We start from the raw sequence: 57,671 nt of genomic DNA, 5'->3' as shown, positions 1-57,671 counted from the left end.
AATCTTTTAAACATTCAGGTGCATATATAAAAGTCTTTAATGAATTATAATCATTGCTATTGTTTGGTATAGTATGAGTTGCTTTTAAGTTATTAAAATTAATTAGCCCTTTTTCAAACTTTTGGAATTCTTTATGTATATAAGTATATCTTTTTAACCATGGGAAATGGATTAACTCATTTTTGTAATTTTCAATTTTCATATCAATTACAGCTTCTCCTGTTTCATTAAAAACAACTAAATCAATTAAGTCAAGAGAAGCAATTTTGAAATTTGAAAAATCTACGTATTTAATTTTTCCAGTCAAGCCTGGTGATTCGATTTTAACATTTGTAACAGAGTTCAGTTTGCTAATATCTCCTTCACGTATTGGAACTAAAACTGCTTTTTTATAATCATAAGCTCTTTTTCCTTCTAAAGGATATTTTGCTCTAATTGCTAGATTGCAAGGCTGAACAAGTAAAATGTATTCTTTGTTGTTAATAGAAAATATATCTCCATTACTTACTGGAAAATGTAAAGGATTTAAAATATTTCTATTTAAGTATAATTCACTTTTTCTTAAATCAAATAATTGCTGATTAATTTCTAAATTGTTGTAACCAGTTTCAATTGCATCAACAGACCTAATTTTTTTAATCCCATCAGTAAAGGACGCTCTATTGGCTTCAATTGAAATATTATTTAAATTCTCCTCTTTTAAAATAATATTAAACAGTCTAAACAAAGTGTTAATCTCCCAAATTCCTTCTTTTAATGAAGATTTTTGAATAATTTGATTAAAAGTTTTAGGGGAAACTTTTGAAATCTTATCGATTGCTTGAGTTAATGAAGCTTTGAATGATTCAATTGATTTTTGTTTTAAATCTTCAACATATGGAAGTAATATTAAGTTTTTTATACCTTCAGCAAAAGCAGAAATCTTAGGGTCAAAAGCAAATCTATTTTTTGAAATAGTATAAAACTGCTTTTCAGGCAATCCTTTTGTTGTAATGTATTCTTGTCTTTTATCGTCTTCTTCTTCAATCGAAAAAAGATGAGAAAACACACCACAAATACATTTTGAATTATGTTCACTATCCAATAAATGCTTTGCTAAATCTAATCCATCTCTACCGTCTTCTAATTTTGCTCCATTGGTAAATTCTATATCGAATAAACATAGTAGCTTATTCCCTTCTTCTAATTCTTTGAAAATTTTATAATCATCTGCAATCCATTCTTTTGGACTAAATAATCTAATTTTTTCTTTAAGAAGTTCTTCTATTTCTAATGCAGGAATTGTGTTAGAATCATTATTATAAATTGATAGCCTATGAAAATAATCTTTTTTTTCAGGTTCAGAACTTTTGTCCCATAAATCAGAAATATATTGTTCAAATCTTTGTTTTGGCTTTATTGTCCAATCAATAAAATTTAACTCTTGTGGTTTATCTTCCTCATCATAAATTGAATTTATACTTCCTGTAAAGTTTGGTTTTGAGGAATCGATATCTGCTCTGTCATCGATATAGCATATTAGGGAAATATTTTCAGATTGCATAAAACTCTCGATAGAATCTGTTGCAGTCTTCTTTTGTGAAGAATTATCTGTTTCAATTGGATTAATTATATCCGTTAGATTTTGGCTATTATGTAGTGTTTTATCATTCATAATTTATTCAATAATATTTGATAGGTTAATAGCAAATATGTATTTTCTGTTCAATTTATTTTTTTCAGGCTCTAATGTAATTGAACATCCTGATGAATCGAGAAGTTGCTGAACAATAAATAGTCCTAAACCTCTACCTTTTCCTTTTGGTTTTGTCGTAACAAAAGGCTCGAAAATTTGATTTTCAATAGAAGGTGTTATGCCATAACCATTATCTGAAATATAAACCCAAGGACTATCTATTGTAATTGAGATTTCAGGTTTAAAATTAGGCTCATTTTGTTTTTTTTCAATCAACCAGAATTCTGAATTATTTAAAAGATTATCAACTATTTGAATGAATTTACCTTTATTAATTTTTATTGAAAAATTATTAATTGTTTTAATAGAAAAATCTATTTCGTTCTTCTTAAACCTATTTGAATAATATTCTTTTTCCTCAAGAAATAAATTTGATAAGGAAATACTATTTCTTTTCTCTTTATTATATTTTAATGCTGGGTCTAAATGTTTTAATTGAATTTTGAGACCATTAACTGTTGAGTTAATGTATTCCATTAATACATAAATATCGGAATCTGTTAGTTGTTTGCTTTTTAATTTATTTGAATAATAAGCAGCTTTTTCAGATAACCTTTCAGCAATTGAGGCAAATTCATGACTGACTGATTCAGCAGTCAAACCTAGACTTGCTAATTCGGAAAAATCATCTAGTTGTTCTTCTAATATTCTAATTTTTGGTTCAAGAATATTTATTATATCCTTTAGATTTTTTGTTTTTTCAACTATTTTTTCAAATTTTTCAAAAACTTCCTGTACTTTTTTAAGTCTTTCAAGGAGCTTTTTCGCTTTTTCGTATTCTTTTTTATTTTCATCTGAAGAAAATAAAGGATTGTTTTCTACTTCATCGACTATAACTTCTTGTTCGCTTACGGTTTCATTTAAAACTATTTGTGTTGTAGCGACTTGGTTTATAACTGCATCTGATGAAGTACTTATACTGTTTAATTCATTAAATGATTGAGTTACTGTTTGTATACCAGTGTTTTCTGTAGCGTATTCTTTTAAAAAATCATCATATCTTCTTCGGATACTTCTTTGATATTCATTTATTTTATCTCTAATGAAATATGCTAACGAGTAAAAATTTGTTGAATATGGGTTTGATATAAAACCTTGTCTATCAGTTTTCTCTTTTAAGTTTCTATTTTCGGATTCATCTATAGCAAAATAACCTATAACGTTTGAAGGTCTAATGTCGTAAAACGTAGTTTTAGTTTGAGATTCGGATAGTTTTAACCAATCTTGTCCGTCAATACCATATGGTAAAACTGCAAAACCATTTCGGAAAATTTTTATACCAGATTGATTTTGCGCAAAAGATCTATAATTAGATAGCTGTCCAAAAATATCTTTTACTTCTTCGTTTTCACTCATCCAAGTATCAAAATTGAATTCATCAATGATGCCTTCAAAAGGTCCTGGATTAGCTTTGATTGTCTTGTCTCTATTATTATCTTGAACAACAATAGTCTGTAAACGTGGAATGTCTAATTCAAAAGAAAATGATTGCTCAAATTCTAAAAAATAGTCTTTATCTGTTGATAGTTTATATTCAGGAAATTTTACTTTCAAAAATTCTCCAAATTTTTTTCCATTGTCATGTGCCAAAAACTTAAAGAACTCCTCTTTTTTATTACCTCTAAACTTTGATAATTTAGATTTGCCTTCTATTATTAGATTTTTTCCATCAAATTTAAACTTAAATCTTGAGGTGGCTAAATCTCTTAATTGCTCATTAGATTTTTCTAAATCTATACTAATACCATTGACCGAAATGTATACTTCAAATGGTCTATTCTCTTTATAAGGTGATATTAGTTGAGATACTTGTCCTTTAAATTTTTCTAGGTTTGGTCCATTCCATGCCTCAGAGTATTTGATATTGCTTAGAATTAATTTTGTACCATTTGGCTTTTTGGGATTAAAAGTATCAGATTGTATTTTTACATGACTAAGACGTTCTTCTGTTTCAAAATCTTTCCAGTCGAAAGCTAAATGAGTTCCAGTTTTAGAATTTTCATTAGTAAATATTTCGCAAATACTTGCTAATCTTTGTGTGCTTAATCTTCCTAAACCTTTATCTCCTAAAGGCGTTCTACCTTCAGGAGTTTTACTTCCTTTTTCTTTAAATTCTCTTTTTCCAGAATATGAGATTACAAGCCACGATTTTAAAATTGTATTTTCACTCATACCAAATCCGTCATCTTCGACTACAATAAACCCATTGTGATTTGGATAAGCTAAATCTTCTTTTAGATATTGACCAGTTGTATTTATTTCAATAGTAACATAACTAGCATCTGCATCATATGAGTTTTTTATTAACTCTAATAAAGCAGTAATTTCATCAGGAACTAGTTGTTCTCCAAGTTGTTTTACAATATGTGGAGTTATATCAAATCGGTATTTATTCCCCTCAATATTTTCTTCTTTATTATATCCCATTAAAACGGTTTCTTGAATATTAAAATCTTTTCTTTACTCATGGTGTCTGAAAAGTTATTTCTGCCAGGCATTCTTTTACTAAGAATATCCCTAGCTAAATCTGTTACTAAAAACAATCCTTTACTTTCTAACAGTTCAATAAGTATTTTATCATTTTTAACTTCCTTATTATTTACATTTCTGTTCCCAATAGTCCATACATGATGAGAGTTAACATCCATTTTATCTAATACATTATCTATTGTTATATTTAAATCATTAATAAAGTTCAGCACTTTTTTTGCTTTATTTCTTTCATCCGGATTAAGAAAATTAAAATATTCTTTTAACGTTGTGGATTTTGGAAATAATTTATCTTCTAACTCTTTAGATGAAACTAAATTTTTACCACCTAAACTGTTAGAATCAATTTCATTAATCACTTTTAAATAATCTAAAGTTATCGTTTCATCAATTTCATTTACAGGAATCCATTGTAAAGGTAAATATGAAAACTGACCATAGGTTACAGTTGTATGATTATCTCCATATGGTGGCGATGTAAGAAGCAATTGAAACTTTTTATCAGTTAAAACTTTGTGCATTGAGTTACCCCATTTTACTTCAGAAGTTCTGATGTATTTGCCATTCTCTAAAAGATTTTCTTTTTCAAGCGAATTTCTAAAATCTTCAATATCAGCAATGCTTTTTTTAGATAAATTTAGAAAAGTTATTAATGGAAAAATTTTTCTGTTTTGAATTTCTTCACTTGTTCTGATGTGCATTTTGAAAGTTGATGTTCTGTCATTGCTGCAATTTCTAACTACTTCTGCTAATGCAACCCAAAAAAACTTTCTAATGTATAAATCTTTTTCAGATAAAATAGCTCTTCTCAATTTTGATAGATCTTGTTGAACTTCAAGTTTGAACCACTTCGTTATATTATTGAAATTAATGTCAACTGCATTGCCATTATCATTTTCGATAAATAGTTTTATTCTAGTAAGCGCATCATTTAATTCTTGGATATTGTAATCAGCCGTTTTAACTTGGCTTATCAATATAGATAGAGGATTTATATCTTGTCCGTACACATTAAATCCATATTTCATTCCTGCAACAAGACTATTTGCAGCTCCCATGAAAGGGTCAATTAAAGAACGGTTTTCAGGCAAAAATTTAATCATTGCTTTAATTATAGACTCTTGTACAGAAGGTACCATCATGGCAGGATAGTTAAGAATTTTTCTTACGAACTCTCTTTTATCGTGATTTTCTCCGTTAAGTATCTCTTTATCAATTGCAGCTAAAGTTTCTTCAATTGTATTTTCAATAATCATGATAAGTTTTAAAATAATTAAATTTTTATCAAAAATACAAATTTTATAGTATTCAAATTAATATTATATAAACTTAAAAATCATTTTATAAACCAATCTATAAATGAATTAATTTACTAAATGTATTTCCACCTTCCACGCAAAACTACCTACACCCACCGTACTAGTACCCCATTTCTTTTTGGGGTAGAGGAACGTTACTTTTTTTAGAGTTGTCCTTTTAGCTTTGTAATCACATTTAAAAAACTTCGAAGGATACTAAGTGTGAGGAATAATTCAACTAAAACAAATAACATCATGAGTACAACAGATCCAAAAATTATTGAAGAACAATTTGAACAAAGTAAAAAAGATTTTAAAGCCACTTTAGACAGTCAGTTGGCAACCTTAAAAGAAATGGGAATTGCTGTGGCCGAACCTTCACTTGCTTATGACGAAGCACCTATGATGCGCAGAGCCGCTAGTGGTACTTCCGAACAAATATCGGCAAGCGTGCATTGGTGGGGCGTGGATATCGTAATGAACAACAAACTGACAGAAGATATCATTTCTGGTATAACAGGAACCGGTGCAGTGGGTGGACTTATTGCGTCTGCTTTAGGTGCAGCGGGTGTAGTTACAGGTGGTATTGCAACGGTAATTGGAGCAGGTATTGCGGCTGTTGTAGCGTTAAAAATTGCGCAAATTAAAATAACAAATAATGGAAACGGTGTGCATTGGCCGATTACTTGGGTACAATGGGCGGCTTTATTGGCAGCAGTTCCAGGTGGACCAGCCGCGATTTTAGCAGCAGGAGCCTTGTTTTTACATCCGGTACGTAACTAAGCGATGTAATAATTCAATACAAAAAGGAGTGTATCATGCACTCCTTTTTGTGTTGTAATACCTACAGGAAAAATCCCCTTTTTTAAACAGGAAAAATCCCCTTATAAATTTAGTGTAAGTCCTTGTAAGCGTTTGATTATTTGTTGGTTACTTTGTGTATTCTATTTCAGTACTTGGCGGTTCATAAGAAATAGGATACCAAAAAAACAAAACAAACATGGACTTAAAAGTTGTAATTGAGCAATTAAGTAAATTAATTGATCCTACTCAAACCGTTATCGACATTACCAACATTGCCACTTTAAATGATGGTGATGATTTTTTGGAATCGAAGTCTCCCATTGTTTTATCTATCGTAAATATTGAAGAGGATAAAACCCAAAAAAATCAATCGGTTTATCTGAAGAATAGTGTGGATGAAACCTCCATTTCGCGCTATACACAACCTACGCAACATTTAATTATTTCCATCCTATTCAGTTCCTATAATAAGGATTTGTCTAAATACTTAGATGGAATTGATAAGCTGAAAAACATCATCTATTATTTTCAATTGAACAAATCTTTCTTTTACAAAAATGATCATACAGAAATGATTGACTACGCTACTTTCTTGGCAAAAACAGAAGTAGAAAAAGAAGACTATGAAAAAGTAACCATGGAGTTTGTGAGTTTATCTATGGAACAATTGAACCAAATGTGGTCGTATTTGGGATCTAAATACATGCCTTCTGCCTTATATAAAATGAGATTGTGTACCATCCAAAATACGCCAACGGTAAGTGAAAGAGTGGTGAAAAAGATTGGTATTGCGCTTTGGGAAAACAATCCGCATAACCCAATAGGACTCCTAGAGTCGAACGAATTTGAAAGTTAAAAAGACAATATAAACAATAAATAAAAATGTCATGAATGTAAGTTCTCTTAAAACACCGGGAGTGTATATCAATGAAATTGATGCATTTCCTCCTTCGGTTGCGCAAGTTGCAACTGCTGTTCCCGCTTTTGTAGGATATACCGAAAAAGGACCTGCGGTTCCTACTCGAATTACTTCCTTTATGGAGTTTGAACAAACTTTTGGTGGAGCTCCTGCTCCTAAAGCCATAACGGTTGAGTTAGACGGTAATTTAATGCCCACTGACAATTGTAGTGTTGAAGAAAGTAAATTTAAATTATACAATAGTTTGCGTTTGTTTTATAGCAATGGTGGTGGCGTTTGCTATATCGTTTCTATTGGTGATTATTCGGCAGCCGTAACGAGTGATGCTGATTTTGTAACCGGATTGAATTTATTGAGAAAGTTTGACGAACCTACCTTATTATTATTTCCAGATGCGATTAATTTAACTGCGGAAAAATTAGGGTTAGTACAACAACAAGCTTTATTGCAATGTGCGGATTTAATGGATCGCTTTACCGTTATGGATGTAAAACAAGAAAGCGATTTAGTTACCGACAGCGCTACTTTTAGAGATCGTGTGGGGAACCAAAATCTAAAATATGGTGCTGCTTACTATCCGTATGTAAAAAGTGCTTTCCCGTATACGTATCGTTTTAGTGATATCAATGGGATAACTCCTGGAAAAGTGAATTTTAAAGGGATTTTTTCAACCAATACCACGGTAAAAAACAATATTGAAGAGTTTGAGAAAATCGCAACTGATGTGGCTGCCTTACAATCGGCTTGGACACCTACTGAAGTTGTGGTTCCAATTGATACACATGCCAAATTGAAAACGGCTACAGATGTATGTTGGACCTTATTAAAAACCATTGGAAAACCAGTAGCACCTACCTTAACCAGTACAAAATTACCAGCAGTAGCCCAAGATTTAGTGACCAATTTCTTAAAGAAATATGCACAAGAGTTGGTAGACTTTAAAAAGGCCTATGAAGTACTGAAAAAGGCAGATGGAACTACCGATGTAGATGATTTATCCGCTTTAGATAACGATACAGCTTTTAAAAGCGTTTGGGGAAATATTTCTGCGTATACAGAATCGGCTCCAAACCCATATACCGATTTAATTAAAGTAGCAGTTCCTGCAGACGGACCTATTCCTGCTCACGATGAGCCAGATTTTGGAAAAATACAATTGGCTATCCAAAAATTAAACGCGGCTATTATCAATGCAACGAATAATGTGTTGCAAAGTATGGACGATTTCCTACTTTTTGAAGAAAACAATTTGGTTTCTCAAATTCCATTTTATGAGGCTATTGTTGCCAAATTATCACAATCCATGAATACCGTTCCTGCTTCTGGGGCTGTGGTTGGAATTTATGCACAAACCGATAATACAAGAGGTGTTTGGAAATCACCAGCAAATGTGAGTGTTAATGGAATTATTGGTTTAACGGATGATGTAAATGATGCCGAACAACAAGACATGAATATTCATGAAACGGGTAAATCGATTAATGCGATTCGCAAATTCACAGGGAAAGGATTCTTAGTTTGGGGAGGTCGCACTTTGGCAGGTAATTCTAACGATTGGCGTTATGTTAACGTAAGAAGATTGGCAAACATGATTGAAGAATCGGTTAAAAAAGCGTGTATGCAATTTGTTTTTGAACCGAATGTTGCCTTAACCTGGGTGAGTGTTAAAGGAATGATAGATAATTATTTAACTACATTATGGAAAGATGGTGCTTTAGCCGGTGGGAAAGCGGAACATGCCTTTTTTGTTTCTGTTGGGTTAAATGAAACCATGTCAGCTCAAGATATTTTAGAAGGAAGAATGATTGTAAAAATCGGTTATGCTCCTTCAAGACCAGCAGAATTCATCATTCTTGAATTCAAACAAATGCAACAAAAATCATAACGAAATAAATAATAATTAAAAACATAGCGATATGCCTAATACAGATTTTCCGTTACCAAAGTTTCACTTCAGCGTAGTTTGGGGTGGTAGCAAAATAGCCTTTACAGAAGTTTCAGGCTTGAACAAAGAAATGGATGTTATTGAACACCGTGTGGGATCGAGTCCTAATTTTTTCAAAGAGAAAATGCCAGGCTTACAAAAACTAAGCAACATCACTTTAAAAAGAGGCGTGTTTTTGGGTGATAATGAATTTTATGATTGGTACAATACGGTGGCACAAAATACCGTAGAAAAAAGAACCATTACGATTTCTTTACTAGATGAAAATCAAGAACCAAGAGTGGTTTGGACGGTTAAGGATTGCTTTATTGTTTCTTTAAAATGTACCGATTTGAAGTCGGATGCCAATGAAGCTGCCATCGATACGGTTGAGGTTGCCAATCATGGATTTACTGTAGAATATAAATCGTAAGGAATATGCCAAGTAACGATCCCATAGTAGGTTTTCACTTTTCTGTCATTTTTGAATTAGTTCCTCAATTTTCAATTGATACTAAATTTCAAAGTGTTAATGGATTAAAAGTTACTATGGAAACGGAATCCTATACAGAAGGAGGCCAGAATAAATTCAAGCATACTTTCCCAGTACGTTCAGGATATCAAGATTTGGTATTAAAAAGAGGATTAACGTCTGATTTATCAGGATTGTCGATGTGGTGCAATCAAGCTTTGGAAGATTTTATCTTTTATCCCGCAAATTTAGTGGTTTCTCTATTAAATGAGAATGGAAATCCAATAAAAGTTTGGTATGTATCACACGCTATTCCAGTAAGTTATGAATTTAGCGATTTGAATGCAGAAGAAAATAAAATAGTGATAGAAACGATAACACTTCGCTATAATTTTTATAAAGAATTACCCATTCCTAACTTTTAATTGATAATAAATGGCTATAGAAATCAAAGAGTTACGTATTAAAGTGACGGTTGTAGAAAATGAGGTGCATTCTTTTGCTTCCGAACAGAAGATGAACAGTCAGAAATGGCAAGAAATGAAATCGGCTATAGTGAAAGAATGTACTTCTAAAGTATTGGAGAAAATTAAAGAAAGATCAGAAAGATGATACAAGGACTTTTAGGGATAATAGATAAAATGCGAATAGAGGTTTTTCCTACCAAAGAGTATGTGGAGCCTCCTAAAAAGACCATTTTCGTGCAGTTAAATCCAGAGAAATACTCTATGCGTCACACCGTTGATTTTTGTGAAGGACAAGCCATGGGTACTTCTGGAACAGATTTGCGCTTCAATCGAATTGAAGGTGAAGAGGTCAACTTTGAATTCTTTTTTGATAGTTCAGGAATTGTTCCACCAGGTAAAATTAAAGATGGCAATGGAGAAGCCTCTCTTTTAGATGCGGTGGGTGATATTGCTAATGCTTTAAAACCAGCTATCGTAAATCCTTTTGGTGAAGTGGAAACGGTAGAAAAAGAAGTGGAAGAGTTTAAAAACTTACTCATGGGTTACGATGGTGAAACCCATCAAACGGCTTATTTAAGGTTGCTTTGGGGTGGTTACAGTTTGAGTTGTCGTCTCAAAAGTATGGACATCGATTACACGTTGTTCAGGAAAGACGGTCGTCCTATTCGTGCCAAAGTAAAATGTGTTTTTAAAGGAACAGTCGATTATAAATTGATGGTAGCCAAAGAAAATAAAAACTCACCCGATTTAACACATGAACGAGTGATGAAAATGAATGATAAACTCACCTTATTATCTGAATCCATTTATCAAAACAATAGCTATTACATAGATGTGGCAAAGAACAACAAATTGTTGAGTTTTAGACAAGTACCTATCGGACAAAAAATACAATTTCCACCCATTAAGAAATAAATTATGCCAACGGTCAACCCATTTTTTCCTTCAGAAACCCTCTTAAAACTTGAATTTTTAATTAATAATGAAAATACAGGTTTGGATAGTCTTATGACTGAAGCGAAGGTGCATTTTGAATTGAATAAAATTCCCTTTGCTAAGTTTACTTTCATTGGTTCCCAAGAAAATTTGGAAGAAGACGAGGAACTGCCTTTAGATGTGTTAACTCGAAACCCTGATGAATCTCCGTTGGAAATTGAAGTAAAAGTAAGTTTTGAAAATGAATCAAAAACCTTATTTAAAGGGATAGTAAAATCGTTAGATAAGCAATATGAAAACAATCAAATTGTAGCTAAAATAGAATGTAAAGATATTGCTTTACGTTTGTCTCAATCTTCTACAGAACCTGAAAACAACAATCAAACCTTTGAGGATAAACTCACTTTGTTTACAAGCGATTTAACGGTAAGTGATAATTTATTAGGACAAGATTGGGGACAAGAACAAATTACACACAACACCTCAACGGTGCCATGGGATTATTTGATTGGGTTTTTAGATTCTATTGGAATGATGGTAGCCTTGCGCAATGCCGATTTTACAGGAATTGATATTTTGAGTCCGCCATCAGATCCAATTTATATGGCTGAAAATGGAATCAATGTTTTTGGATTTACAGGTAGATTGGATGCAGAAAGAAGAAAATCGGAAGTGACTATTGAAAGATGGGATGTGGAAAATCAAGAAACCGCTCGCGTTAGTGCTTCTCAAAGTACTTCTGAAAACACGCATACTGTACGTTTAAGTGAAACGGTTTTACAAGAAGGAACATTACAACGAATTGCAGATACCATTATTGCGAAAAGTAATATTGCTTCTATCATGGGTAAGGTAACCACTTTTGGAAATCTTATTGCCAAAGCGGGAGATTACATCAGTTTCAATAAAGTAAATCCTGAAATCGATAATCAAGTTTTATTGATTACGCAAGAAGAACATACGATTGAAAATGGTTGTTGGCGCACAGAGTATAGTTATGGATTAGAAAGCGAAAGAACTTTTACTCAAAGTACGACTACTGGAGTTAATAATACGCATGCAGAAATTGGACAATCCAATAGTATTAATGGTTTACAAATAGGTATTGTGACCAAAATTGTAGAAGATCCGAACAATCAGTTTCGCATAAAAGTACGATTGCCACAAATTTCTGAAAGCGGTGAAGGCGTTTGGGCAAGATTAGCGACTATGAGTGCCTCTAGCAATATGGGCAGTTATTTTATTCCAAATGTAAATGATGAGGTTATTGTGGGTTGTTTGAATAATAATCCAGATACACCGATTATTCTGGGAAGTGTTTACAGTAGTAATAAACCGATGCCTTTTCCAATTACTGAGGACAATTATAAAAAAGGATTCGTCACTAAAGAAGAAAATAAAATTGTATTAGATGATGAAACCAATACCATTGAATTAGTTACCAAAAATGGCAATTCCTTGAAAATTAGTGATGATTTAAAGGGGTTTGTCATTGAAGATGAAAATAGTAATAAAATTACCATGAATGATCAAGGCATTACGATTGAAAGTTGTAAAGATTTTAATGTAAAAGCTACTGGAAACATCAAGATAGAAGGGGTGAATGTCAATGCAGAAGGAAGTGGTAATATGGTTTTAAAAGGAGCTATGATTAATTTAAATTAACAATGGGAGCAGCAGCAAGAATTACCGATATGCATACTTGTCCAATGACAACAGGAACTGTGCCTCATGTGGGCGGACCTTTATTACAAGGAAGTAATTCTACGGTGTTTATAGGTGGATTACCAGCTTCTGTTGTAGGAGATAGTTGTGTGTGTACGGGACCACCAGATTCCTTAGCAGCAGGTTCTTCTTCCGTATTTATTGCTGGAAGTCCGGCTGTTAGAATGGGCGATTCTACCGCTCATGGAGGTGTCGTTACTGGAGGTTGTCCTCAAGTAATGATTGGTGGATAAAATAATAGTGAAATTACCCAAGAGGTAACCTTATAAAAAAACAACAATGAAAGAAAAATCATTTTTAGGAACAGGATGGAGTTTTCCTCCCACATTTAAAAACCAAACCGGAACTATTGAAATGGTATCCGATGAGAATGATATTTTTCAAAGTTTACAAATATTGCTTTCTACGGAATTAAAAGAACGCATTATGCGCTCCGATTATGGATGCGATTTGAATGCTTTATTATATGAGAGTATTACCATTACCCTACTTACAAAAATTAAAGGCATTATTGAAAATGCAATTCTAAAGTATGAACCTAGAATCGATTTAATTGAAGTAGATTTTTACACAGAAGACAGTAGTAATGGTGTCATAAACATCGTAATTACCTATAAAATAAGAGCCACTAACTCAAGGAAAAATTATGTATTCCCTTATTATTTAGAAGAAGGAACATTTGTAAAAAAATAAATTGGTAAACTCAAAAAAACAACATAAAAGTTCGCTTTAAACTAACACAAATTAATGGCAAACTATGAAAAATTGTAACTCAATATTATCTATACATGAAGGCATGGGAACGACTCAAAATGACAGAGTCAAACCCGCTTTAGACGTTCATTTTTTTCTTTTAGAAGAAAGAAACGAACAAGATTTTATTTTGTTTGTACAGCGACTTTCTAAATATGTAAAATTTTTTAATGAATTTGATACTCATGAAGGAGATTGGTCTGTTTTTTATCAAAAAGAATCTACGGCCATATTAATTTATTTAGCAAGTTGGAATATCGAAATACTACAGCAAACTTTTGAAATTAAGAAAAACGAAATCTATTTAAATGCAGATTTTGCTATCCAAAAAGACATACTGTTAACGTATTTTAATCAAATAGAATCAGAATATACTTCCTTTTTAAAAAGTGCTACACTTTTGGATGATAGCATTATTGAAAAAGAAAATTTAATTGCTTCCTCTTATTTAATTACGAATAAATTAGTAGCTATTGCTGCTTTAATTGAGGCAGCAAACGATATTCCCGCTTTACTTAAAAACTACGTTTTTATTAAAACAACGCAACAACTTTTTGGTTTGCTGTTGTCTTGGAAGAACTTTTCAGAAAAAGCAATTGCCAATCAATTGGAAAATTATTCCAAACACAGTCCTCATTATGCTTTATTTTTAGCTTTTTTGAAATTACTTCAAGTCGCTAAAGATAAAGTCAATGAATTTACGAAACAACATCTCGATTTTTATTATAAAGACGTATTAAAAATTGAAACCAAAGAAGCACAACCCGATTATGTTCATTTAGTAATTGAACCTTTTGAAACAAAACCCTTTTTGATTTCAAAAGACACTTTGTTTTTAGGAGGAAAAAATACAATCGGTCAAAAAAAATATTACGCAGCTACTCAAGATGTGGTTATTAATCAAATCAAATTGAACTCTTTTTTAAGTTATTCTCGTCAAGCGAATACTTTTTTTACCGCAAATAAATTACTTGATGTAAACGGTCAAAATAAAAACTTTGATGTGTTTACCAATGAGAAATCGGTTTTTAAAGAAGGATTTATGATAGCGAGTCCGATTTTGTTTTTGCAAAGTGGAGAACGACATATTTATCTTCGATTTAATGGAACCAATCATAAAGCAAGTGATTTTGATTTCTATTTAACAGGTGAAAAAGGAGTTGTTGAAGTGACTCAAAAAAGTGAAATAAAAGATTTTTTAACCAATAAAAAGTACCTTCATTTATCTATCCCTGCCACTGAAAAAGCAATTTTACCTTTTGATGCAAAATTGCATGAAGGTTTTCATGTTGTTACCTCTTTTCCCGTTTTAAAAATAATTCCTAAAAATAAAAACGTACTCACGTCTCTTCAAAGTGTCGATATTACCATTGCGGTTCGCAATTTTAAGTCCTATGTATTGAACTCCGATTTTGGTAGTATCGATGTAGAAAAAGCCTTTTATCCTTTTGGCGAATTTCCTAAAAATGGAAATGGAATGAATTTGAGTTCGAATGAATTTTTTATGAAGAAAAACGCGATTGCTTCTCTTAAAGTGGACACCCTTTTAAGTGATTTGGGAGAATTAATAGAAGATTATGTTGAAATATATACGGGTAAAGAGTTAAAAGATTGGATGGAAGATAAAGTTACTCTTTTTCAGTTGAATAATGGGAAATGGGAAAAAGAAACCACTTCTAACCTTAATAAGATTACCAATGAGTATCCGCTAGAGGAATACCATTTTGATAAAATTGTAACAGATACGATTGTTTCCAATGGGAAAATTAGAATTCAATTGAATCACACGGATTATGATGGTGAAAAGTACATGCAAAGATACATTGCGGCTAGTCAGGATAAAACCACATTACCCTACAAACCTAGAATTGAAGAGTTTGTTTTTAATTATACGGTTTCTGAAAAAATAGATCTTACAACCGATATAAAAACAGCCAATCCTATTTCAATATTTCAAGTAGAACCTTTTGGTTATACCTTAAAAAAGAATCAGAAACTTCGTTTTGCTACGCTACAAGAAAACCAAGGACATGTCTATTTTGGTTTTGAAGAAGTGGCACCGAATGATGGATTAAATTTTTTAATACAATTAGAAGAAGGGACGGCCAATCCTTTTTTAGAACCAGCTGCGCTTTCTTGGCATTATTTATCCAATAATACTTGGCAAGTTTTGGAACAAAATGCGATAGGTGACGAAACCTATTCCTTAACACAATCAGGATTAGTTTCGATTACTGTTCCCACATTTGAAGCAACTAACAATACGACTTTAGCACCCAATTTGTTTTGGCTACGTTTATCTATTTCAAATACACAAGCCATCTGTAAATTTTTAGGAGTTCATGTGCAAGCTTTTAAAGCAGTACTAACCGATTTTGAAAATAGCAATGCCGTTTTCTTAGAACCTACACCAAAGGAAACTATATCCAAGGCTTATAAGACCCTATCTGGAGTTAAAAAAATCATACAACCCTATGTTTCCTTTAATGGAGTTGCTGCAGAGCTAGACGAACATCTTTACATGCGTTCCAGCGAGCGTTTGAGACACAAAGATAAGGCGATTACAACATGGGATTATGAAAGAATCATTTTAGAGGCTTTTCCAGAAGTGTATCGTATTAAAACCTTAAATCATTATCGCTACGATACTAAAATATCGAATGTAGCGGCTGGTTATGTAACACTAATTCCTATTGCGAAAACGTCATTATCCGATCAAATCAATTGGAAGCCTTTGTTGAGTTTAAACAAGATGCAACGTATTAAAGAGTATTTATATACAAAAGCATCCTCACAAGTGCGAATCAATGTAAAACCACCACAATTAGAGCGTGTGGAGGTTAACTTTAAAGTAAAATATCATGTTATAGCGGGTGTTGACACACGATTATATACGGCTCAACTTATGGAAACGATAAATGCCTATTTGAGTCCGTGGGCGTATGAAGTTTTCGACGATATCAATTTTGCAGATGAAATTGCTTTTTCATCCTTGATTCAACTGATAGATAACCAAGAGTATGTCGATTATATAACCGATTTTAAGGTGACCCAATATCAATTAGACGAAAATGGGAACATCACAGGAAGTGCTATTCAAAACTTAGCACAAATAGTACCTCAAAGCGATTTTACCTTATTCGCTCCAACAGAAACACATCACATTCAAGAAATTAAATAAAAAGTCATGCTAACAGAATACTACATAGAGAAAGATAGAAAATTACTTCCCTCACAAGACTTTGACTTTTTGTTAAAAGAAGGATTGCGATATATTGAACAGTTTGGGTCAAAATTTTGGACCGATTATAATCCGCATGATCCTGGAATCACCATTTTGGATGTATTATGTTATGCCATTACTGAATTAGGGTATCGCGCAGATTTCGATATTAAAGACTTGCTCACACAAGCCAATGGAAAAATTGAAAATGATACTTTTTTTAGTGCAGCAACTATTTTTACGAATGCACCGGTAACGGTTTTAGATTATAGAAAACTGCTTATCGATTGTAAAGGGATTTCAAATGCATGGTTGTTACCCACCAAAAAGGAAACGGATTCAAACGGGTATTTTATGCCTCATGAAAGTGAAACCCTAATGTATGTAAACCCAGTTGAAGACAAATTAAGTCTTAAAAAGACAGACAAAAACAATACCTTATTAGAAGTTTTAAAAATAAGAGGATTACACAAAGTAAAAATCGAATTAGATGAAGATCCTGTTTTAGGCGATTTAAATGCTTTAGTTTTAGAATACGCTTTTTGGGAAAATAACCGTTGGGTAAACCTCAAAATAGTACCTCATTTTACAGCGTGGAATGATCCCGAAGCACAATTGTTTAAAAAAATGAACAAGCCTTCAAAAATTACCATTGATGAAGTGAAGGTTATGAATGACATTGTGTTTCTAAAAGTGAATCGATACACAAAACCAACCGATTCTTTGCGTTTCAGGATTTTTGTAGATGATCCTTCAGAGAAAGAAGAAACCGTTCATTATTTTTCCAAAGAAAAGAATGTGTGTGATGTTATTTCGTTATTCGAGAAGAAGAAAGATAAAATTCAAGAAATCTTTTCAACGGTAGCCATCAAACTACATGAAAATAGAAATTTAACAGAAGATTATTTATGTATTGAAACCATTGAGAAAGTTGAAATTGGGATTTGTGCCGATTTTGAATTAGAATTAGGTGCTGATGCTGTAGAAGTAATGACCCAAATTCAATTGGCTATAGATGGCATTATCAATCCCAAAATTACCTTCTATACCTTATCACAATTAGTACAAGAAGGGTTGCATTCGGAAGCTATTTTTAACGGACCACGATTAACGCATGGTTTTTTAAAAGAGGATGAAATTATTCAAGCCTCTTTACCAACTGCCATTCATGCTTCAGATATCATTGCTGCATTAATGGAGATAAAAGGAGTTAAATCTGTGAAAAATTTAATGATGACGGCTTATAATGCTTTGGGGAAACCTATAATAGGAGCCACCAATCAGAGTTGGGTATTACCGCTTTCAGGAGAAGTGAAACCCGTATTTACTGCGAATAAGTCCAAATTATTACTTTTTCAAAAAAAGATTCCTTTCCTTTTAACGGAAACTCAAGCGATGTTAGTGGAACAAAAAGTAATGTTGTATCAATCCCAATTCAATCAAAAGAAATTAGAAAATACAGCCAATGATTTTGAAATAGAAAACGGTACACATTATGAATTGAATCAATATTACAGTATACAAGATGATTTTCCGAAGACCTATGGTTTGGGCAAAAATTATGTTTCAGAAAAAGCAACGCCTTTAAGAAAAGCTCAAGCCAAGCAACTCAAAGGGTATTTGTATTTTTATGAACAAATTTTAGCTGATTTTTTCAGTCAATTGTATCATGCGAAAGACATTTTAGATAGTAAGTCGATACCGCAAACCTATTTTCCAACATTTTTGGATACAAATGACGCTACTGGTGAAGATTTTTATTCTAAGGAGCTTTATTCAGCAGCGCTAGAAGCAAAATTAGGTACGGGAGAATCCGACTATGATGTTTCTCTTTACGAATCCAAAGCTACATTTTATGATAGAAGAAATCGAGCTTTAGATCATTTAATGGCACGTTTTGCGGAAAATTTTAATGAATATGTCTTTATGATGTATGAGTTATCTCAAAGTACATCAGGCATGGGTTCACTCACTTTCAATTATGAAAATTTAATAGAAGATAAACAACGCTTTTTGGCAAACTATCCTAAAATTAGTAGTCGAAGAGGATTAGGAATCGACTATTTACATGCATCAATAAATGAAACTACAAAAGCATTTGATTTCTTACCTTTTTGGAATACCAATCATCGTGGCGGTTATGAAGAGCGCGTGGCTCGATTATTAGGGATTGATGAAATTCCGTTGCGCAATATAGTAACGGAAGAAAATCCACAAACCCAATGGACCGTAGAAACAACATCTGGAAATTATGTTTTCAAAATTATTGCACCAGCGGTTAACCTTCAAGAAAAATGGGATTGGGCTCAGCTTCATTTTCTAGACCAAAATTTGTATAAAATTGATAAATACGGAGCTTATTTTTATTTGTACTTAGAAGACAATACTCATAAGATTGCTCGAGTGGATAAAAAGTTCAATTCTGAAATGGAGGCTTATGATTATTTGGTTGCGATGATGCATAGTATCAATATTTATTATGAAAACTTTTATTGTTTGGAACATATTTTATTACGTCCATTTAATACTTCTCATTTTAAAGATGAGAATTTATTAACGGTTTGTTTAAATGACGATTGTAAAGATGAAGCAAACGAGGATCCCTATTCTTTTAAGGTTACAATAGTGTTACCAGGCTATGTTTCCCGATTTAAAAATATTCTATTTAGAAAATATGCAGAAAAGATATTTAGACAAGAAGCGCCAGCACATTGTTTGTTGAAAATTTGTTGGGTCAATCCAAGTGATATGTTAGGTTTTCAAAAAACTTATAGAAAATGGTTAGAAAATTACAGGCAATTTAGATTGCATTTTTGTGAAAATACGCTCACAGAATCAGAAAAAACAAAATATCAAAAAGCAGTACAAGAATTAATAGAAGCTTTAAAAGAGCTGAATACACTTTACCCAGAAGGCAATTTGTATGACTGTCAATTAAGTGAATCAAATAACCCTATCGTTTTAGGCAATACATCATTAGGAACATTATAAAAAAATTAACATGGAAGCATATAACAACTCAATTTATCCTGTTTTTGAGGCCGATCAAGTGTTGAGTCAAAAAGAACTTAATGCTTTAGTAAGTCATTTAGAAGAACAAGATCGTCTGACTAGAAAAAATCTCATAGGTATAGGAATCGTTTGTGGATTAGATATCACTTTTCCGAATACGAAATCTGTAACTATTGCTTGTGGAACAGCCGTTACTTCTTTAGGTTTTCAAATGGCTTGGAAAGGAGCTACTTTTACCCAATTCAGAGACTATGAAATTCCGGATACCTTTTTACAACCAGATTATACAAGGGAACCTTATTTACAGTCTATTTTTGAGTACAGTGCTTCTTATGAAGTAATAAAAAATTGTGTTGAATTACTTCCTAATACTACTACGGGGCCAGATGTTCAAGTATTGCCAGATGCTTTTTTTGAAGATAAAATTATTTTGCTTTTTTTAGAAGTAACGCTTATTGATCAAAAGAATTGTGTGACTACCAATTGTGATGATAAAGGTAAAAGAATGGAATTCAATGTAAGACCATTAGTTATTCCTTTCAATGAGATTACAAAAGAATGGCTTACCAAGTATGCTTCCACCAAAACCTATGATGCCTTAGCATTTCCTAGATATAATGTTTCTAACCAATTTAAAAAAATAACCACGGCTAATGAGGTTTTAGAAGAGTTTAAAAAAGTAATCAAAAACAACTATTTAAAAAATATATCAGATTCCATTCAAAATATATATACTGATTTTCAAAATATTGTCACTAGTACAGATGGATTATCTGCATTGGAACAAGCTTTACCCGTTTTAAACCAAACGGTTGATATCTATAAAGAAGGACTTTCAGTACAATATTTATGGGATTGGGTTTTTGATATTACGGAAGCGTATAATGAAATTGTTGCTTTTAGTAAATTGAACCCTTCTTTATGTTGTGTAGACGAGCAACTATTTCCTTTTCATGTCGTTTTAGGAGGAATTTCTTCGGTGGAAGAAGCTTATAGAACTCCTTTTATCCCTACATTAAATTCGAGTTATGAAACCAAGGCAAAACGAAAAGAAATCACCTTTTTATTTCAGAAATTAGCACTTCTCATTAACAGTTTTGAAATTCCAAAGCAGACCACTATTAAAGTGACTCCTTCTACCATTGGAAAAGCTACTTTAAGTGAAAAAGCAATCCCTTTTTATTACAATTCAATTGAAGAATTAAATAAAAAATGGAATCCTAAATTAACAGCAGAAAATAAAAACGACACCATTTTATCTTATCATGCCGATGCATCTAACTATACTGATAAGGATTGGGTAAAGCAGCCTTTGTTATATGATTTGGAACCCTATAATTTTTTTAGAATTGAAGGTCACATTGGTAAAAACTATGAAGAGGCATTAGTACAATTAACAAGTCTAAAAGACAATTTCAATTTGCCATTTAAGATTATTGCATTAAATGCACAATCATTTTTAAATAAAGAAGTAGATATAAAAAATCATCAAGGAGATTGGGGCGATTTGGAATTGGATTATGATATGTCAAGAACCAAAGTCTTTAATATTACTCAAGCGGTTGTTAATTGGATAACACTAAATAAACAAAAAATTATCTCAGAATCTTTAATGACTGAGAATACCATTGCGTCACTTAAAAATATTCTTACAGAAGTAAAAACATTACTTACAGAAGATTTGACCGAATTTCTTTCTAATTACAAAGGATTTTATGAAATCTTTAAAAACTTAAACATACTTTTCTTATTTCACCGTTTTTGTTTAACCTTAAACCGCACCAGTCTCTCTGTTATTGCAGAAGATTTAATCGATCATTTGGATGAAATTAATGAGTTGTTTTTAGAAGATCCTTTTACTGTAATTTATAATGAGGCACTTAAAAGATGGTCGCAAATTTATAAAGAATTATTTTTAAGTACTTTCCTAGAAAAACACAAAGGAATGGAACACAAAGCAGGAGTAACAAAAGGAGGAACTTTTATTATGGTTTATTCTGATAGTAGTATTTTCAAAAAGCGAATTATTCCTGTAAATCAACTCACTTTACTCAATACGATTACCAATTATAATGCAGCAATCAATTTAGGGGAAAATTCAGATAGTATTAAAGATGAAATTAAAGATAGTGTGGTTTTAACCAAGACCAATTTTAAAGAAGAATTACCATATAATCCAGATGCTTTAAAAGATTGTAAAGAGCAAACGGAAGTCATCAAACAGAATTTAATCAAATTGGCAAATTATAATCTGTCTACCAATTATCCGAAATACATGCAAGATTTCTTTGTGGGTAATTTAGGCTCCTTATTGCAATTTGAACCCAGCGAATCAGTTAATCAAAACAACATACAGGAAAAAGTGATTCTCGCTGATTTCTACATTCCTTATCTGTGCTGTTCGCAAGGAAACAATATCAATATCGTATTGGGAAATCAAGAGCCCACTATAGGTGATTTTGATCCAACAGATTTTAATACTGAAGATTTTCAAACCAACTAAAATAACATTAAAAAAACAATATTATGGCAACTAGAAACTCCGTAGAAACTAAAATAGCAGCAATTAATGATAGAGGAAACAATACCGCTGCTGAAGTTAGAGATGTACTAACTGAATTATTAAATTATACTGAAAATCAAGCTAGTTTAGAAACGTTTCAAGTTGTATCTGCAAGTCCTATTGCAAGTACTACAAACGATAAAAAATTATTTTTTTCTATTAAAGGAATTAAAGGAGAAACGGCTAACATGACTTTGGTGGTGAAGCCCATTCCAAATGCAACTCCTACAGATACGAATCAAGTACTTTTTATGGTTCCTTTTAATCAAACTAGTGGAAGTTTAACAGTTGAAAACTTCAATTTATTAGCAGGAAATGATACGGAGGGAATTCTTCCATTAATTGATAACCGAAATTTTTTAATGTATACCATTCCTATTAACGGAAATGAAACAGGACAAGGCAATCTTGTAATAGCTTTAGCAAGAAACTTTAATGATTTCCAAAATATGCTATTATTGTCTATTTCCAATTTCTCAACAGGTGTAATTTCAACTTCTATATCGATGCATGTTCAAAAATTTGAAGAATCGTTAATTGATAATGTAACTAATGGAAACATTAACGTTGCAGCAGGTCCAAGAGCGAGAGCTACAGCACCAACAGAGAAAGATATTGTCGCTTTTTTTAATCGATTATTTAGTAAAAAGTAAAAAGCAATGCATCTTATTCAGCAACATATGATCGAAATTGAATGCGCTTCCCAAAACTTTGGGAAAGAGCTACAAAATCAATTGAGCTTGCTGTTAGAAAAGGAATTTTATCCAAAACTAGAACTATTGCTTCAAAAATATGATGTAAAAAATCACATTTGGAATATCGATTGTTTGTCTTTGGAATTACCTATTCTTTCTAAAAAATACTGGAAGGAAGAATTTATTGAAAAAAGCTTACTTCAAATTGAAGACTATTTAAAAATGAACCGTGATGCCAAAGATTATGATTCTAGTGCTCATCCATGGAAGCATTTAATCACTAAAAATGATTTGGCTAAAGCCTTATTTTTTGAATATTTGAAAACAGGGTTGGTTAAAGAAAATAGTATTTCAAAAAATATTGCTTCTGTTGTATTAGAAATAACAGTGGATCAATTCTTTATTGAAGAGTTACTTTCCCTTTATAGAGAAAACTTAGATAGTTTAATGCGGTGGATTTTTTCAATTCCAGCTTCTTTTAAAAGAATAGTAGTCAAAAAAATAAAAGACTATTCGAATGAAATCATTTTTGTCTTAATTGCAATTTTTGAGCAAGAAGTAAGTAATAACCAGCGTATACTTAAAAAGAGCTTTAGTAAAATTACTCAAAATAAAGTGATAGAGAAGCAATGGTTTGAATTTGTGCAGTGGTTTATTTATTTAGGCAGGAATACAATTTCTCAGCCTCAATTAAAGAGTGCTTTTTTTAGACTTGCAAAAGCCTTTTGGGATTTAGATACAAGCGAAGTTGCAGCAATTAGTAGCTTTCTTTTAGAAAAAATGGAGTCTCACAATAGTATTGCAAAAAATGAAATAACTGCTTTTTTTCAGAATTGTTTGTCCAAGGAGGCCAATAATAATCAGAATGTGTTAACAATTGCTAATGAAGTAAAACAAAATATAAAAAACAATCCTTCAAATGTAGCATTTGAAAATATAAAAGATCAAGAAATAATATATGTAAGCAATGGAGGTTTAGTGCTTTTACACCCTTTTTTGAAAACGCTTTTTGAACAATTACACTTTTGTTCTTCTGAGGGTTTTTGGAAAGATAAGCTACAACAACATAAAGCCATTTTGTTAACGCAATTTTTAATAGATGGTTCTGACCGGTTTAGAGAATCTGATTTGATTTTGAATAAGATTTTATGTGGTTTTGCAGTTCAAGAAATTGTCAATGTAAAAATAAAATTAACAAAAAAAGAAAAACAAAAAGGAATTCGATTATTAGAAGCAGTAAAATCGCATTGGAAAGTAATGAGCACCTCATCAATAGAAGCGTTACAACAAACTTTTTTGCAAAGAGAGGCTAAGTTAGGGTTTTTACCAAACCATGAATATGAACTTTGGATGGAAGAAAAAGGAGTTGATATTTTACTTGATCAATTACCTTGGGGACTGGGTATGATTCAAACCCCATGGATGGAGAATTATTTAATTTGTCATTGGAATTAAAAAAAAGAAAGCATATGGAAAGCGTATTTTTACAAAGAGAGACCACTTCAACAGCGTCAAAAGGGAGTACTTTTTTTAAACCTACTATTCAAAAAAAATTAAGTGTAGGTAGTGCAACAGATTCTTATGAAGTAGAGGCTGATATAATGGCTAATCGGGTGATGAGCATGAAAACTTCTTCAAAAACTAATGTGAATCAAACTGGCTCATTGGTCCAAAGAAAATGTGCTGCTTGCGAACAAGAAGAAAAAATTCAAAAAAAACCATTAGCAGAAAGTATAACGCCATTAATTCAACGTTCCTCTTCAGAAAAAGGAGGTGAAGCATCTACTCAAGTTGAAAATCAAATCAACAGTTCCAAAGGGAATGGTGCTACTATGGATGGTGAAACCAAAAATTTTATGGAAACTCGATTTGGAACTGACTTTTCTGACGTAAAAATTCATACAGGGAGTCAAGCAGTACAAATGAGCAGGGAGTTAAATGCTCATGCTTTCACTGTAGGAAATGATATCTATTTTAATGAAGGAAAATACAATCCAAATTCGGATAGTGGTAAACATTTGTTAGCGCATGAATTAACGCACACAGTCCAACAAAGTGGTGGAATTGAGAGAAAAATCCAGAAACTTTCTATTTCTAGGGTTTCGAGAACATCTGGAACATGTGGACGTAGGAGTGTTAAATGGGATTTTACATTAGGAAGTGCAGCATCTAGTGATGGATATTTAGTTCAAAAAGTAGATGTCCACGAAATAAAATCTTCAGGTTGTCCTAGTATTTCTGGTCCACCAGCACCTATTTTAACTTTTTGGGAAGCTTTCCCTGTGGCTTCAGGAGCAAAAACTCATGGTTTGCAGCCTACAATTGGATATAGTGATGAAAGTGGATATGCCTCTAATCCAGGGACAAATGGAACCTCAGCTTCTTATGGAGAAGTTAAATTTTTTCTAAAAAGTGTAACAGGAGATTTAGGAGGATTTAGTACTGCTCCTGCTACACCAGGAGCTTGGGGGCCTGGAAGAGTGCCTCGAAGTGGAATAGTCCCCTCAACAGCATCAGAACCAAGTTGGTGGTCTGGAAGTCCAACTGAGGGACCCGAAAATAGAATGGCAAGTTCAGAATGGGATTGTTGCTCAACACCAAATGTTAGTAATATTACTTCAAATCCATAATTAAAAAATGAAAAAGGAACAAGAATTAGTAAATGCTTTGCATAATTTAAAAGCTTGGGGGAGTCAATATGAATTTGATGAAGAAGATTGGGAAAATTATAAAAAAACGGCAAAAATTATGCAAAAAAATAAGTCATGTATAGTGCAAGTCTTTGAACAATTTATGAATGAAACACTTCTCCTTCCTTTTTCTTCAGAAGAAGAATCAAAATTATTTCTCTTATTACGAATAATTTTTGATTTACCTGAATTAGATGATGTAAAGGATTTTAGACCTTTTAAAGGTTGGGTTAATTGGCCAGACTATACTAATGAAAACAAGGTTAACCTTTCTTGGCCCTTAAGATGGAAAGACAATAAACCACAACTTATTGCTAATTATGAAGGATCAATGGGATTGCCTTATCAAGCTTTAGACGAGTATAATTATTTTTTAGGGAAATACCCTTTTAGAAAGATTGAATGAAATTTATTGTTAACTGTAGATGGATATAACACAAAAAAAGACAGAAGCCAGCTTAAAAAAAGGTATAACAAAACCAAAAAAATCTTTTTTTAGTCCAGTTATTATGAAAAAACTTCAGATTGGTTCAGCCAATGATTCTTACGAAGTTGAAGCAGATAATATGGCCAATCGTGTGATGTACATGAAAGCACCTTCAAAGACAAATATCAATCCAACAGGTTCATTGGTACAAAGAAAATGTGAAGCTTGCGAACAAGAAGAAAAAATTCAAAAAAAATCATTAGCAGAATCTATTACTCCATTAATTCAACGTTCCTCTACTGAAAAAGGAGGTGAGGCATCTACTCATGTAGAGAATCAAATCAACAGTTCTAAAGGAAGTGGTGCTACAATGGATGGGGAAACCAAAACTTTTATGGAAACTCGATTTGGAACTGACTTTTCTAAGGTTAAAATTCATACAGGTAGTCAAGCGGTGGAAATGAGTAAAGAATTAAATGCTCATGCTTTTACAGTAGGAAATGATATCTATTTTAATGAAGGAAAATACAATCCAAATTCAGATAGTGGTAAACATTTATTAGCACATGAATTGACACATACTATTCAGCAAAGCAGTGGTATTGAAAAGAAAGTGCAAAGAATTCCAACTCAAAGTGGAATCGAAGAAGGGAGATACAATTTTTCTACTCATTGCGGTTGGATTGATTGGAGTCATGCCAGCCCGACAGTCCCACAGCGACTCATTCAAGAGATCCAAAATGCTTCAGATCGAATTGCTGCAGGTGGAACAACACCCCAACCTGTTTTTGCACCAGCTATGGAGTCAAATGCGCCATATATTGGAACTCTTTTAAGTGGAGTAACACCACATTTTACTATTACTCGAGCATTAAGTTCGTCTGAGGTTTTACAAGTGGCCTTACGATTATGGCAAATGCAATCTTTAGGTTTTGAAGCACTCCAAAATTGGACAGAAAGTATAGGAGCTTCTTCTTTCTCTGAAGAGGACCTTACGTCGAATATAATAGCTTTTTATCAAGCAGCACAAAGTTTAAATCGCTCTCAAATTAGAAGTATGTGTGATATCTGGAATGAAGAACGATCAGTTACTCATTTTGAAACGTATCATTTTACCAGATGGGGAAGTTTTCAACCTCCTCATCTTCCATCTGGAGGTTCATGGCCATTTAACACAATAATTCCAGCACCATTAGATGGAAGTATGATGAGTGTTCCTGATGCAACTTTTGAAACTACAACGGATTCAGGTAGGTACTCTCTCGGTGGAATTCATTTAATTATGGAGGGTGGCTTGGAAATTAACTCATTAGAGGGTGAAACAATTGATATAAGTAGTACCTCTACAGACGATAGTGATGCTCCAAGATTTGAAATTGCACCATTAACTATTTCAAATGATTTACAATTTCGATGGATTATTGCCGATGATTCAGACAGAAGATATCTCATGTGGGGAGATTCTGGAGATGTGAAGCATTTCGGGAATCATCCATCGGCATTCATAAGACATCGTACAAGAGATTTATTAAGAAGAGAAAATATAAGCAGCGCTAGAATTCTCTGTAGAGCCATTACAGGTAGAAATCAACCTGGAGGTGTACAAAGATTATATACAAAACAAGTGAATTTTACCTGGTAATAAATATGATCCAAACCGTAGCACATAAAGAATCAAAACCAAAAGCAGCTGTAAATACTACACCTGCCTTTAAACCAGTAACCGTACAAAAGAAAATGAGCGTAGGTGCTGAAAATGATTCGTATGAGGCAGAAGCCGACGCTATTGCAGATAAAGTTTTGCAAATGGACAATGTAAAGCAACATCGCTTTACACAAACAAGTGCTTTGGTTCAAAAGAAATGTGCACACTGTGAGGAAGAAGAAAAAATCAGAAAAAAGCCGTTGGCAGAAACCATTACACCTTACATACAAAAAGCATCACTTGCAGCAACAACCGAGGTACAAGCTCCAGTACAAGTCGAAAATCAGATCATCACCACAAAAGGTTCTGGAAACAGATTAGACAATAGAACTAAAGATTACATGGAAGAACGATTTGGAGTGGATTTTTCAGATGTACGAATACATACTAATAGTCAGGCTGTCCAAATGAGCCAAGACTTGAATGCCAAGGCTTTTACAGTTGGTAATGATATTTATTTCAATCAAGGTCAATTTAACCCTAGTTCAAGTTCTGGTAAACATTTATTAGCCCATGAATTAACACATACCATTCAACAAAGTGGAAGTCAAGTACAACGGGTTCAAAAAAAAGGGACAGCTCAAATTATCCAACGTAATATTTTGGGCGATATAGGGAGAGGTATTGGAAGTGCTGCTTCCACTGCTTGGGATTATACAGGTGGGGCAGCCATACGATTTGGAGGGCGAGTAATTGAATGGGTAGAAGATAGAGCTGAGGATATTATTAATGAAATAGCTCCAGGTTTATTGCGTTTTTTACGTTCTAGTATTTGGGAGCCAATTCGAGACTTGATTGCAAGAGGTTTAGATGCTATGACGGGTGGCTTGTTTTCAAGATTACAAGAAGAAGGATTGTCAGGAATACTGCATGAATTTGTGGATACTATTATTGAAACCTTACAAGGAAATATTGAAGATGCCTGTAGAAGTTTTGCACAATTAGCAGAGAAAATTTTCAATTTCATTAGTAGTTTAAGTAGTGAAGCTTTAAGAAAATTGAGAGACACATTTACAAGAATAAGTGGCTTTTTTAGTGGTTTATGGAGTGATTACGGGAAACCTGCAATGGAAGCTATTAAACATTATGCTAGAGCTGCTTGGGATTGGGTTGAAGAAAAAGCCAGATGGTTATGGGATTTGATAGCACCAATTCGGAATGCGATTCAAAGAGCTTGGAATTGGATTAAAAGAATGTTTAATATTGCTTGGGAAGGTGTTACTTCCGTGTGGGATTGGTTAGTAGATAAAGCCACTGAAGCTTGGAATTGGATTAAGAGAGCCATAGAACCCATAAAAACACCTTTAATGGTTATAGGTGGTATTATTGTATTATTATCCCCTCTAGGAATATTTGCTGTCATTGGAGCTGCAGTATACGGGGTTTATAGAGCGGTTCAATGGATACGTGCTAATTGGGATAGTGAAGTTTTTGTTCGTTTCAGAAACTTTTTAAAAGAAAGTATTTTTGATCCATTACAAAGAGGAATACAACAGTTAAGAACCTTAGTTAACCAAGCTATGCAATGGTTAAGTAGTCAATTTCAAAGACTACAAGCCGCTTTTCAATCTTTAGTAAACGCAATTGCACAGTCTAGTATTTTTTCTTTTTTAAGAGGAATGGTACAAACGGTTTCCAATATGATACGTAGCGTTACGAGTTGGATTGTAACGCAAGCGAGAAGACTTGGAAACTTTATAGCTGAGGTGGCTCAAACCGTTTGGGCATTTATTAGACCTGCAGTTGTACTTGTAACTAAATTAATCATCTTAGCTAATTTTCCATGGATGATTCCAATAGTTCTTATGGCTTGGTATTGGCGATTAATGCCAGATTGTTTCAAACCTCCGATTATTAATTTCGTTTTAAGAGTTATGATAGGAGTTTTAAGAGCCATGCCAAATTTTGCTATGTTTGGTGAAACATGGGTACAAGTTAAAACAAGAATTATTTCTTTTTTACAAGAAACATTAGAAAAATCTGATGAAGAAAAAATAACGGTTGCAAATCGAGTAGCTAGAATGGTATCCGAAATGGATTTAAGTTTGTTAAGTAACCAAATTGCAGCAGCAGCTGGAGCACCAGCAGAGTTTGAAGGACAAATGGAAGAAGAATTACTCGGTGTAAACTTAACGCTTCCTTTACCGTTTGAGAGAACAAGTTTGGAAGAACCTTCATTACTTTCTCAATTTCAGTCTTCTGGATTAGAAGATAGTGTTGAAGCAGGTGATGCTGCTTTATTTAATCGTACAGAATATACCAATCAACATATCGACGTTGATAGTGTGGGAGAATTTGCTCCAAGTGCCGAATTGCAACAAGCTATTTTAAATCGAACAGGTACAGAAGAAGGAACTGTTGAATTTGGAAATTCTGAAGATCGTTCTAGAACAGTACATGGGATATTGTCAGAAATGGTAGCTTCTGGACCAGCTGATTCTGAAGGAACTCTAGGTTCGGAAGGAGTAGCTGTTGCTGATGAAAACACTCCTGATTTTTCACAAATGACACATGAAGAAGAAACAGAATATCGTTTGCAGCAGATGATGTCCCAAAGTAATGAAGAAGTTGCAAGACAAGCTTGTACTCCTCCTGCAAATGAAGGAGGTGCAGGTCCTGAAGCGGCTGCTAGTGCTTTTCCAGAGTCAGCTAAATTTGGCCCTTTAACTCGTGCACAAAGAGGAAGATATACCATGAATCAGATGGCCACTGGACTAAGTCATTGGTGGAGATGCAATAGAAATTGGCTTATACCAACAATTATTGGAGTAATTATCGTAATTGTTTTAGCAGAAGTTTTAACTGGTGGAGCTGTAACAGCTGCTTTACCAGGCATTTTAGCCGCACTTGGACCTATTATGATTGGAGTGGCTGTAGTTAGAGCGGCCTACTACTTAGGAGAATATGTATATAAATCTATAAGTGGAGATATTGCTGGTGCAAGTCGAGCTTTGGCAAGAGGATTTGCAGTTGCTGCAGTGGAAGCAATTTTTGCATTATTAGGAAGTTCGGCATTTTGGAAAACTTTAAAAGGAGGAATAGTTGGTGCAGGAAGAGCTGTTGGAAAAGCTGGAGGTGCAATTATTAGAGGAGCTGGAACCGCTCTTGCTGCTACTGGACGAGTAGGAAGAGGTATTGTTGAAGCTGTTAGTGCTGGAAGAAGATATGTTTTAGCTACTGTTGGTGCAGTAGTTAGCAGAGGAAAATTATTACTTCAAGGTGTTAGAGGAAGAGTTGGACGCGGAGTTAGAAGTTTAGAAGAACTAGGAGAAAGATTATTTTCTAGAGTTCGCTTTAGAAGATTTAGAATTCGATTTGCTAGAGGTTGGTTTAGATTAGAAGGATATATTAATCCTTGGGTACTTTTAGCGACGGGAAGATTACAAGAGATTGAACAAGGAAGATTAAGACCAGCTGGAGGAGGAGGATTATTAGATGACACTGTAAGATTAGGAGATGAAGTTTTGATTGGTTCAGGAAATACTAGGGGAATTATAGTAGGAGTTGAAAGTAATCAGAGTAGATTTGTAAGAGAATTAGATGATTTATCTAGAACCGCAAGGATTGATGAGTTTAGAGAGCTAAGAGGACCATTAGGTGGAAGATTATCAAGAGCAGATAGGTTAAGGATTATTCAAAATGGAGAAACCACAGCTGCTTTAAGAAGAGGAATCCCAACACATTTGCCGAATGGAATGCACCCTCCTAATTTTCAAGCACATCATATTATTCCTAGAGAATTAAGAGGTACATTTGATGATTTCTTTAGAAGAATAGGATTTAATATTGAAGATGGAGCAAGAAATGGAATCATGGTTCCTCCAGATTTGGCTACGAGATCAGCTGCAATTGCAAGTCATCCTAATTTAGCAACTCATTTCGGTAATTCTGCCTTACACCTAGGTTCGCATCCTTCCTATACTTTGCGAATTGAAGCAGAATTAATTCCTATAAGAAATGCATTAACCAATGGAGTAATAACTGAAGCACAAGCATTAGCACAAGTTGACGCGGTAATTGCAAGAGCTAGAACAGCAATTACTAATGGTGCTGGAGCTTCATTAAATAGTATAACATTTTAACTTAAAAAGATTATGGATACATATAAAAGACTTTTTCCTAACCTTGAAACAGGAAACTGTTATATTTCGAATTTGATTATTGATAAAGAATATCAAATGATTTTACACTTAGGAAAATCTTTAAAAGGAATGAAACCTCCTTTAGCTACTTTAAAAAATGTGAATGGTAAGAAAACAGACCTAATTTATGCTTTGGGGGGTAAATTAATCGTATCTGATAAATTAAAATTGTTTTTAGAAGAATCGAAAGACGCTTCATATTTTGAATTTATAGAAATTCAATTTGAAAATGCTAAAATGAACCCCTATTATATGTTAAATATTTTAGAATTAGTAGATGCTTTTGATTGGGAGAAATCAATCTACGAATTATTTGATGAATTAGGTCCGAAAGGAAATAAAGTAATTAGAAATTTAATTAAAATGGAAATTGATACATCCAAAACAAATCATAGAATACTTTTTAATTTGTTGCATTTTGAAGGACAAAACATAGTAACTATCAACTTGTATCATCAAATGGTCCGTTCAGGAATTACGGGTTTATTAATTGATCCTTTAGTTGGACATAAATAAAATAATATGCTTTTTAAAAATTTAAAATCGTTTATAATAAATCAATTAGGTAAAGAGGAGCTTCAAAACGAACAGCTTACCTTTCAAAATACCTTTTCTGAAGTTCTAGGAAAAGAAACCACCCACGAAGAAGGTGTTGTTTTGTCTATTGCTTTGGTACCTCATGTTTATCCTAGTTTTTTTGAAGAAATTATAAAAGAAATATTTCCTCAAGGCGGAGATTTCCCTGAGTTAGGAGGTGTTAAGGCAGAAAATAGCAGGAGTTTTTTCCCCACAGGACAAACCGTTTTGTATTTACTTGCCAAAAACAATATTAATTATCGTTTGCAAATACAGCAACTCTTTTCACCAGAGCATTGGTTTTATAAAGAGAATGTATTAAGTGTTGAAGAAATGAAGGAAGGTGATCCAATTATGGACGGAAGGTTACTTTTGTCTAAAGAGATGGTTCATTTACTTTGTTATGGAGAAACAATCAAACCTAAATTCGGTGCTAATTTCCCTGCTAAAGAAGTAACGACTTTAATGAGATGGGATGATTTGATTGTCAATGAAACGGTACTTTCTCAAATTAACCAAATTAAACTTTGGATCAAACACCAAAAAACGCTTTTAGAAGAATGGAACATGAAAAAGCAAGTACTTCCAGGCTATCGAACTTTGTTTTATGGGCCTTCGGGTACTGGAAAAACACTTACAGCTACATTACTAGGATTAGAATTTAATAGGCCAGTATATCGCATCGATTTATCGCAGGTGGTTTCCAAATTTATTGGAGAAACAGAGCAAAATTTGGAAAAGATATTCAATCAGGCGGAACATAAAAATTGGATTTTATTGTTTGATGAAGCCGATGCTCTTTTTGGAAAGCGCACCAGTACCAAATCTTCAAATGACAGGTATGCCAATCAGGAGGTCAGTTATCTTTTACAACGGGTAGAAAATTTTAACGGATTGGTTATTTTAACTTCAAATTTTAAAAACAACATAGACGATGCCTTTTTAAGACGGTTTAATTCCATTATTAAGTTTTCTAAACCAAACACAGAGGAAAGGTTTAAATTGTGGCAAAATGCGAAACCTAAAAACATACAGATTGATGAGGAGTTATTGTATCAATTAGCATCTAACTATGAGTTAACCGGTGCTCAAATTGTTTCTGCGGTCATGCATGCTTCTTTGTTAGCAATTGAACAAAGTCAAAAGTTTTTGTCAAAAGATAATTTACTATTGGGGATCAAAGAAGAATTTAACAAAGAAGAACGGCAATTTGCGACATTGCAATAAGTATATAATAAAAAAAGAGTACCATTTCTGATACTCTTTTTGCTCCTTCCGATAACTATCGGAACTTGGGCTCGAACCAACCCCGATAGCTATCGGGGCTCTGATTAACAGTCAGTATATTTTTCTAATAGTTTGAGAATAATTTCAGGATATTGTAAAAGGTTTTGAATGTATGTTTTACTTTTCATATTTTTAATATGCTTTTCAATCGAAAGTGCTTGTTTTTTATTGGTACAATCGATTTTTAGGAATAGAATCCAATCTGTAGCATTATAGGTGAATTTTCTTGTATCAGCATTTTTATGAAATTCTAAACGCAAATCAAAATCTGAAGTATAACCGATGTAATATCGATTTAGTTTTTTAGAATAAAGAATGTAAACAATATTCATATTATTAAATCATATAATAAAAAAAAGAGTATCATTTCTGATACTCTTTTTGCTCCCCCTCTTGGGCTCGAACCAAGGACCCTCTGATTAACAGTCAGATGCTCTAACCAACTGAGCTAAGGAGGAAGGTGTTACACCGTTTTTGCGAGTGCAAATATAGAACACAATTTTATATTTGCAAACATTTTTTTCATTTTTTTTTAATTTTTATTGAAGAAAATTTCGCTTATCCAAATATAAATATCTTTACCAAAAGTTAAAGCCATCAAAGTCAGTAAGATAATCATTCCAGCAGTCTGAACATAGCCCATTGCTTTATCGCTTAAAGTTTTTCCAGTAATCATTTCTGCAATGGTAAAAAGAGCATGCCCACCATCTAATCCTGGAATAGGTAATAAATTCATAAAGGCTAAACCTATAGAAAATAATGCGGTAAAATTCCAAATAAATTCCCAATTCCAAGAATCTGGTAAACGTCTTGCAATACCAATTGGACTTTGTACTTGTGTATAGGCTCCTGTTTTAGGTCTAGCAATTAATTTTAAACTTTGGACATTATATTTAAATAAAGACCAAGATTGCTTTACAGCTTCAGGAAATGCAGCTGCAAAGCCTAATTTTTCAACAACTGTAAACTTTTCTTCTTCTTTATCATCTAAACCAATACCTAGTTTTCCTGTTTTATCTAACTTAATAGGTAGCGTTACTTCTTCTCCTTTACGTAAAACAGTTAGACTAATTTCTTTTTCTTTATTTTCAGATAAAATTTTATTCAATGCTTTATTTGTCTCTACAGCAGTATTGTTCACACGAATAATTTTGTCGTTAAACTGTAAGCCTTGTTCTTCTCCAATTGAATTTTCAGCAAAACCACTAATGATACTGTTTTTTAAATTATAATTATAGGCTAAGCCATAATTATTGAAATTTGTTAAGCTAGTATCTACTGCTGTTGTAACAAGAATTTCATTGTTGTTTCTGTTCAAAACAAGAGTGATAGAATCTGCTTTTAAATTTTTCATGGTATCTACAAACTCATCTACATATGTAAATCGCTTTTCATTGACACCTACAATTTCATCATATTTTTCGAATGTATTCTTTTTTCCTTTGAACGAATCCATAAAATAGCGATTCATTTCAGAACGTGCATGAACAAAACCTCTACCTTCTTTTTTTATAATTTCTCCTTTTTGTTCGTCAGATAATAATAATTCCACTTTTTCACCTTGACGATCAATTTCAATTTTGTCTCCAAAAAGAACACCCATGGTCATGAATTTAAAATCATCATAAAATTTGCCATCAATAGCAACGATTTTATCTCCGTTTTTAAAGCCAACATTTTGGCCTACTTCACCAAACGATAAGCCGTTTTTTTGCAGTTCTTCCGTTGAAATTACTTTTTTACCAACAGTTGTATACATAATGGTAAAAATGAACCAGGCTAATAAAATATTAACAATAATACCACCTAACATTATAATTAATCGTTGCCAAGCAGGTTTAGATCGAAACTCCCATGGTTGTGCTTCTTGTTTCATTTGTTCTGTGTCCATGCTTTCATCTATCATTCCTGAAAGCTTTACGTAACCACCTAGAGGTAACCAACCAATTCCCCATTCAGTTTCCCCAATTTTTTTCTTAATTAAAGCAAATCCTGCATCCATAAACAGATAGAATTTTTCTACCTTAACCTTAAACATTTTTGCCGTTATATAATGACCAAATTCATGAAGAATAACTAATACTGAAAGTATAAATAGAATTTGAGCTAATTGAATCATGTGTTTTTTAATTTTTTTTAATGAAAAAGCAAAAGTAAGGTTTTCACCTTACTTTTTATCATTATTTTTTTATGAGATTATTTTTTTATAAAATTTTTATGAATTACACCTTCAGAGGTATTTATTTTTACAAAATGAATTCCAGTAGCAAAACCTTCAGTAGAAAATTCTGGAGTATAATTTGTTAAAACCAACTGACCTAAAGCATTGTAACATTCTACTTTTTCAATTGTTATTGAATTTGGAATTTGGATTTTGATATTATGGTCAGTAGGATTAGGGTATAACGTAATGGTTTCTGCTAATTCGAATTTTTCATTTGCTAGAGTAGCGGTACTGTTTCTAGAAATAATGTGTTTATTTGGGTCAAACAAAACATCAGTTACTGTAAAAGGCACTGAAACAATAAATTCTTCTCCATTCGTTTGATGATTAATCACCACATCATGGGTTTGACCAGAACCTCCCAATAATCTAATTTCTAGTGGCATTTCAAAATAGGAAACACTTGCGTCTGATTGGGTTTGCGAAACGGTAATTTTAGCTTGTCCTACACCCCAATTTTGTGCAGAAATAGTATAGGTTGGGTAACCTTGCCCATACAGCCAATCGTTAAAAAATTCATCTAAACTACTACCATAAACAGTTTCTAAATGTGATTTTAAATCTGTAGTTATGGCATATTTGTAAGCTAAATTGCTATCTGCTAAATAATTTTTAATAGCTTGAAAAAAAGCAGTATCCCCCATTTTCCAACGCAACATATGAACCACCATAGCTCCTTTATTATAGGTTAATCGACCACTAAAAATGCGATTCACATTCAATGCTTCTGTATCTGTCAAATATACAGCACCATTTGTAGCAGAGGTAATACTGTTTATTTTATTGTTCTTCCAAGATACAAAGGAAGCTACTCCATCTAAATTTTCAACTACTAAACCCGATAAATATTCTGCAAAACCTTCATTTAACCAAATGTCTTTCCATGTGCCGCAAGTAATTTTATCTCCAAACCATTGGTGTGCTAATTCATGCGCGATTAAATTTCTGCCAAAACTATTCATAAAGGAAACGGTTGTGTGTTCCATACCTCCACCCCAACCAAATTGAGCATGCCCATATTTTTCATTATGGAAAGGGTATGGCTCGAATAAGGTTTCAAAAACGTTCATTACTGGTAAGGTTACCGCTAATTGCGTTTGAGCAGAGGAAAAGTTCTCTGGATAAATGTAATTCACAATAGGAAAATCATTTGGAGGTGTTCCTGCAGTTTGAGTGAATATTTGGTAATTTGTTACGGCAATAGCGACTAAATAAGCTGGAATGGGATAGCCGTGATGAAAATGAGTCGTTTTAGTTCCATTTCCATTATCTATTGCACTTTGCTCTAATCCATTGGATACACTTACATAACTATTTGGTGCTGTAAGATATACATCAATACTTTCGATTTTGTCATTTAAATCTTGTTTACAAGGCCACCAATCTCTTGCTCCAAAAGGTTCGGAAAGAGTGTAAATTACTGGCGTGCCATTATGTGTCGAAGCGGTAAAAGCCTGTTCTCCAGTTGCAGGAGCACCAGAGTAAGTAATTACTACAGTTCCAGTGTTTCCTGTGGTTAATATTGAAGGTAAAGTAATTACCACTTCATTATTTGCATTTTGAATAAAACTCAAATTGTTACTATTCATGGTTACATTACTCACTGTTAATTGATTGGTTAAATCAAAAGTTATGGAAGTCATATCAGATAAGGCGGTAAAACTAGTAGTAACTTGGCCAGAAATAAAGTAAACCGCAGGATCTACAGTAAATCGTAATTCTTGATAAGTGACATCATAGTTTTGTGTATTCGGATTGATTCTAACTTGTTGTAAAGATGCAGCTGATTTCATTTCAGATTCAACCATTCTATTAAATTCTTCAGTGTCATTTTGAGAATAACTTATCCAAGAAAATAATATAAATAAGTATGCAATTTTTTTCATGTTATGTAAAACGTTAATTGAGGTTTGTTTTTTGTTGTAAATGTAGAAAATTAATCCTAAAAAGAGAAACTTTGTGTAGGTGTAACACAATGATTTAGTGTAATGTCATTATCAAAATCATCGTTTATTTTTTCTTCTGGATCAAAAAATGAAACACCTATTTTGATAACCTCATTTTTGCAAGAACTCAAAAAACGATCGTAAAACCCTTTTCCATAACCTACTCGATTACCTTTTTTATCATAAGCTAACAGAGGAATAAATACCACATCAATTTTTGATACAGGAACTTCTAATCCATCTACAGGTTCCGGAATATGATACTCGTTTTTTTTAATTTTAGTAGCGTCAGTAAGTAAATAATGTGTCATAGATACGGTTTCAAAATGAGATTTTGAAAGCACTACTTCTTTGTCTTTACCGGCTAAAATTTGTAAAATATATTCGGTATTAACTTCTTTTTGTTCTTCAATAGGTAAAAAAAGATGGTAATAAGTATGTTGCCAAATATCTAGTTTTAATAATTGGTTGGCTATAGCTAAACTTTTTTCTTCCAATTCATTTTCAGAAAATTGCTGCCTTAAAGCTTTGTATTTTATTCGTAATTCTTTTTTATTCATTTTCTAATTGAGTTGAAATATGGAAAATAGCATCACCTTGATAAACGATAGCCCCATCATTAGCATTAATAATGTAACCACTATTAGGAGCTTTTACTTTATGTTCTACTTTACCAAATGGATCTGAAATAGTGGCTAAAACATCTCCTTTGGTTACATAGCTTCCTGTTTTGGTTAAACCAATAAATAGACCAGAATATTGCGCTCTTATCCAATTGGACTTTTCTATAAAAAGTGTTGGATCTACTGTGAAATCTGCATCTTTTTTTGGGTTGAGCATGTCTAGATGAAATAAGAAGCGTTTGGCTCCATCGATTCCTTCTTGCGTAATTTCCGTATTTAAATCCAATGATTTTCCGCCTTCAAAAAGGAGCATTTTTACACCTAATCTAGTGCAAACGCTTCGAAATGAACCCGATATATTCTTTGAATACAATGTAAAAGGTGCTTTGAAGACTTTCGCCAGTTCTTTAAGTTCTGGATTATTTTGTACAATCCTAATTTGTGGTGCATTAAAGCGACTGGCACCTCCAGCATGAAAATCTACTGCATAATCAAGTAAGGGAACAATTTCTTTTACTAAAAAATGGGCAAATCTACTGGCTAAAGAACCCGTTTTACTACCTGGAAAAACCCGATTTAAATCGCGTCCGTCTGGAAATTGCCTGCTTTGATTCACAAATCCAAAAATGTTAATAATTGGAATGCAAATAATAGTTCCACATTTTGGTTTATTGATTTTACGTCGAATAATTTGTCGGACAATTTCAGTTCCATTAATTTCATCACCATGCAATCCAGCACTAAATAAAACTACTGGGCCATCAATTTTTGAACGTTCTATAATAATAGGAACTTTAAGTTTGGTCATGGTATGTAGTTTGGCAATTTCCACTTCTACTATTTTACTTTCTCCTGGCAAAATACGTTCTCCCAATAAATAGATAGCTCTGTCTTTCATCGTTTTGTATTAAGGTGCTAAAAGTAAAAAATCTATTTAAAAAAATTATAACTCTCTACTATTAAATAAAATCTGACAATTTTAGTAACTTTGTTTACCGATTATTTTATAACCTCATTTTACTTAAATTGTATCCATGCAATCGTCTCTAGAACTTCAAATACAAACACTACCAGATAATCCAGGAGTGTATCAATATTTTGATAAAGATGATAAGATTTTATATGTTGGTAAAGCCAAAAATTTAAAAAAAAGAGTTTCTAGTTATTTTACAAAAAGCCATGATAATTATAAAACCAGTGTTTTAGTAAAAAAAATTGTTTCGATAAGACATATTGTAGTAGCTTCAGAATCAGATGCGTTGTTACTGGAGAACAATCTCATAAAAAAATTGCAACCTAGATATAATATTCTTTTAAAAGATGATAAAAGTTATCCTTGGATTTGTATTAAAAACGAACCTTTCTCTAGAATTTTTCCCACTAGAAGAATGGTAAAAGATGGCTCAGAATATTATGGGCCGTATACCAATTTTAAAATAGTGAATACGATTTTAGATATGATAAAAGAATTGTATCCGCTACGAACGTGTACATACGACTTGTCACCTTCGAATATTCAATCAGGTAAATATAAACTATGTCTAGAATATCACATTGGAAACTGCAAAGGCCCTTGTGAAGGATTGGAAACACTAGAGGATTATCAAAAACAAGTAGAAGCCATTCGTCAAATTTTAAAAGGTAATTTTAAAGACAGTTTAAAAGATTTTAAAAAGCAAATGATTCAATTTGCTGAAAATATGCAGTTTGAAGCCGCTCAAAAAATAAAAGAAAAAATTGAAGTTTTAGAAAGCTATCAGGCAAAATCAACGGTTTTAAATCCGAAACTTTCCAATATAGATGTGTTTTCCATTGTTTCTGATGAGACCATGGCCTATGTAAACTTTCTTCAAATTTCTTATGGAGCAATTGTGCGTTCTCATACCATGGAAATCAAAAAGAAATTGGAAGAAACAGATGAAGAATTGTTAGAACTGGCGGTTGTAGAATTAAGAGAGCGTTTTAAATTAAAATCAAAAGAAATTATTTTGCCATTTCCTTTAGCATTAGGAGAAAATTTAAAAGTTACAGTTCCGCAACTGGGTGATAAAAGACAGGTTTTAGATTTGTCGCTTCGCAATGCTAAATATTATAGAATGGATCAGTTGAAACAAATAAAAATTGTGGACCCTGATAGACACACCAATAGAATCATGGCACAAATGCAAAAGGATTTGCGTCTTTCAGTCGAACCAAGACATATAGAATGTTTTGATAACTCGAATATACAAGGGACAAACCCTGTAGCAGCTTGTGTAGTTTTTAAAGATGGTAAACCTAGTAAAAAAGAGTATCGTCATTTTAATATAAAAACAGTTGAAGGGCCAGATGATTTTGCTTCTATGGAAGAAGTGGTTTATAGAAGGTACAAACGGTTACTAGATGAGAACGAATCGTTACCTCAATTAATTATTATAGATGGTGGAAAAGGCCAACTATCATCCGCGTTAAAAAGTATAGATGCTTTAGGATTGAGAGGTAAAATCGCTATTATTGGAATTGCCAAAAGATTAGAAGAATTATTTTATCCAGGAGATTCGGTACCCTTGTATTTAGATAAAAAATCAGAAACCTTAAAAGTAATTCAATTTTTAAGGAATGAAGCGCATCGTTTTGGAATTACACATCACCGTGATAAAAGAAGTAAAGCTGCCTTAACAAATAGCTTAGAATCTATTCCTGGAATTGGAGAAAAAACGATGATTACGTTATTGAAACATTTCAAAAGTGTTAAAAGATTGCAAAATGCAACAGAAAAGGAAATTTCAGAGGTAGTTGGTGTTTCAAAAGCCAAAAAAATTACCGACTTTTACAAGGAAAATAAATTCAATTAAACTTATTTTGAAGGCTAACCTCCATGAAAATCGAATTTTAAAAATTGTGAAAGAAACTTTCTCAAAAAAAATCATTTTCTATAGTGTGTTCTTTTTAATTTATTTTCTTTTTTCTTTTCAAATCCAAGCCCAAAATAATTCGCAAAAGCCTAAAATAGGATTGGTGCTTAGTGGTGGAGGCGCAAAAGGGTTGGCGCATATTGGTGTTTTAAAAGTAATTGATTCTCTAGGCATAAAAATTGATTACATTGGTGGAACCAGTATGGGTGCCATTATAGGCGGATTATATGCTTCAGGATATTCTGGAGAAGAATTGGATTCTTTATTTAGAGAAGTGGATACAGATGCTTTGCTTCAAGATTACACGCCTAGAGAATCTAAAACTTTTTACGAAAAACGAAATGATGAAATTTATGCTTTTTCGTTACCTTTTAATAATTTTAGATTAGAATTACCCAAAGCTTTATCCAAAGGCTTGTATAATTATCATTTGATTTCTAGGTTAACCAAACACGTTTCTTACATCACTGATTTTGATAAATTACCGATTCCTTTTCTGTGTATTGCAACAGATGTTGAAACAGGACAAGAAGTAGTATTGGAAAAGGGAACTTTACCCAAAGCTTTATTAGCCAGTGGCGCTATACCAACATTATACAATCCTATTCAAATTGATGGAAAAATGTTAATAGATGGAGGTGTCGTTAATAATTATCCAGTAGAAGAATTATTAAAAAGAGGTGCCGATATTATTATAGGTGTGGATGTACAGGATGGTTTGAAAAAATTAACAGATATTAAAGGAGCAACTGGGGTTTTATCTCAAGTAACCAATTTTTCTATGATTGAAAAAATGGATAAAAAAAGAGAATTAACTACAATTTATATCAAACCAAATATTAAAGGATATACTGTTGTTTCTTTTGAAAAAGGAGGTGAAATTGTAGAAAAAGGAGAAAAAGAAGCACGTCATCATTTGAGAGAATTGGTTCCTTTACAAACTCAGTATAAAAGACCAGCTATACAAAAAGAAGCCTCCAAATTACTTTACATCACTGATTTGGAAATTAACAATTTGGATAAATTTACTAGAGCTTATGTAGTTGGTAAATTAAAATTCAACAGCAACTCAAGAGTAGAATATAAAACGGTTGAAAAAGGAATTAACAACTTAAATGCAACTCAAAATTTTGAATCTATCTTCTATTATTTCAAAAAAAATCATGTTGGAGAGAAACTCGTAATTGACGTAGCAGAAACAAAAAAAAATACGTTTTTAAAATTTGGCTTACATTATGATGGGCTTTTAAAGAGTGCCTTATTGTTAAATGTTACACGAAAAAATTTACTTATTAAAAACGATGTTTTTTCATTAGATGTGGGATTAGGCGATAACTTTAGATACAACTTAAATTATTATGTTGATAATGGATTTTATTTGAGTTATGGATTTGCTTCCAAATACGTAGGGTTAAATCGTAATCTGGAAAACGACTTTTCTGGGAATAATATATTAAGCAGTTCGGGATTAAACTCTCTTAATATAGATTTTTCCGATTTTTCAAATCAAGCTTATGTTCAAACTATTTTTGCTCAAAAATTTTCATTGGGAGTAGGTGTTGAATTAAAACATTTGAAAATCGAGTCACAAACGGTTATTGAGAATGTAGATCCAGTGATAGATGATAGTGACTATTTTTCTTTATTTGGATTTTTAAAATACGACTCTTTTGATAATAAATATTTCCCTAAAAAAGGATGGTATTTTGTGGGTGATTTAAAGCCTATTTTGTATTCCTCTGATCGAGCAAATAATTTTGAAAAATTCACCATCGCAAAAGCAGATGGCGCAATTGCGTTCACCTTACATAAAAAATTCACATTTAAACTACAATCTGAAGGAGGATTTTCAATTGGTGAAAATCGAGTACCTTATTTGGATTTTGCTTTAGGAGGTTATGGCTTTACCCAAATTAACAACTTAAGACCTTTTTTAGGATATGATTTTGTAGCTTTAAGCGGAAATAGTTATGTAAAAGGAAGTGTAGTTTTGGATTATGAAGTTTTTAGAAAAAACCACCTTAATTTTACTGCAAATTATGCTAACATTGGTAACAATATTTTTGATGATGGAACTTGGATTAAAAAACCAATGTATAGTGGATATGGATTTGGATATGGTTTGGAAACATTAATTGGTCCAGTTGAAATTAAACATTCTTGGTCTCCAGAAACAAGAGATCATCATACTTGGTTTAGTATAGGTTTTACGTTTTAAATTTTTTTCCGATATTTGTATATATGAAACAATGGGACAACTTATTAATCCATTTAAAATTCCTCATCAAGAGAAATCCTGAATGAGTTCTATTAATGTGCCAATTGGTCAAAATATCTGTTTTTAATAGATGTTGACACGTTAACGAATTGTTGAATTAACACATTAAAAAAATGCCAATATATCATAAACTTGGATCCATTCCTCCAAAAAGACATACTCAGTTTCGTAAGGAAAATGGAGATTTATATTACGAACAACTATTTGGTACAATAGGTTTTGACGGAATGTCTACCAATATGTATCATGAACATCGACCTACACAGGTTAAAGAAATTAAACAACAGTATAGTGTAGCTCCTAAAATTGCCAAAGCAAATAATATTCAATCCTATCGATTAAGAGGATTTCAAGTGACACCTCAAGACGATTATTTAGAGAGTAGGAAAATCGTTTTAACCAATTCTGATTGTCATATTGTTTTAGCTGCGCCTAAAAAATCAACTAATGATTATTTTTATAAAAATACCGATTCCGATGAAGTGCTTTTTATTCATAGAGGATCAGGTAAATTAAGGACCTTATTAGGAAATTTAGATTTTAAATATGGAGATTATTTAGTTATTCCTAGAGGAATGATTTATAAAATTGATTTCGATACGGAAGACAATCGTCTTTTTATTGTAGAATCAAGAAGACCTATATATACTCCTAAAAGATATAGAAACTGGTTTGGTCAATTATTAGAACATGCTCCTTTTTGTGAAAGAGACATTCGTAGGCCAGAAGAATTAGAAACCCATGATGAAAAAGGAGATTTTGTAATTAAAGTTAAAAAGAAAGACGAAATTTTCGAAATGATTTATGCGACACATCCATTTGATGTAGTAGGCTATGATGGTTATAATTATCCCTACGCATTTTCAATTCATGATTTTGAACCTATAACGGGCAGAATTCATCAACCACCTCCAGTGCATCAAACTTTCGAAACGGATGCGTTTGTAATCTGTTCTTTTGTACCAAGACTTTATGATTATCATCCTTTGGCAGTACCTGCTCCCTACAATCATAGTAATATTGATAGTGATGAGGTATTATATTATGTGGATGGTGATTTTATGAGTCGTAATGATATTGAAGCGGGTCACATTTCTTTGCATCCTGCTGGAATTCCACATGGGCCACATCCAGGAGCTGTCGAAAGAAGTATAGGAAAAACAGAAACACAAGAATTAGCCGTAATGGTGGATACTTTCAAACCATTAATGGTTACGGAAGAAGCTATGAAAATAGCTGACGAAAAATACTACCAATCTTGGTTAGAATAAACTATGAATTATAATAAATTATCTAGTGATCCTATTGCATTAATTTTAGCTATTATATCTTTAGTTCTAGGGGTTTTAGGTTGTTGTTGCTATGGTATACTTGCTTTTATACCCTTACTATTAAGTATAATTGGATTAGTTCTTGCGAATAATAGTTTAAAAGAATATTATCAAAATCAGGAAGCTTTTTCGATACAAAGTAAGAATAACGTAGATTTAGCTAAAATTTTAAATATTGTTTCAATAGTTATAAATGGAATCATTTTTTTATTTGGAATTATAGTTTTACTTATTTATGGAACTATTATTTCAAGTAGTGTTTTAAATGGGATACGACAAAAAGATAATTTTGAAAAGTTAGAGTACCAATTGGATTCACTAGAGACCCCTTATGAATTTCAAGAAGAAAGTAATACTAAAATAGACACAACACAAATAAAATAAAAGTAAAGATCATGTCAAAAGAAATAAAATCAGTAAACTACGGTTTAGAAAAAATATTTGAAGGAGCACAAGACTTCCTTCCATTGTTAGGTACAGATTATGTAGAATTTTATGTGGGCAATGCAAAACAAGCCGCTCATTTTTATAAAACTGCTTTTGGTTTTCAATCTTTAGCGTATGCAGGTTTAGAAACTGGAGTAAAAGACAAAGCTTCCTATGTGTTAAAACAAGACAAGATTCGTTTGGTCTTAACTACTGCATTAAACAGTAATTCACCTATCGGAGAACACGTGAAAAAGCATGGTGATGGAGTAAAAGTTATTGCGCTTTGGGTAGAAGATGCTCGTAAATCATACGAAGAAACAACAAGTCGTGGGGCAAAATCTTATTTTGAGCCTATGGTTGAAAGTGATGAAAATGGAGAAGTAGTTCGTGCAGGGATCTACGGAGCTTATGGAGAAACGGTCTTCGTTTTTGTAGAGCGCAAAAATTATAATGGAATTTTTATGCCAGGTTATAAAGAATGGAAGTCAGATTATAATCCAGAACCTGTGGGATTAAAATTTATTGATCACATGGTAGGTAATACCGGATGGAATAGAATGAACGAAGCTGTGAAATGGTTTGAAGATGTGATGGGATTTGTAAATTTTCTTTCGTTTGATGATAAACAGATTACTACCGAATATTCTGCCTTAATGTCGAAAGTTATGAGTAATGGAAACGGAAGAATTAAATTTCCAATCAATGAGCCTGCAAATGGTAAAAAACGGTCACAGATTGAAGAATATTTAGATTTTTATGAAGATGAAGGAGTACAACATATTGCCGTTGCTACTGACGACATTCTAAAAACGGTTTCAAGTATGCGTGCTAGAGGAGTAGAGTTTTTAAGTACACCTCCACAAGCTTACTATGATGCAATACCTGAAAGATTAAAAGATCATATGGCAAATTTTAAAGAAGATATTTCTGAGTTGCAAAAATTAGGTATTATGATTGATGCTGATGAAGAAGGGTATTTATTGCAAATTTTTACGAAGCCCGTTGAAGATAGACCTACCCTGTTTTTCGAAATTATTCAACGAATGGGTGCAAAAGGGTTTGGAGCGGGTAACTTTAAAGCCTTATTTGAGTCGATTGAAAGAGAACAAGCATTGCGAGGTACGTTATAAAATGTGAATTTTTTTTAATATTATTAAAAAATACTATTAAATGATAACAATAATTCTGTTAAAAGAGTTAAAGTTGATATTTTGATAAATAATCTTCAAAAAACTATATACATTTGCACTCGCAAAAAAGGAGATAGATTCTATGTCCAATTTTGTTAGTAAGTTTTCATAATTTATAGTTTTTGGTTGGTTAATAGCATAAAAACTCAGTCATTAATTTTGACTGGGTTTTTTTGTTTCTTATTTTTGGAACAGAAATTGCACTCTTTTCTAAAAAAATAAAATTATGAAAAAAATTATAATACTACTTCTAGTTTTTATTTCCACAAATTCATTTGTTCAAAAAGAGGATGCATTTACCACTGGAGAGTGGTTCAAGCTTCGTATTCATTATGGTGTAGTAAATGCTGGTTATGCTACTCTAGAAATTAAAGAAGCTGTTCGTGATAATCATAAGGTACATCATGTGCAAGGAAAAGGATGGACCACTGGTATGACAAAACTCTTTTTTGAAGTAAAAGATGATTACCAAAGTTTTTTTGACAAAGAAACAGGTAAACCTTATCAATTTTTAAGAAAAATTGATGAAGGAGGTTATACTAAATATCAAGAAGGGTTCTTCAATCAAGATAATAATACGGTTCGAGTTAAAGATTATAAAAACAATACAGAAAACACGTATTCCGTTCCAGAAAACGTGCAAGACATCGTGTCATCATTTTATTATTTACGAAATCATCCAAAAATTGATAATTTAAACGAAGGGGAATCTATTACGATAGATATGTTTTTTGATAATGAAACTACAAAGTTTAAGTTAAAATATATTGGTAAAGAAGATATAAAAACTAAATTTGGAAAAATTTCTTGTAAAGTTTTCAGACCTTACGTTCAAGCAGGAAGAGTTTTTAAAGAAGAAGAAAGTTTAACTGTTTGGATTTCAGATGATGACAACAAAATTCCAGTGCGAATTAAAGCGAGTTTAGCGGTTGGGTCATTGAAGGCTGATTTAGATGCTTTTAAAGGATTAAAACACTCTTTTAAAGTAAAAGTTGACTAATGGAAGTAACACCAGAATTACAGCATCAATTAAATAGAATTGACGAAAAGTACAAAGCAATTAATCAAAATACAGAAACTCATCTTGAAGGCCTTTTATGGTCTAAACCAATAACGTATTGGGATTACATTCAAACCGATGCGCTTTTAAATTTGCAAATCCAAAGAACCACTTTACCTGACGAAATGGTTTTTATCATGTACCATCAAGTAAATGAATTGTTATTTAAAATGATACTTTGGGAGATAGACCAATTATCGCATACAATAAGGCCTACAAGCGATTATTTTACTGAAAAACTAGGTAGAATAAGTCGCTATTTTGATATGTTAACCACCTCTTTCACAATAATGACAGACGGAATGGAACCTGCACAGTACTTAAAATTTAGAAACACTTTAACACCTGCTAGTGGCTTTCAAAGTGCTCAATACCGATTAATAGAATTTGCAACCACAGATTTAATTAATTTAATAGACAATCGTTTTAGGGCTACTATAGATAGAAATACACCTTATGAACACGCCTTTGAGCATTTATATTGGCAAGCAGCGGGTAAAGATTACACAACTGGTGAAAAAACATATCTCATAAAAGAGTTCGAAAGAAAATATAAAAAAGTATTTTTAGATTTTATGGAAGAATACAATACCATTAATCTTTGGAGAAAATACAAGCAATTACCTCAAGAAGATCAAGATAATAAAGCATTGATTGAAGCCATGCGTCATTTAGATAGAACAATAAACATTACTTGGGTTATGGGTCATTTTAATGCGGCTAAAAAATATATTGAAAGTGTACCTGGAAATCATGAAGCAACAGGTGGAAGTGATTGGAAAAAATACATGTTACCTAAATATCAAAAACGAATTTTTTTTCCTGAATTATGGTCAGATGATGAAATAGCAAACTGGGGTGAAAATGTTTAAAATTAAAAAAACTGATATATTGAGATACTTAGCACTATTACTACTGATAACCACTATTGTCGCTTGTGACAAAAAAGAAGAGAAAAAAGAAGTACCTAAAAAAGTTGAAAAAAAAGAGCCCATTATAAAAGAATATGGTTTTATTTTCAATAATTATAAAGTGGTTAGAGATACCATAAAATCAGGAGATAATTTAGGACTTATCTTTGATAAATATAAATTACCAGATAGCTTACGCACTTTTGATGTAGTAGAGAAAGTAAAAGATTCTTTCAATCCTAGAATGATTAAGATTGGGAAACCGTATCTTTTATTTTTAGATAAAAATAAACCCAACGAGTTACAAGCATTAGTCTATGTGAAAAATCCAATTGAGTATGCTGTAATTGATTTTAGAGATTCTATTCATGTGAGTAATAAAAGAAAAGCAACTTCTTTAAAAAGAAGGACTATTGCTGCAGAAATTGAAGGATCTTTTTCTGAAACTCTAGCGAATGCAGGAGCCAGTCCCGCACTAGCCTCAAGATTGGCAAAAGTATATGAATATTCTATCGATTTCTTTAAAATTCAAAAAGGAGATAAATTTTGTGCTACTATATATGAACGCTTTATTGAAGATTCTATATATGCAGGAGTTGAAAGCGTAGAGTCAACTTATTTTCAACATAGAGGGAAAGTGTTTTATGCGTTTCCTTATAAATTAAACCCAGAACAAAATTTGCCAGACTATTATGATGAAAATGGAAATGGACTAAAAAGTATGTTTTTAAAAGCGCCTTTAGATTATTTTAGAATCTCTTCTCGTTTTTCTGGAAGACGTTTTCATCCTGTGCAAAAAAGATGGAAAGCGCATAACGGTACTGATTATGCAGCTGCAACTGGAACTCCAATTAAAACGACAGCTTCGGGAGTTGTAGAAAGAGCAGGGTATACATCTGGTAACGGGAATTATGTGAAAGTGCGTCATAATGGTACCTATTCTACTCAGTATTTACATATGTCTAAAATTTTAGTTAAAAAAGGCCAATATGTTACGCAAGGTCAAGTAATAGGAAAAGTTGGTAGTACAGGTTTAGCTACAGGTCCACACGTGTGTTATCGTTTTTGGAAAAATGGGGTACAAGTAGATCCTTTACGATTGCAATTACCAAGTGCTGAACCTATGAAAAAAGAAGCAAAAGAACAATATTTAAAATACATTGAACCCTTGAAAAAAGAGTTGGATAGTGTAATGACCACTAAATTTAAAGAATAATGACTTTAGAAACAATTAATCCGTCTGGAACAGTTGCTTGGCAAAAATTAAGAGCTCATTTTGAAAAAATGGAATATGTTTCCATGAAAGAAATGTTTGCAAATGACAAGCAAAGAGCTGAGAAATTTACTATCGAATGGCACGATTTTCTCGTTGATTTTTCTAAAAATAAAATTACAGAAGAAACGATTAATTTATTGGTCGAATTAGCAAATGAAGTAGGATTAAAAAATGCTATTGAAGCTTATTTTTCTGGTGAAGCTATTAATCAAACTGAAAACCGTGCAGTCTTGCATACCGCTTTACGAGCAAAAGAAAATGATGTTGTTTTGGTTGATGGAATCAATGTAATGCCAGAAGTATATCAGGTTAAAAAAGACATTCAAAAATTTACTTCAGAAATTATCGATGGTACAAGAAAAGGATATACCAACAAAACGTTTACCGATGTCGTAAACATTGGAATTGGAGGTTCAGACTTAGGACCAGCCATGGTTGTTGAAGCCTTACAATATTATAAGAATCATTTAAATGTTCATTTTGTTTCTAATGTAGATGGAGATCATGTACATGAGATTATTAAGAAATTAAATACTGAAACAACACTTTTTGTTATTGTTTCAAAAACATTTACCACACAAGAGACCCTTTCTAATGCAGAAACAATTCGGGCTTGGTTTTTAAATCATGCAAAACAAGAAGACGTTGCGAAACATTTTGTGGCAGTTTCTACGAATATTAAAAATGTAACACAATTTGGAATTGCTGAAGAAAATATTTTTCCTATGTGGGACTGGGTTGGAGGACGTTTTTCTCTTTGGAGTGCTGTTGGTTTAACCATTAGTTTGGCTGTTGGTTTTAATCATTTTAATCAGTTGTTAGAAGGGGCTAATAAAATGGATACTCATTTTAAAGAAACTCCTTTTGACAAAAATATACCTGTTGTACTCGCTTTATTAAGTATTTGGTACAATAATTTTTTTGGTGCTGAAACAGAAGCTTTAATACCTTACACACAATATTTGCAAAAACTAGCTCCTTATTTGCAACAAGGTATCATGGAAAGTAATGGTAAAAGTATCGCTCGCGATGGTAATCCTGTAAATTACCAAACTGGAACAATTATTTGGGGAGAACCTGGAACTAACTCTCAACACGCTTTCTTTCAGTTAATTCATCAAGGAACTAAGTTAATTCCAACCGATTTTATTGGATTTAAAAAAGCACTATATGGAAACAAAGATCATCATGACAAATTAATGTCTAATTTCTTTGCGCAAACCGAAGCTTTGCTAATGGGAAAAACAGAAAAACAAGTACAAGCTGAATTTGAAAAGGCAGGTATTACAGGTGAAAAAGCAACTTTCTTATTGCCTTTTAAAGTTTTTGATGGCGATAAACCAACAAATACCTTGTTAATTGAAAAACTAACACCGGAAACTTTAGGTTCATTAGTTGCGCTTTACGAACATAAAATATTTGTACAAGGTATTATTTGGAATATTTTTAGTTATGACCAATGGGGTGTTGAGCTTGGAAAACAATTAGCGAATTCTATTCTATCAGAAATACATACTAGTGAAATTAAAAATCATGATAGCTCTACCAGTTTTTTACTAAAGAATTATTTAAAATAAAAAAGAAGTATTTAACTAATAAAAATCAACCACAATTTATGGTTGATTTTTTTTTTAAGTTTTCTTTAACTTTTTTAAAAAAAGCTAGTCAGGCATACTAAAAAAAGTATCTTTGCAAAAATTTTTTAAGCCATGATTTTTAGGGTTTTAGTTTTCTTTTTGTTAGGTTTTTCATTTCTTCATGCAAATGAAAATCATCCATTTTCTGATTCCTTAAGTCAGAAAAAAATGACAATTTCTAAATTTTCAAAACTGGATGCTAAAATTGCATTTAAAAAAGCCTTTCAAAAAACAGAAAATAATTTTTTAAAACCCGAATATGTCTCTTTTGATGTAACAGATTCTACTAACGTTATTAAACAATTTGCAGAAGAGTTATTTACAGAAGGGAATATCAAGTTTGTAGAGACTTTAACTGGTTTTGAAGAAGTTCAATTACCTATAGGTTTGTCAGGCTATACTAGCGATGCTTTTAGAGCTGAAATGGCTGTTGTAAAGGTAAAGGTCACTCCTGCTTTTTTAGAATTAACAGCATTTGCAAGAATTGAAACAAAATACCCTGGTGTTCACCTTTATTTTGCTGCTGATAAACTTAAATTATCACATGATGGTGGCGTGATAGGAGATTGGAAACTGTACTTATTGGGTAATCAAACCTTACCACAATTTGGAGGAAAAATGTTGCTAAGTATAATTGGAGGGGATTTCAATAGAACAACTGGAGACGTTAATAGTAAGTCTTTTGTAGAATTTGATTGTGACGGGTTTAAATCTTTTTCATTTGATATGGACGTTCGATTAGCTAGATCTTTAGTAGTACCAGTAGATAATGCTGGGAATAGAATAGAATACGATAAAGATTTAAATGATGACGGAATAAGAGCAATCGATAATCCTAATTATGTTGGAGCCAATATAAAAATGTCTGCTACAGGCTGGAGCGATATGTTGCTTCAATTAAATTTACCCAATTTTGAAATTAATGATCTGAAAGGTTGGACTTTTAATTTTGAAGAGGTAGTTTTCGATATGAGTGATACAAAAAATTCAAGTTCTATAGTTTTTCCAGAAGTGTATACAGTTAACCAACTTTTCCCTGGTGGTGATGTCAATGCTTGGCGTGGTTTTTATGCAAAAAATATAAATGTAACATTACCAGAACAATTTAAAGATAATTCTAAAAATGAAAGAACAAAATTTGAATCTACAGATTTGTTAATCGATAATTTTGGTGTTTCGGGTAAATTTACAGGATATAATGTGTTAAATAAAGGAAGTGCAACAGGCTGGCAATTCACTGTAGATACTGTAAGTGTAAATTTAGTTGCAAATCGTCTTACAGCTGCTAAGTTATCAGGAAGTATTAAACCAGCTGCTACTGGGTCTTATTTGAATTATACGGGTACCTTTAATAAAGATTTATATCGTTTGATTGTCAAAGTTGATAGTACGGATTGTAGAATGTTCAAGGGAAAGATGGTTTTTATGGAAAACTCTTGGATAAAAATGGAGTTAGATAATAACACCAAACAATTTAGAGGAGATGCTTATTTAAATGGTTGGTTGTCATTAAGTGGAGATGTTGGAGATGATCCTCTTGTGGCTCAATCACAAAATAATCAGACACAAGTATCTCAGACAGATAACTTTTATCAATTTAATGGAATTATTTTTCAAAATTTACGATTAAAATCTTACGAACAGCCCTACATCCAAGCTTCTTATTTTGGTTATCCAGGTGAAGCTAAATTTGGTAATTTTCCTGTTAGTTTTGAAAATATTCATTTGGTTACACCTGATTCTCAAACCGTAGGAATTGGGCTGAAGATAAAAGTAAACCTAATGGAAAATTCAGGTATTTATGCTGATACTGAAGTAAAAGTATTGGGTAAGTTTGAACAAAATGAAGGTTTTCAAAGTTATAAATTTGATCGAGTTGATGTAGAGTCAATTACAATAGATATAGAAAAAAGCTCGTTCCATTTATACGGTCAAATAAATATTTTTAAAAACGACTCTATTTATGGTAAAGGATTTGGAGGAGAACTTGATATCAATTTAAAAGAATTGAAAATAGAAGGTAAAGCAAAAGCTATTTTTGCCAAAAAAGATTTTAGATTTTGGTTTGCTGATTTTCAAATTAATAATACTTCTACAGCGAATAATAAATTTGGAATAGAAAGAATAGAAGGTGGACTTTCCTACAAAATGAAACGTTCGGATGGGAATATGGTTTGGACTTATGAAACTTCTAAATATTTACCTAATGAAGAATATGGTTTAGGATTAAGAGCAGGAGCTAAAATTAAATTTGGAAGTACTACTTCTTTTAAAGCTAAGGCATTTATAGAGTTAGAATACAATCAATATGGCGGATTAAATAGGTTGTATTTCCTTGGTGAGGGCGCTATGATGTCAGGAGATGGAGAGGTTCAAGGAGGCTTAAGTGAAACGTGGGCTACTTATGACTCTATTTTTGAAGGAGATGAAGCTACTCAAATGCAAAATTATTTGGGTCAAGGTAACTTACTACAAATTGCGAAAACAGGTCATCCAATGTCTGAAGTAGCAAAAGATGGAAAAATAGGAGTTTATGTAAGTATTGAAAAAGATTTTTTAAATAATTCGTTTGATGGACTTTTTGAATTGTATTTGAAACTTCAAGGATTAAAAGGAGCTGGAGCGAATAATAAGTTTGGAATGGTTCATATGTATTCTAGTCCTGCAAAATCCTATTTACATGTGGGAACTCCAATTGATAAACTGGGTGCTATTTTTAAAATAGGAGTTTATGATGTAAATGTTCAAGGATACTTTATGACTGGAGATGTTTTACCTAATCAAACGCCTCCACATCCTAGAGTAATTCAAATTTTAGGTCCGGATATTTTAAATGACAATAGAGATTTAAGTTTGCTCAACGATGGTAGAGGTTTTGCCTTAGGTCTTAATTTTTCTGTTCAGTTTGGGAAAGATGCAGGATTCTTTTATGCATTCCTAGAAGCAGGAGGTGGATTTGATATTATGCACCGAAAATTAACAGGTGTTTCTTGTGTTGGAATGAACGGACCAATAGGAAATGATGGTTGGTATTCAATGGGACAAGTTTATGCTTATATTTATGGAGAAGTAGGAATTAGAGTGCGTATTTTAGGAAAAACAAAAAAATTCTCAATTTTGGAAGCAGGTGTTGCAGCCATGCTGAGAGGTGAATTTCCAAATCCAACTCATTTACAAGGTTACTTAGGAGTTAGATATAAAGTTTTAGGAGGATTAGTAAGAGGAAGTTTACGATTTAAATTTGAAGTTGGTGAAAAATGTGAATTTATTGGCATGTCTAATCCTTTAGGGATTTCCGTAATTTCAGAAGTAAGCCCAGATAACGAAAATGGAGTTGATGTGTTTAAAAAGCCACAAGTTGCTTTCAATTATGCAATGCTAACCCCTTTTACGGCAGAAGATTTAAATGGAGTAACCAAAACAGTTCGTATTAACGTACAAAAATATGAGCTGAAACAAAATGGACAAACTATACCTGGTACTTTAGAATGGTTAGACGACAATACTAAAGTCAATTTTATTTCAGATGATATTTTACCACCAAACACTACAATCGAAGCAACGGTGGAAGTGGGGTTAGAACAGAAAAATGGTGCTACTTGGGGAATTTTAACTGGTGGTGATGGTTCTGGTAAAGAAATTAAAACATTTTCTTTTACCACTGGAAACGCTCCAGAATATATTCCAATGGAAAACATTGCTTACACTTATCCTGTAGCAAATACAAATAATTTTTATCCTGAAGAACATAAAAATGTTTACATTAAACTTAAACAAGGCCAAGATTATTTGTTTGATGGGACTATTGAAAATTGGGATATAAAAGGAGAAATTAAACAAGGAGATGTATTAAAAACAAATAGTACATTAACCTATGATACCCATCTAAATAAAATCACTTTTCCATACGATAATATTTCAGTAAGTACTAATAATCATTTACAAATTATGGCTTATCCAGAAGGGAATAGTCCACAAAATAGCACATCAAATGGAAATACAGATGGTTCAATTGTAGATTCATCAACTTCGGCTAATGATACAACGGAGATAAATGAAGTAACTGTTACCAATAATTCAGCTGAAGCTGAAAATAATGAATCGAGTATTAAAACTATATTAGAATTTGATTTTACTTCGAGTCAATACCCAACATTTATTAGTAAAATAAATGATATTCAAAAAACAGGTGATCTTTTAGAAATAATTTATGCAGATGTTCATGCTCTATATTTCAAAACCGCGCCATATGAGATATTTAATGCATCTGAACTATTTGGTTCTCAGTATACAGATAGTAAACCTTTGATAAAAGTAGAAGCTATTTTAGACGACACCTATTATACAAATGCTATTTATCCTTTGGTTTACCAAAATTATCCTCTAGATGGCAACATCAGTATCTTGACTAGAAATGTTAACGAATTGGGATTGCCAGCTATTCGTGCGATAGATATTCCTGTATATTACCAAACTTATTTGGAGATGAACCCAAACTCCTCTCTAGTGAATCAAAGATTGCCTTTTAGATATAACTTACCTTTAACTTATAAAGGTGATTATTTGAATTTGAGATATCAAGTGGTGAATAGGTATATGAACACACCAATTAACTGGCAAAAATATGAACAGTTTAAATATATTATAGATAGTACTTTTCCAATAATGCCAATTGGATCATATAAGTTTAAATTAATCTATTCTTTAAATAATGAAGAATTTAGAAGTGAAAGTGAAAAAGTATTTAATAGAAACTATTAATGAAAAATGATGAATAAAAGCTTATTATTTACAGCAAATAGAATACTTCTTGCATTATTTTTTGCATTGACCAGTTTTTTAGTAAATGGGCAAACATATATTGTAAAAACAAATGTATCTTCTTCGCAAAGTAGAAGTACGGTTTATGATTATTATTTTAGATCTAATAGTACAAATATAACACCTATAACATCTGTAACAGCTAATTATTATTATCTTATTTTTAATCAAAAGCCTACACAATTTTATTATTATGAATATAATCCAGAGAACTATGGTTGTAGTGGGCCATGTGGAGAAGAGTGGACAGCTGGTTTAAATGCAATTTTTAGTAGTAATTCATGTGATCCATTAATTGAAGGTTTTTATTATGGATATGATGGTCCATTCAATTCCGAAGTCCCATTTGTTTCTTTAATTTCCAATCAAGTTTTAGTACCACCAACAGCAACGACAGATACTTTTTGTGATTTTGTGACATTAAAAGCAGAAGGATGTACGGGTACACAGCGTTTTTTTTGGCATTATAGTACCAATGGGAGTACATATGTTAATACAAATATAAGCACAGGTTTTAATGAAGATTTTGTTTTTGATAAAGCAACTTATTTACCAGCTAATTATTCTGGTAATATTTATTTTAAGGTATTAATTGATTCGGATAGTTCTATAACGGGCGATAATATTTTTTCGAACATTGTTTCCTATAATGTTAGACCCTGTTCTCCCCAAATAGTGGGTTCACCAGTATTGGTTCAAAATGTATGTAGTGATAGTAATCATGCTACGGCTACATTTACTTTTGACCGACCTTTGAATTCTGGGGAATATTTTAGTATGACCTTATTGCAAGAGACTACTCCAGGTAATTTTTCTTTTTTTAATAGTGAGCCGATTTATGCGGCTGATTTTACGAATCAACAGTATACTGCAATTAATTTAGAACCGGGTGTTTATTTGTTGCGTTATCAAACACTCTTTACGTCAAATAATTTGGCTTCCTCACAACCTGAAGACAGTGATCCTTTTACTATTACAGCCCCTGCTCCAGTAACCTTTAGTACAACTCAAGTGAATGTGCTTTGTAAAAATGAGCCTACAGGTAGTATAACGGTTACGGCTTTAGGCGGTAGTGGTTCTTATTTGTATAGTAAAGACAATGGAACTACTTGGCAAACTACAAATTTATTTTCAGGTTTAGCAGCAGCAAGCTATGATATTCTTGTAAAAGACAGTAATGATTGTTTGGCACCCGATGGTTCCCAAAC

At 32.4% G+C, this 57,671-nt stretch carries 40 protein-coding genes and 1 tRNA gene (1 of these 41 running past the window's edge); 32 read left to right on the top strand and 9 right to left on the bottom strand.

Going from position 1 to position 57,671, the window contains the following annotated elements; translation table 11 throughout:
- The 3 genes in view from NHF47_RS00205 to NHF47_RS00195 are tightly spaced (at most 3 nt apart) and all read right to left on the bottom strand, a layout consistent with a single transcriptional unit that may run on beyond the window.
- Positions 1–1,654 carry the 5' portion of a hypothetical protein gene (locus tag NHF47_RS00205; RefSeq protein WP_252763026.1) on the bottom strand. The gene continues 161 nt to the left of window position 1, outside the view, so 1,654 of the gene's 1,815 nt are visible here — the first part of the coding sequence; its start codon is at positions 1,652–1,654; the stop codon falls past the left edge of the window.
- A gap of 3 nt (positions 1,655–1,657) precedes the next feature.
- Positions 1,658–4,162 carry a sensor histidine kinase gene (locus tag NHF47_RS00200; RefSeq protein WP_252763025.1) on the bottom strand — a complete coding sequence of 835 codons (2,505 nt, stop codon included), beginning with the start codon at positions 4,160–4,162 and terminating at the stop codon, positions 1,658–1,660.
- Entirely contained in the window at positions 4,162–5,481 is a 1,320-nt protein-coding gene (locus NHF47_RS00195; protein WP_252763024.1) for a hypothetical protein, read from the bottom strand. The genes NHF47_RS00200 and NHF47_RS00195 overlap by 1 nt, the downstream gene beginning before the upstream one ends.
- A gap of 297 nt (positions 5,482–5,778) precedes the next feature.
- Between NHF47_RS00195 and NHF47_RS00190 the strand changes: the two genes are divergently transcribed.
- The 21 genes from NHF47_RS00190 (at position 5,779) to NHF47_RS00090 (ending at position 33,783) form a co-directional block, all read left to right on the top strand.
- Positions 5,779–6,306 (top strand): hypothetical protein, encoded by a 528-nt coding sequence (locus tag NHF47_RS00190; protein ID WP_252763023.1) that lies wholly within the window; start codon positions 5,779–5,781, stop codon positions 6,304–6,306.
- 217 nt (positions 6,307–6,523) lie between these two features.
- Positions 6,524–7,183 (top strand): Pvc16 family protein, encoded by a 660-nt coding sequence (locus tag NHF47_RS00185; RefSeq protein WP_252763022.1) that lies wholly within the window; start codon positions 6,524–6,526, stop codon positions 7,181–7,183.
- A gap of 31 nt (positions 7,184–7,214) precedes the next feature.
- Complete coding sequence (locus tag NHF47_RS00180; protein WP_252763021.1) at positions 7,215–9,131, top strand: phage tail sheath C-terminal domain-containing protein; 1,917 nt, start codon at positions 7,215–7,217, stop codon at positions 9,129–9,131.
- Positions 9,132–9,162: 31 nt separating this feature from the next.
- A complete protein-coding gene (locus NHF47_RS00175) occupies positions 9,163–9,603 on the top strand; it encodes a phage tail protein (RefSeq protein ID WP_252763020.1) in 441 nt (146 codons plus the stop codon).
- A 5-nt stretch (positions 9,604–9,608) separates the two neighbouring features.
- Positions 9,609–10,067: a phage tail protein gene (locus tag NHF47_RS00170; protein ID WP_252763019.1), complete on the top strand. Its 459-nt coding sequence runs from the start codon at positions 9,609–9,611 to the stop codon at positions 10,065–10,067.
- Positions 10,068–10,077: 10 nt separating this feature from the next.
- Entirely contained in the window at positions 10,078–10,254 is a 177-nt protein-coding gene (locus tag NHF47_RS00165; RefSeq protein WP_252763018.1) for a DUF5908 family protein, read from the top strand.
- Positions 10,251–11,024, top strand: coding sequence for a hypothetical protein (locus tag NHF47_RS00160; protein ID WP_252763017.1), 774 nt, complete (start codon positions 10,251–10,253; stop codon positions 11,022–11,024). The genes NHF47_RS00165 and NHF47_RS00160 overlap by 4 nt, the downstream gene beginning before the upstream one ends.
- 3 nt (positions 11,025–11,027) lie before the next feature.
- Positions 11,028–12,710 carry a phage baseplate assembly protein V gene (locus NHF47_RS00155; protein WP_252763016.1) on the top strand — a complete coding sequence of 561 codons (1,683 nt, stop codon included), beginning with the start codon at positions 11,028–11,030 and terminating at the stop codon, positions 12,708–12,710.
- 2 nt (positions 12,711–12,712) lie between these two features.
- On the top strand, positions 12,713–13,003 hold the full coding sequence (locus tag NHF47_RS00150) for a PAAR domain-containing protein (protein ID WP_252763015.1): 291 nt from the start codon (positions 12,713–12,715) through the stop codon (positions 13,001–13,003).
- Positions 13,004–13,049: 46 nt separating this feature from the next.
- A complete protein-coding gene (locus NHF47_RS00145) occupies positions 13,050–13,463 on the top strand; it encodes a GPW/gp25 family protein (protein WP_252763014.1) in 414 nt (137 codons plus the stop codon).
- A gap of 64 nt (positions 13,464–13,527) precedes the next feature.
- Positions 13,528–16,704 carry a baseplate J/gp47 family protein gene (locus NHF47_RS00140; protein ID WP_252763013.1) on the top strand — a complete coding sequence of 1,059 codons (3,177 nt, stop codon included), beginning with the start codon at positions 13,528–13,530 and terminating at the stop codon, positions 16,702–16,704.
- A gap of 6 nt (positions 16,705–16,710) precedes the next feature.
- The gene (locus NHF47_RS00135; RefSeq protein WP_252763012.1) at positions 16,711–19,737 is read left to right on the top strand and encodes a hypothetical protein; all 3,027 of its coding nucleotides are present in this window, start codon (positions 16,711–16,713) and stop codon (positions 19,735–19,737) included.
- A 10-nt stretch (positions 19,738–19,747) separates the two neighbouring features.
- Positions 19,748–22,261, top strand: coding sequence for a hypothetical protein (locus tag NHF47_RS00130; protein ID WP_252763011.1), 2,514 nt, complete (start codon positions 19,748–19,750; stop codon positions 22,259–22,261).
- A gap of 23 nt (positions 22,262–22,284) precedes the next feature.
- Entirely contained in the window at positions 22,285–22,974 is a 690-nt protein-coding gene (locus NHF47_RS00125) for a hypothetical protein (protein ID WP_252763010.1), read from the top strand.
- 6 nt (positions 22,975–22,980) lie between these two features.
- Positions 22,981–24,471, top strand: coding sequence for a contractile injection system tape measure protein (locus tag NHF47_RS00120; protein ID WP_252763009.1), 1,491 nt, complete (start codon positions 22,981–22,983; stop codon positions 24,469–24,471).
- Positions 24,472–24,485: 14 nt separating this feature from the next.
- Entirely contained in the window at positions 24,486–25,646 is a 1,161-nt protein-coding gene (locus NHF47_RS00115; protein WP_252763008.1) for a DUF4157 domain-containing protein, read from the top strand.
- A gap of 7 nt (positions 25,647–25,653) precedes the next feature.
- Positions 25,654–26,112, top strand: coding sequence for a hypothetical protein (locus NHF47_RS00110; RefSeq protein WP_252763007.1), 459 nt, complete (start codon positions 25,654–25,656; stop codon positions 26,110–26,112).
- A gap of 103 nt (positions 26,113–26,215) precedes the next feature.
- Entirely contained in the window at positions 26,216–27,775 is a 1,560-nt protein-coding gene (locus NHF47_RS00105; protein WP_252763006.1) for a DUF4157 domain-containing protein, read from the top strand.
- Between the two features lie 5 nt (positions 27,776–27,780).
- Positions 27,781–31,920 carry a DUF4157 domain-containing protein gene (locus NHF47_RS00100; RefSeq protein ID WP_252763005.1) on the top strand — a complete coding sequence of 1,380 codons (4,140 nt, stop codon included), beginning with the start codon at positions 27,781–27,783 and terminating at the stop codon, positions 31,918–31,920.
- A gap of 12 nt (positions 31,921–31,932) precedes the next feature.
- Positions 31,933–32,496 carry an imm11 family protein gene (locus NHF47_RS00095; RefSeq protein WP_252763004.1) on the top strand — a complete coding sequence of 188 codons (564 nt, stop codon included), beginning with the start codon at positions 31,933–31,935 and terminating at the stop codon, positions 32,494–32,496.
- A gap of 6 nt (positions 32,497–32,502) precedes the next feature.
- Positions 32,503–33,783, top strand: a complete 1,281-nt coding sequence (locus NHF47_RS00090) for an ATP-binding protein (protein WP_252763003.1) — start codon at positions 32,503–32,505, stop codon at positions 33,781–33,783.
- Positions 33,784–33,887: 104 nt separating this feature from the next.
- Here the strand turns inward: NHF47_RS00090 and NHF47_RS00085 are convergent, their stop codons facing one another.
- The 6 genes from NHF47_RS00085 to NHF47_RS00060 all read right to left on the bottom strand — a co-directional run bounded on the left by NHF47_RS00085 (position 33,888) and on the right by NHF47_RS00060 (position 39,534).
- On the bottom strand, positions 33,888–34,175 hold the full coding sequence (locus NHF47_RS00085) for a GIY-YIG nuclease family protein (protein ID WP_252763002.1): 288 nt from the start codon (positions 34,173–34,175) through the stop codon (positions 33,888–33,890).
- Between the two features lie 52 nt (positions 34,176–34,227).
- A tRNA-Asn gene (locus NHF47_RS00080) sits at positions 34,228–34,301 on the bottom strand.
- 74 nt (positions 34,302–34,375) lie between these two features.
- Complete coding sequence (locus tag NHF47_RS00075; protein ID WP_252763001.1) at positions 34,376–35,962, bottom strand: site-2 protease family protein; 1,587 nt, start codon at positions 35,960–35,962, stop codon at positions 34,376–34,378.
- Positions 35,963–36,039: 77 nt separating this feature from the next.
- Positions 36,040–37,953, bottom strand: coding sequence for a M1 family aminopeptidase (locus NHF47_RS00070; RefSeq protein ID WP_252763000.1), 1,914 nt, complete (start codon positions 37,951–37,953; stop codon positions 36,040–36,042).
- 56 nt (positions 37,954–38,009) lie between these two features.
- Complete coding sequence (locus NHF47_RS00065; protein ID WP_252762999.1) at positions 38,010–38,573, bottom strand: 5-formyltetrahydrofolate cyclo-ligase; 564 nt, start codon at positions 38,571–38,573, stop codon at positions 38,010–38,012.
- A complete protein-coding gene (locus NHF47_RS00060) occupies positions 38,566–39,534 on the bottom strand; it encodes a succinylglutamate desuccinylase/aspartoacylase family protein (RefSeq protein ID WP_252762998.1) in 969 nt (322 codons plus the stop codon). Before NHF47_RS00060 ends, NHF47_RS00065 begins: the two co-directional genes overlap by 8 nt.
- 136 nt (positions 39,535–39,670) lie before the next feature.
- Between NHF47_RS00060 and uvrC the strand changes: the two genes are divergently transcribed.
- The 11 genes from uvrC to NHF47_RS00005 all read left to right on the top strand — a co-directional run.
- Complete coding sequence (gene uvrC, locus NHF47_RS00055) at positions 39,671–41,470, top strand: excinuclease ABC subunit UvrC (protein WP_252762997.1); 1,800 nt, start codon at positions 39,671–39,673, stop codon at positions 41,468–41,470.
- A gap of 46 nt (positions 41,471–41,516) precedes the next feature.
- Positions 41,517–43,748 carry a patatin-like phospholipase family protein gene (locus tag NHF47_RS00050; protein ID WP_252762996.1) on the top strand — a complete coding sequence of 744 codons (2,232 nt, stop codon included), beginning with the start codon at positions 41,517–41,519 and terminating at the stop codon, positions 43,746–43,748.
- Positions 43,749–43,921: 173 nt separating this feature from the next.
- Positions 43,922–45,079: a homogentisate 1,2-dioxygenase gene (locus NHF47_RS00045; protein WP_252762995.1), complete on the top strand. Its 1,158-nt coding sequence runs from the start codon at positions 43,922–43,924 to the stop codon at positions 45,077–45,079.
- Positions 45,080–45,082: 3 nt separating this feature from the next.
- Positions 45,083–45,523, top strand: coding sequence for a CCC motif membrane protein (locus NHF47_RS00040; protein ID WP_252762994.1), 441 nt, complete (start codon positions 45,083–45,085; stop codon positions 45,521–45,523).
- An 11-nt stretch (positions 45,524–45,534) separates the two neighbouring features.
- On the top strand, positions 45,535–46,698 hold the full coding sequence (hppD, locus tag NHF47_RS00035) for a 4-hydroxyphenylpyruvate dioxygenase (RefSeq protein WP_252762993.1): 1,164 nt from the start codon (positions 45,535–45,537) through the stop codon (positions 46,696–46,698).
- A 286-nt stretch (positions 46,699–46,984) separates the two neighbouring features.
- A complete protein-coding gene (locus tag NHF47_RS00030; protein ID WP_252762992.1) occupies positions 46,985–47,758 on the top strand; it encodes a DUF3108 domain-containing protein in 774 nt (257 codons plus the stop codon).
- Entirely contained in the window at positions 47,758–48,690 is a 933-nt protein-coding gene (locus NHF47_RS00025) for a tryptophan 2,3-dioxygenase family protein (RefSeq protein ID WP_252762991.1), read from the top strand. Before NHF47_RS00030 ends, NHF47_RS00025 begins: the two co-directional genes overlap by 1 nt.
- Before the next feature lie 16 nt (positions 48,691–48,706).
- A complete protein-coding gene (locus NHF47_RS00020) occupies positions 48,707–49,945 on the top strand; it encodes a peptidoglycan DD-metalloendopeptidase family protein (RefSeq protein ID WP_252766041.1) in 1,239 nt (412 codons plus the stop codon).
- Positions 49,945–51,582 (top strand): glucose-6-phosphate isomerase, encoded by a 1,638-nt coding sequence (gene pgi, locus NHF47_RS00015; protein ID WP_252762990.1) that lies wholly within the window; start codon positions 49,945–49,947, stop codon positions 51,580–51,582. The genes NHF47_RS00020 and pgi overlap by 1 nt, the downstream gene beginning before the upstream one ends.
- A 132-nt stretch (positions 51,583–51,714) precedes the next feature.
- Complete coding sequence (locus tag NHF47_RS00010) at positions 51,715–56,403, top strand: hypothetical protein (protein WP_252762989.1); 4,689 nt, start codon at positions 51,715–51,717, stop codon at positions 56,401–56,403.
- Positions 56,404–56,409: 6 nt separating this feature from the next.
- The coding region (locus tag NHF47_RS00005) for a SprB repeat-containing protein (protein WP_252762988.1) at positions 56,410–57,671 on the top strand (1,262 nt) is incomplete at its 3' end.

Origin of the sequence: Flavobacterium sp. NRK F7 (assembly GCF_024054195.1) — a bacterium.
GTDB lineage: Bacteria > Bacteroidota > Bacteroidia > Flavobacteriales > Flavobacteriaceae > Flavobacterium.
The sequence above is the reverse complement of the archived record's forward strand: the minus strand, read 5'-3'. Positions and strand labels throughout refer to the sequence as shown.

Bases quoted from the DNA above. Each gene is read 5' to 3' on its own strand.
- NHF47_RS00165 (WP_252763018.1), top strand. From the start codon at position 10,078: ATGGCTATAGAAATCAAAGAGTTACGTATTAAAGTGACGGTTGTAGAA.
- NHF47_RS00130 (WP_252763011.1), top strand. From the start codon at position 19,748: ATGGAAGCATATAACAACTCAATTTATCCTGTTTTTGAGGCCGATCAA.
- NHF47_RS00030 (WP_252762992.1), top strand. From the start codon at position 46,985: ATGAAAAAAATTATAATACTACTTCTAGTTTTTATTTCCACAAATTCA.
- NHF47_RS00075 (WP_252763001.1), bottom strand. From the start codon at position 35,962: ATGATTCAATTAGCTCAAATTCTATTTATACTTTCAGTATTAGTTATT.
- NHF47_RS00160 (WP_252763017.1), top strand. From the start codon at position 10,251: ATGATACAAGGACTTTTAGGGATAATAGATAAAATGCGAATAGAGGTT.
- pgi (WP_252762990.1), top strand. From the start codon at position 49,945: ATGACTTTAGAAACAATTAATCCGTCTGGAACAGTTGCTTGGCAAAAA.
- NHF47_RS00185 (WP_252763022.1), top strand. From the start codon at position 6,524: ATGGACTTAAAAGTTGTAATTGAGCAATTAAGTAAATTAATTGATCCT.
- NHF47_RS00135 (WP_252763012.1), top strand. From the start codon at position 16,711: ATGCTAACAGAATACTACATAGAGAAAGATAGAAAATTACTTCCCTCA.
- NHF47_RS00170 (WP_252763019.1), top strand. From the start codon at position 9,609: ATGCCAAGTAACGATCCCATAGTAGGTTTTCACTTTTCTGTCATTTTT.
- NHF47_RS00115 (WP_252763008.1), top strand. From the start codon at position 24,486: ATGGAAAGCGTATTTTTACAAAGAGAGACCACTTCAACAGCGTCAAAA.
- NHF47_RS00090 (WP_252763003.1), top strand. From the start codon at position 32,503: ATGCTTTTTAAAAATTTAAAATCGTTTATAATAAATCAATTAGGTAAA.
- NHF47_RS00105 (WP_252763006.1), top strand. From the start codon at position 26,216: ATGAAAAAACTTCAGATTGGTTCAGCCAATGATTCTTACGAAGTTGAA.
- NHF47_RS00145 (WP_252763014.1), top strand. From the start codon at position 13,050: ATGAAAGAAAAATCATTTTTAGGAACAGGATGGAGTTTTCCTCCCACA.
- uvrC (WP_252762997.1), top strand. From the start codon at position 39,671: ATGCAATCGTCTCTAGAACTTCAAATACAAACACTACCAGATAATCCA.
- NHF47_RS00060 (WP_252762998.1), bottom strand. From the start codon at position 39,534: ATGAAAGACAGAGCTATCTATTTATTGGGAGAACGTATTTTGCCAGGA.
- hppD (WP_252762993.1), top strand. From the start codon at position 45,535: ATGTCAAAAGAAATAAAATCAGTAAACTACGGTTTAGAAAAAATATTT.
- NHF47_RS00155 (WP_252763016.1), top strand. From the start codon at position 11,028: ATGCCAACGGTCAACCCATTTTTTCCTTCAGAAACCCTCTTAAAACTT.
- NHF47_RS00120 (WP_252763009.1), top strand. From the start codon at position 22,981: ATGCATCTTATTCAGCAACATATGATCGAAATTGAATGCGCTTCCCAA.
- NHF47_RS00140 (WP_252763013.1), top strand. From the start codon at position 13,528: ATGAAAAATTGTAACTCAATATTATCTATACATGAAGGCATGGGAACG.
- NHF47_RS00200 (WP_252763025.1), bottom strand. From the start codon at position 4,162: ATGGGATATAATAAAGAAGAAAATATTGAGGGGAATAAATACCGATTT.
- NHF47_RS00190 (WP_252763023.1), top strand. From the start codon at position 5,779: ATGAGTACAACAGATCCAAAAATTATTGAAGAACAATTTGAACAAAGT.
- NHF47_RS00045 (WP_252762995.1), top strand. From the start codon at position 43,922: ATGCCAATATATCATAAACTTGGATCCATTCCTCCAAAAAGACATACT.
- NHF47_RS00010 (WP_252762989.1), top strand. From the start codon at position 51,715: ATGATTTTTAGGGTTTTAGTTTTCTTTTTGTTAGGTTTTTCATTTCTT.
- NHF47_RS00085 (WP_252763002.1), bottom strand. From the start codon at position 34,175: ATGAATATTGTTTACATTCTTTATTCTAAAAAACTAAATCGATATTAC.
- NHF47_RS00175 (WP_252763020.1), top strand. From the start codon at position 9,163: ATGCCTAATACAGATTTTCCGTTACCAAAGTTTCACTTCAGCGTAGTT.
- NHF47_RS00065 (WP_252762999.1), bottom strand. From the start codon at position 38,573: ATGAATAAAAAAGAATTACGAATAAAATACAAAGCTTTAAGGCAGCAA.
- NHF47_RS00150 (WP_252763015.1), top strand. From the start codon at position 12,713: ATGGGAGCAGCAGCAAGAATTACCGATATGCATACTTGTCCAATGACA.
- NHF47_RS00125 (WP_252763010.1), top strand. From the start codon at position 22,285: ATGGCAACTAGAAACTCCGTAGAAACTAAAATAGCAGCAATTAATGAT.
- NHF47_RS00095 (WP_252763004.1), top strand. From the start codon at position 31,933: ATGGATACATATAAAAGACTTTTTCCTAACCTTGAAACAGGAAACTGT.
- NHF47_RS00110 (WP_252763007.1), top strand. From the start codon at position 25,654: ATGAAAAAGGAACAAGAATTAGTAAATGCTTTGCATAATTTAAAAGCT.
- NHF47_RS00040 (WP_252762994.1), top strand. From the start codon at position 45,083: ATGAATTATAATAAATTATCTAGTGATCCTATTGCATTAATTTTAGCT.
- NHF47_RS00100 (WP_252763005.1), top strand. From the start codon at position 27,781: ATGATCCAAACCGTAGCACATAAAGAATCAAAACCAAAAGCAGCTGTA.
- NHF47_RS00025 (WP_252762991.1), top strand. From the start codon at position 47,758: ATGGAAGTAACACCAGAATTACAGCATCAATTAAATAGAATTGACGAA.
- NHF47_RS00195 (WP_252763024.1), bottom strand. From the start codon at position 5,481: ATGATTATTGAAAATACAATTGAAGAAACTTTAGCTGCAATTGATAAA.
- NHF47_RS00180 (WP_252763021.1), top strand. From the start codon at position 7,215: ATGAATGTAAGTTCTCTTAAAACACCGGGAGTGTATATCAATGAAATT.
- NHF47_RS00070 (WP_252763000.1), bottom strand. From the start codon at position 37,953: ATGAAAAAAATTGCATACTTATTTATATTATTTTCTTGGATAAGTTAT.